This window comes from Arthrobacter sp. 10L430, from assembly GCF_056395245.1.
This window is the reverse complement of sequence record NZ_JBFTJD010000030.1, coordinates 1-46708: the sequence shown is the minus strand read 5'-3', so window position 1 is coordinate 46708 and position 46708 is coordinate 1. Positions and strand designations below refer to the sequence as shown.

Below are 46708 nucleotides of genomic sequence, written 5' to 3'. Positions count from 1 at the left end.
GGCGTGCCGCTGATCCCGGTCTACGTGTTCTACTCCATGTTCGGCTTCCAGCGCACCGGCGACGCCTTCTGGGCCGCCGCGGACCAGATGACCCGCGGCTTCATCATCGGCGCCACCGCAGGACGGACCACCCTCACCGGCGAAGGCCTCCAGCACGCCGACGGCCACTCCCCGCTGCTCGCCTCCACCAACCCCGCCGTGGTCACCTACGACCCCGCCTACGGCTACGAAATGGGCCACATCGTCCGCGACGGCATCGAACGCATGTACGGTCCGCATCCCGACGACGGTCCGGCCGGTTCGGCCGCCGACCGCAACCTGATGTACTACATCACCGTCTACAACGAGCCCATCACCCAGCCAGGCGAACCCGAGAACCTCGACGTCAACGGTGTGCTGAAAGGCATCTACCGGGTGTCGGCGTCGGGTACTGAAGGTCCCAAGAGCCAGATCCTGGCTTCCGGCGTTTCCGTTCCGTGGGCGCTGGAAGCCCAGCGGATCCTGGCCGAGGACTGGGGCGTCTCCGCGGACGTCTGGTCGGTCACGTCCTGGAACGAACTGCGCCGCGACGGCATCGCCGCCGAGGAGGAAGCGTTCCTGAATCCGGGCGAACCGGCCCGGATCCCGTTTGTGGCCCAGCAGCTGGCCGATGCGCAGGGGCCGGTGGTGGCGGTGTCGGACTACATGAAGGCCGTTCCGGACCAGATCCGCCAGTTCCTGCCCCACCAGTTCGCTTCGCTCGGCGCCGACGGCTTCGGCTTCTCCGACACCCGCGCCGCAGCACGCCGCTTCTTCAAGAACGACACCCACTCCATCGTGGTGAAGACGCTGCAGCTGCTCGCTTCCCGGGGCGAGGTGGACGGCGGGGTTCCGGCCTACGCGATGGATCGCTACAAGCTGCTCGACGTCAACGCCGGCACCACGGGAGGAGCCGGCGGGGACGCCTGACCGTTGCTGGTCAGACCGACGGCGGCCCCACCTTCTGGTGGGACCGCCGTCGGTCGTTTCTCGAAAGCATGCTCCGAACTATGTTGAGGTCAGGGACGGGCGCCGGTCCACGATGAACCCGGTTGCGGCGTTCTCCCGCACTGCAGTGATGCCTGCGACCACTGCCTTGATGTTCGGAAAACTGGGTGAGACCGCAACTACGGTGCCATCCTCCGCCGTCAGCCGGAACCGGAATAACCCCTGGTCCGCGGTCACTATTTCGAATGTGCCTGCCATCTACGCTCCTTCTGGGCTGCGCCGTTGCAGCCGTCTGTGACCCCCAATTGCCAACACGACACCTACGAGGTTAGCGGCCATTCACTGGGTTAACTACCCCTACTAATCGGTAGTTTTCTCCTGGTAACGGGATGCCGTCCAGCAATTCAGTGTCCTAAGGTGAAGCACATGGCAGACTTCCCGCGCACGGCCACCACCGCGGTCCTCCTTGCCGCGGGTGCCGGCACCCGCTTGGGCCTCGGCCCTAAGGCGCTTCTGCCGTTCCGGGGCCGCACCCTCGTTGAGGTGCTGGCCGACGTCCTGCTCGACGGCGGCTGCCGCGAGGTGGTGGTTGTGCTCGGCGCCGGGGCCGAGTCGGTGCGCGAGAACACGGACCTCTCGCGGCACGCCGTGGTGGAGAACGCTGACTGGTCGACCGGCATGGGCAGTTCGTTCAGGCTGGGTCTCTCCTGCGCCCGCGATGAGGACCATGTGCTGGTAGCCCTCGTTGACCAGCCCGGGCTGACCCCGGAAACCGTGGCACGCCTGCTGTCGTCCCACCGGCCGGGGCACGTGACGGCCGCCGCCTACCCCGATGCTGCGGGCGAACTCCGGCGCGGTCACCCGTTGCTGCTCGACGCCTCGCTGCGCGCCGCGGCAGCGGAGTCGGCCACCGGCGACGCCGGCGCGCGGCATTTCCTCCAGGCCCGCCCCGATGTCATTGACCTGGTGGACTGCACCACCGGGACGGGAGGCAAGCGATCCGCAGGCGAAGACATCGACTCTCCGGACCAGCTGCATCTTCTCGACTGAGCTAGTGAATAACGCCGTGCGCCAGAAGCTCTTGCAGGCCCAGCTTGAAACCGGCCCGCCCTCCGTGCGCGGGATGCCTGATTTTCGGCACCCGCAGGCCGCTTCGTTGAAGGCTGCGGTGAGCCACGTTGCCCACCGCCACCACCGACTGGATGGGAAACAGCTCGGTCAACGCTTGCCAAAACGGAGTCCCGATGGCAGTTTCAGTGAGCGTGGGCGTGCGGTTGGACAACGGCCGTCCCGGCGCATGCGGATGAAAGGGGTAGGCGCTCCACAGCAGCGGCAGGAAATCCAGCTCGGCCAACACCGCCCACAGCACGGTGGCCGTTGGTTCGGCTGCTACGCCTGCGGAATCCCCGGGCAACGCGTATCCTTTCCCCGGCCCGAACAGCCCGAAAGCGTTCGCCGGACCCTCGAGGATAGTGCGGTTGGTAAAGGGAATCCCGGTGACCTTCATGCCCCTGAAACCAGGGGCTTCTCCCACCAGCAGAACCTGCGGGCTGCGATCCCGCATCTCCTCCAAGAAGATCTCCAGGTTTTGCCGGCGCCGGGAGTTTTCGGGGATCGCATGATCGAAAAAGTTATGGCTCCCCGGACCGGTTTCCACGGCAGCCAGACTGTCAATGAAGGCGCGGATGGATGTGGTCATTCAGCACTTTGCTTCCCGACGGCGGCCACATGTTCGGTTGCTGCCGGTCCGGCGCGAACTACCAGCGCGGGTGGATCGACTCGCGGAAGTAGTGGTCGTAGATCCAGCGGACGCCCTCGTTGAATTCGTCGTTCACCGAAATCCCGGCCGCTCCGGCATTGGAGCGGGCCTGCTCCACATTTCGCGCCCCCGGAATAACCGACGTGACGCCGTCCTGTGCCGCGATCCACGCGATGGCCGCCTGCGCGGTGCTTGCACCCTCCGGCACCAGGTTCTCGAACTCGGCCACGGCCTTGAGCCCCAGCTCGAAATCGACGCCCGAGAAAGTCTCGCCGACGTCGAACGCGTCGCCGCCGCGGTTGTAGTTTCGGTGGTCATTCTCGGCGAAGGAAGTGTCCTTGGTGTACTTTCCGGACAGCAACCCGGAAGCCAGCGGCACACGCGCGATGATCCCGACACCGGCCTTCTTTGCTGCGGGGAGCACCTCGTCCAGGGGCTTAAGCCGGAAGGCGTTGAGGATGATCTGGACGGACGCGGTGCCGTCGTGGCGCAGCGCTTCGAGGGCTTCGTCCGTGCGCTCCACGCTGACGCCGTAGTTCCGGATGGCGCCCTCTGAGACGAGGGTATCCAGGGCGTCGTAGACCTCGGCGTTGCTGTAGACAGCGGTGGGCGGGCAGTGCAGCTGGACGAGGTCAAGGGAGTCGGTCCGCAGGTTGCGGCGTGAGCGGTCCACCCACTCGCGGAAGTTGGCGAGATTGTAGTTCTCCGGACGCTGCTCCACCCGGCGGCCCATCTTCGTGGCCACGGTAATGTCCAGCCCCTGGTTGTCCGCCAGGAAAGCGCCGATGGCCTGCTCGCTGCGGCCGTCACCGTAGACGTCCGCCGTGTCGAAGAACGTCACGCCCGCCTCCGCCGAGGCGGCCAGCACTGCCTGTGCCTGGGCCGGATCCACGTTGCCCCAGTCCGCGCCGAGCTGCCACGTGCCGAGTCCGACGACGGAGACGTTCCGTCCGGTTTTGCCTAAAGTGCGCTGTTCCATCCCCCGACTATATGACGGGAACCCAACGCGGGTCATTTAGCGCCCCTTCGGCGGGGCTCATTGGGCGCTAAGTGACCCCGCGTTGCTTTTGGGGGACGGGACGAGGCCGGCTTCCTTCAGGCCCAGGTAGATCTTGTCCCGGGCAATCGGGAGTTCGGCAAACCGGAGGCCTGTGGCGTGGCGGATGGCATTGGCCAGGGCCGGCGCCACCGGATTGAACGGGCTTTCACTCATCGACTTCGCCCCGAGCGGGCCCAGTTTGTCGTTGGTCTCGGCGAAGTACACCTCGCTGCGCGGCACGTCCGCGAAGGACGGGATGTGGTACTGCCGGAGGATGTCCGTGGTGACCCGGCCGCCGTCGTCCACCCTGACCTCCTCATACAGCGCGGCGCCCAGCGCCTGCGCGATCCCGCCCTCGATCTGGCCGCGGCACTGCCGGGGGTTTACCACCACGCCGGCGTCCGCCGCCTGGACGCTCTGCAGGATCCGCAGCTCCCCCGTCCCCTTATTTACTGCCACACGGAATCCGTGGACGTTGAACGCGACCGACCGGGGAGTGCCGCCCCAGCGCCCCTCCGCGGCAATTTCGACGCCGGCCTCCGCGGCTTCGCGCGCGAGTTCCGTCAGCGACACCCTGGTTCCCTCGCAGACCACGGCATCGCCGTCGAGTACACAGCCCGATGACTGGATCTGGTGCATGCCGGCGGCGAAGGCCCGGATCCGAACGGCCAGCTCCTCGGCCGCGGCCAGCGTCGCCTTGCCTGCCACCACGGTGCCGGCCGAGCCGAAGGCGCCGGTATCGTGCTCGATCAGGTCTGTGTCCGACTGCCGGACGGCGACGCGTGCCGCGGTGGTGGACAGGGCGGTGGCCGCGAGCTGGGCGTGGACGGTCGTGGTGCCATTGCCGAATTCGGCGGTCCCGACGTCGGCCGCGTACGTTCCATCGGGAAGGAGCCGGAGCTTCGCATGGGCGAAGTGTCCGCGCGGCGGAACGGTGTCGATCATGGACAGCGCCGTTCCTTCGCCGGTGGCCCAGTCCGGGCCCAGGTCATCGAGCCCTGCGGCCCGGTACCGTTCGCGGCCCCGGTCCAGGGCGTCCCGGACCAGCCGCGTGCACTGGTCCAGCCCGTAGCTGCCGTAGTGGACGTCCTCCTCCGGTTCGGCGTGGGTGGAAAGCATGTCGTCGCCCTCCCGGACCATGTTGCGGCGGCGGAACTCCAGGGGGTCCATGCCGATTCCGGTGGCCAGCTCGTCAATCCCGGACTCGATCGCAAAGATCATCTGGCTCAGCCCGTACCCCCGGAAGGCGCCGGAGGGAACGGTGTTGGTGTACGCCGCCTGCGCATCCACCTTCTTGTTGGCGCACTTGTAGACGCCCAAGGACTCGCCGCACCCGTGGAACATGACGCCCGGCGCGTGGTTTCCGTAGGCGCCGGTGTTCGTGAGGACCTCAAGCTGCAACGCCGTGAGCCTGCCGTCGCTGCTGGCACCGGCTTTGAGTTTGATGGTGAACGGGTGCCTCGTGGTGCTGGCTGTGAACTGCTCGGTCCGGGTGAACTCCAGCTGCACCGGCCGCTTCAGTTTCAGGGCCGCGAGCGCCACGATATCCTCGGTGAGGACTTCCTGCTTGCCGCCGAAGCCGCCGCCCACCCTGCCGGATACCACGTGGATGCGTTCCTCCGGCAGCCCGAACAGGCGGCAAAGCGTGCGCCTGACCAGGAACGGGACCTGGCTGGACGTGCGGATGTGCAGCCGACCGGCATCGTCAACCGAGGCGATGGAGGAGTGTGTTTCAAGGGCCACGTGCTGAACCCGCTGGGTCCGGTACGTCTGCTCGTGGATGAAGTCGGACGCCGCGAAACCGTCCTCCACGCTGCCGAGTTCGGAGTGCAGTTCGGCCACGATGTTCTGCTCCGGCCGCGCAATCCGTGCCGTGCCGCCGTCCTTGTCGCCGTGGATGGCCGGCGCCCCGGGCAGAATGGCTTCCTGGGGCGTGAACACGGCAGGCAGGGGCTGGTACTTCACGTCCAGCGCGCGCACCCCCGCTTCCGCTGCCCCCACCGATTCGGCCACGACGGCGGCAACCCGCTGGCCGCGGAACCTCACCACGTCGTCCAGCAGCCGGGTGTCATCGGGGTCGTCGGTGTAGAGCTCGTGCTGGGCCGTGGAGAACAGCTGGGCCGGCGCGTCCGCCGACGTGAAGACGGCCACCACTCCGGGAATTTCCAGTGCGGCGCTTTTGTCGATCGAGAGCACCCGGGCATGCGCGTGCGGCGAGCGCAGCAGCTTCAGGTGCAGGAGTCCGGGCAGTTCCCCGGCCGGGACGTCCAGTGTGTAGCGGGCCTGCCCTGTGACTACCGCGCGGCTGGCGGGGGCCGGTACGTCATCGCCCAACTGCCCGGGCCGGGGCTGCGGCTGGCCTTCACCGGCGATGCCCGAGCCCGGACCCTCCGGATCCGGATGCCCCTCGTGGCCGCAGACGGCGTCGCCGATGGCCCGGTAACCGGTACAGCGGCACAGGTTCCCTTTGAGGTTCCGCGGCAGGTTGCCCCGCTGCGCGTCATCGAAGGTTGCAGCCGTCATAATCATGCCGGCAGTGCAAAATCCGCACTGGAAACCCTGCCGGTCCAGGAACTGCTGCTGCACCGGGTGAAGGGTGCGGGCTGCGGCTCCACCGGCAGACGTTCCACCGGGCCCTGTTCCACCGGCAGACGTTCCACCGGCAGTCATTCCGCCGGCAGTCGCGAGCCCCTCGATGGTGGTGACCGCATGGCCTTCGGCGCGCACGGCCGGGTAGATGCAGCTGTGCACGGGTGTGCCGTCCACATGGACTGTGCACGCTCCGCAGTCGCCGCCGTCGCAGCCCTTCTTGACGCCCAGGTTTCCCTGTTCTCGCAGGAAGGTGCGAAGGCACTGGCCCGGGCGGGGCTGGGATTCCGCGGCCACTCCGTTAATTTCGATCGTCATGTTCAGGCCCCTTTCTGCCCGTTGGACATCCACGCATTGCCGGCAGAAATCGGCCGCGGCGGCCAGAAATCGCCGGATACCGCCCGGGGCAGTGTGCCTTCCGGAGCGGCAAGCTCGTCGCGGATTTCTTCGGCCAGCCGGTACGTCATGTCGCGCCGCCAGGCGGGCAAGCCATGGATATCGTCGTGGTAAAGGTCCTCCGGAATGGCTTCGTCCAGCGCTTCCCTGAGTTCGGAAGCGTCCGGCGCCGGGAGGAACCGCAGCTGCACCGGGCGCTTGGTCGCTGCGGTGACGGTCAGCGTCAGCTGCCCACCGCCGTCGAGCGTCCCGATCAGCAGGACCCCGGACCTCCCCAGGTTGCTCAGGGACAGGCGGCGGAACGCCGCCCGTGAGGACAGGGCCGACGCCGGGAGGCGGATGCTGCGGAGAAGCTCGCCGGGTGCCAGGGCGTTCTGCCCGTCGCCGGTGACGAAGTGGGCCACCGGCAGCTCCCGGCTGGAGCCGCCTGGGCCGAGGATGGTGGCCGTGCCGTCGAGCCCGGCGCACAGCGAGATCATGGGGCCGGCGGGCAGCGACGTGCACAGGTTGCCGCCCACGGTGGACATGTTCCACACCTTGAAGGACGCCACGAAGGAGTCGCAGCAGGGGCGGACGAGGTCCAGGGCGGGCCAGTCCGTTGCCGGGCCGTGGTTCGCCAGTACCGGCGACTCCGGCAGCGCATAGAGCTCGGCCACGGTGCATGTTGCGGCCAGCTCGATCCCGTCCCCGGTCACGGTGACGGCGGGCCAGCCGGCCGAACCGAGGTCCAGCAGCCTCCGGAGCGGTTCGGGGCCGAAGGCGTAGCTGCCGTAGGAGAACAGGACCGTGCCGCCGGCGAGCCAGGCGTCGCCGTCGCGCCATTCGGCCGGGTCCGTCGTGCGGAGGACGGCCTCTATGGTGTTCATGTCCACGGGGTCTCCTGACTTTCTTCGTTGGCGTGGTGGATGGGGCCGCTTCCGTCCCTGAGCGGAGCGCAGGCTGCGGCTGCGTTCCGCGCGGCGATCAGCTCGGCCGTGATGGACACGGCCACCTCGGCCGGCGTGACGGCTCCGAGGTCCAGGCCGATCGGGGAATGCAGCCGGGCCAGGCCTTCCGGTGGAACGCCGGCGGCCAGCAGGGCGTCGATGCGCTGGCGGTGGCTGCGGCGCGAGCCCATGGCCCCGACGAAGGCCACGTCCAGGCCGAGGGCAGCTTCCAGCAGCGGGATGTCGAACTTGGGATCGTGGGTGAGGACGCAGATGGCGGTGCGGGCGTCGATCCGGGTTGCGGCGGCCTCTGCCGCCAGGTACCGGTGGGGCCAGTCCGTGACCACCTCATCAGCGGTCTCGAAACGCGCCTGGCCTGCGAACGCCGGCCGCGCATCAATGAGCGTCACGCTATAACCGAGGAGCTTCGCCGCCGGTACCAGGGCCGCACCGAAATCGTTGGCGCCGAACACCAGCATGCGCGGAGGCGGCGTACGGCTTTCGACCAGCAGGGTCACGGGCTCGGGCTGGATCCCGCCGGATTCCTCCACCAGGTCGGCGCGCCCGACGCAACCGTCGGCCGGGGCGAGCCTGACCAAGCCGGTACGTCCGCCGCGCAGCAGGGGTTCCAGCTGTACTGCAGCAGCCGCCATGGCCTCGCCGGCCGGGCCGCCGAGTCCGAGGAGGGCGGCCAGCTCGGCTGACTGCGCCGCCTTGAATGCCCCAGGGTCCGGGATGACGACGGCGCCGCTCCCGTTCAGGTCAACCCTGCGGATGAGTGCCACCGGGGTTTCCGGCAGCCGCCGCAGCAGCTGGCCGATGGAGGGTCCGGCAAACGCCTCGAACGGCTCGATGTGGACCTGAAGCTCACCGCCGCAGGTGAGTCCGACGGCGAACGCGTCCTCGGCGCTGTAGCCGAAAAGCTCCAGCCGGGTGCCGCCGTCGCGCACTGCCTCCAGAGCCGCCTCGACGACGGCCCCCTCGACGCAGCCGCCCGAAAGGCTGCCAAGGACGTCACCTGCTGCGGACACCATCATGGATGTGCCCATGGGCCGCGGCACCGAGCCGCTCGTGCCCACCACGGTGGCAACGGCACACCGCTGTCCGGAGGCCACGGGGTGCCAGCCGGCGAGGGAAGACATCAGATCCAGCATGGCTGCACTCCCTTTTCATGTGCGGCGATAGTGTCCATATTCTCGTTCCTATCATTGGCCGGGGGAAGCGCGGCTGCGGCGCCGGCGACGATTTGATTGCAGTTTGGTGGACCGGGACAGGCCCCATCTGCCTGTCCCGGTCCGGTCTGGGAGGCCGCGGGCTACGCCCCGAGCAGTGCGCTGACAGGTCCGCGGGCGAAGTAGACCAGGAAGCCGGCGGTCACCACCCACATGAGCGGGTGGATCTTCTTCGCCTTGCCGGATGCCGCTCCGATCACGGCCCAGGACACGAAGCCCACGCCGATCCCGTTGGCAATCGAGTAGGTCAGCGGCATGGTGACGATGGTCAGGAAGGCCGGGAGTGCCACCGCGAACCTGGTGAACTTGATTTCGCGGATCTGGGCCATCATCATGGCGCCGACCACCACGAGTGCGGCGGCGGCGACTTCCAGCGGCACCACGCTGGTTAGTGGCGTGAGGAACATGGAGCCCAGGAACAGCGCGCCCGTGACCACCGAGGCCAGTCCGGTGCGGGCACCTTCCCCGATGCCCGCCGCGGAGTCGATGTACACCGTGTTGGAGGACCCCGAGGTGGCGCCTCCCGCCACTGCCCCGAAGCCTTCCACGATGAAGGCCGACTTCAGTCGCGGGAACGTGCCGTCCTTGTGCGCCACTCCGGCGCTCTTGGCGAGCCCGGTCATGGTGCCCATGGCGTCGAAGAAGTTGGTGAAGACCAGGGTGAACACGAGCATGGTGGCGGCGAGCCCGCCGATCCGGCCGAAGGCTCCGAACAGGTCGAAATGTCCCACCAGGCCCAGGTCCGGCGCGGAGACCAGCTGCCCCGAGAGCACCGGGGTGTTCAGGTGCCAGCCACCGGGGTTCTCCGGTGTGCCCGGGCCGATGTGGAAGACGGCTTCGACGACGGCGGCCAGCACGGTGGTGGCCACGATCCCGATCAGCAGCCCACCCTGGACCTTCCGCGCCACGAGGATGCCCATGGCCAGCAGGCCCACGATGAACACGAGGGTGGGGACGGACGTGATGGAGCCGTTCTCACCGAGCTGGACTGGCGGCCCGCCGGCGGTGGCGCGGACGAAGCCCGAGTCCACGAACCCGATGAACGCGATGAAGAGTCCGATCCCCACGGTGATCGCGGCCTTGAGTTCCTTGGGGACGGCCCGGAAGATGGCCGTCCGTGCCCCGGTGACGCCGAACAGGACGATCAGGATGCCGTTGATGACCACCAGGCCCATGGCCTCGGGCCAGGTGACTTCGTGGATGACGGCAACGGCGAGGAAGGAGTTGATGCCCAGCCCGGCCGCCAGTCCGAAAGGCAGGTTGGCGATGAGGCCGAACAGGATGGTCATCACGCCGGCGGTGAGGCCCGTGACCGCACCAACCTGGGCTGCGGACAGCCAGCCGCCGGCAACGTCGGTGGGGGCATTGTCCGCGCTGAATCCGCCGAGGATCAGCGGGTTCAGGATCACGATGTACGCCATGGTGAAGAACGTGACCAGGCCGCCGCGGAGTTCACGCGCGAGGGTTGAGCCGCGCTTGGTGATGTGGAAGAAGCGGTCAAGGAAAGCGTTCGACGCCGGGGGCCGGGCTTGTGTGTCCGGGCGGGTCTGCTTGGGCTGCTTGGCCTTCTTGACTGCCGGGGCGGCCATCTCGGGTCCGTCGGGGGTCTGCTCCAGGAGTGTCATGGGAACCACAGGCCCTAGTAGTCGATCCTGGAATCGAGCGTGTTCCAGGTGGTGAACGGCTCGAGGATCGCGGGCGCCTGCGGGTCTGCGAACCCCAGCTTGGACACCGGCATGAGATCATCCCGGTCGGCGTTGTCGAAGTACTCGTAGAAGACGGCGTCGTCGAATCCCACGGACGCGGCGTCGTGCCGGTCTGCGGCAAACACCACCCGGTCAATGCGCGCCCAGAGGGCCGAAGCCAGGCACATGGGGCAGGGCTCGCAGCTGCTGTAGAGGGTGGCTCCGCGGAGGTCGAACGTGCCCAGCTCGCTGCAGGCCCGGCGGATTGCCGTGACCTCTGCGTGGGCGGTGGGATCGTTGGCGGCAGTAACGCGGTTGACGCCGTCGAAGGCCTGGCCGTCCGCGGTGACGATGACCGCGCCGAACGGCCCTCCGCTGTTCAGGACGTTTGACGTTGCAAGTTGGACGGACCTGGCCAGAAATTGTTCGGCCGTGACGGTGGTACTCATGATGCGCTCCCTTTGGGTGGAAGCCGGTACCCCGTGACGGGATTGAACACCAGTTGCGACGGATACCAGGCTTCAGCATGTGCTTTGAAGGTTTAGTTGCGCCTGGTAGATAGCTTCCCGGTCTCCGGGTGCCCGCCTTTGGCAAGATCGAGATTAGCACCGGAGTGTGGCGTGCGCCATAGTTTCTGGAAAGTTAATTTCGTGATGTGAAATTCAGGTTTCCGCACTGTCACAATCCGCGGCCGTTGACGGCGGCCGGGGCCGCCCTTACGCTGGTGCCGACCCGGCTCCGCAGGCGCCGGCCCCTGGATCAGCAGACAGGACCCACTGAGCTGGAACGTATCGGCACGCTCAGACTAGGAACCCGCACATGACCCAGGCACCTTCCGCACCCCGCGCTTCTGCACCCACGGATTCCCGGCTGTGGATCCGGAATCCGCTCGCAGCATTCACCGCCAACAGCTATGACGCCTCGGGCGGCGTTGTGGTCTCCGGGGGCAGGATCGTGGAGGTGCTTGCCGCCGGGCAACAACCTTCCGCGCCCTGCACGGAGACCTTCGACGCCGGCAGCCACGTGCTGCTGCCGGGCCTGATCAACACCCACCACCACTTCTATCAAACGCTCACCCGCGCCTGGGGTCCCGTGGCCAATGCCCCGCTCTTCCCGTGGCTGCAGAATCTCTACCCGGTGTGGGCCCGCCTCACGCCGCGGGACCTCGAGCTGGCCGCCACGGTAGCCCTCGCGGAACTCCTGCTGTCGGGCTGCACCACCGCGGCGGACCACCACTACCTGTTTCCGGCAGGCATGGAAGATGCCATCGATATCGAAGTCCAGGCGGTCCGACGGCTGGGAATGCGCGCCACCCTGACCCGCGGCTCCATGACTTTGGGGGAGAACGACGGCGGGCTGCCGCCGCAGTCGACGGTGCAGGCACCGGAGGTGATCCTCGCTGACAGCGAACGGCTGATCGGGCAGTACCACCAGCGCGGCGACGGCGCCGTGATCCAGATTGCGCTGGCCCCGTGTTCGCCGTTTTCCGTGACCAAGGAGATCATGGCCGAGAGCGCACTGCTGGCCCAGCGGCTGGACGTCCGGCTGCACACACACCTCGCCGAGACCCTGGACGAGGAGGACTTCTGCCGGGAGATGTTCGGTCTCCGCACCGTGGACTACCTCGACAGCGTGGGGTGGCTGACGGACCGGACATGGCTGGGACACGGAATCCATTTCAGTGATGCCGAGATCGCCCGGCTGGGCGCCGCGGGCACCGCCGTCGCGCATTGCCCCACGTCCAACATGAGGCTGGCCTCGGGCACCGCGCGCGTCCTGGAACTCGAGGAGGCGGGCGTTCCCGTGGGGCTGGGAGTGGACGGATCGGCGTCGAACGATGCGTCCAACATGATCCTCGAGGCGAGGCAGGCACTGTACCTGCAGCGGCTCCGCTACGGGGCGCAGGTCCCCGTTGAGCGGGCACTGGGCTGGGCAACCCGCGGCTCTGCAGCTGTACTGGGTCGGCCCGATCTCGGCCAGCTGGCTCCGGGGATGCAGGCGGACCTGGCCCTCTTCAAGCTCGATGACCTGCGGTTCTCCGGCAGCCACGACCCCATTGCGGCCCTGCTGCTGTGCGCTGCGGACCGCGCGGACCGCGTGATGGTGGCCGGGCAGTGGCGCGTGGTGGACGGACAGATTCCCGGACTGGACATCGCCGGGCTCATCGCGGCGCACTCGGCCGCGGCCCGGAGGCTAGTCGCGGGCTAGGAGCTTACGCCGTTTCGGTTGCTGCTTTCACTTGCCGTGCAGCTGGTCTGGCTGCGACATCCGATCGTTGCTAGCGTGGCGGAATGAGCCCGTCGAAGACCCCGGCCGAAATCCTCACCATTGACGGCACCGAGGTTCGCATCTCGAGTCCGGACAAGGTGGTGTTCCCTGAGCCCGGGCTGACGAAGCTCGACCTGGTGCGCTACTACCTCGCCGTCGCGGACGGTGCGCTGCGCGGCGCCGGGGGCCGGCCAATGGTGCTCAAGCGCTTCCCGAAGGGCATCGACGCTGAGCCGTTCTTTCAGAAGCGCGTGCCCGAAAACCACCCCGACTTCATCGACACGACCACGCTGCACTACGCGTCGGGGACATCGGCTGAGGAGGCCGTCATCCGGGATGCTGCGGGTTTGGCGTGGGTCGTGAATCTTGGATGCCTCGACCTCAACCCGCATCCCGTGCGCGCCGAGGACCTCGAACACCCCGACGAGCTCCGGGTGGACCTCGATCCGATGCCGGGAGTCGATTGGTCCCAGATCGTCGACGTCGCCTATGTCGCGCGGGAGGTGCTCGACGACGTTGGGCTCGTGGGGTGGCCAAAGACGAGCGGGTCGCGCGGACTCCACATCCTGGCTCGCATCGCGCCGCAGTGGTCCTACCGCGACGTGCGGCTCGCCGCCGAAACCCTCGCCCGCGAGGTCGAAAACCGCGCTCCCGGCCTCGCCACCGCGCGGTGGTGGAAGGAGGAGCGCGGCGAGAGCGTGTTCGTCGACTTCAACCAGAACGCAAAGGACCGCACGGTGGCATCCGCGTACTCCATCCGGGCCCTACCGGATGCCCGGGTCTCGACGCCGCTCACATGGGATGAAGTCCGCTCCACCCGGCCGGAACAGTTCACGGTGCGCACGGTGCCCGGGCGGTTCGCAGAAATGGGCGACCCTCACGCCGGCATCGACGACGCGGTCGGCACACTCGACGGGCTCCTCGCCTTGGCTACCGAGCTCGGCCCCGCCGAGAAGGCGCCGCGCGGCGGCGACGGCTCCGGGCGCCGGCAGTCGGTGATGCCGCTCATCGAGGTGGCCCGCACCAGGACCAAGCCCGAGGCGCTCGTGGCGCTGGACGAGTGGAGGACCCGGCATGCGGACCTCGTCCCGGCACTGCACCCCGCCGATGTGCTCGTCGACGGAATGCGCGGATCGAGCTCGCTCTGGTACAGGGTGCGGGTGAACCTGCAGCACGTCCCCGAAGCGGAGCGTCCGCCGCAGGAGGAGCTCATCGCCGACTACGACCCCTGGGCCGGCAAGGAGTGGCCGGGGCGCCCGGGGTCCTGACACCGGCGCTGCGCACCCGGCTGAGATCGCCTTCGCGGTGCAAGCGCGCAGAGTCCGGCGCCGGTTGGGGCAGTAGCTTTACGGACGTTACCGGCCGAAAACCGGGAGCGCGCGCAGCCAGCGGGAGAATCCGCGGCCGGTTCGGTCGCAGTCGGCCGGGATATAGAAGTCAGGATCTGTGGCGCCGAACGGCAGGTACAGCTCCTGGCCGGGTGCCGGAAAGTCAGCGACGTTGTTCTTATCCTGAGGGTCCATCTGTTCCTCCTCGTTCCTTCGTCCTATTTTCCGCTATTCGGAAAATGTTTATTGATATGTGGAAATTATAGTGGTGAGCTTGTCGGCGGTCAAGACCCTTGGCCAGCGCCACGCGGGACTAGGGGCATGCGGGACTAGGGGCATGCGGTCACAATCGGATTTTTCAATTAGTGATGTACACCACCGGGAAGCTCGGCTACGCTTTAAGTCAACTCGTGGCGTAGGTCACGTAACCTGGGAGCAGCAGGCAGGGTCGTAATGAGCTGGCGTCATTGGATGCCGGCTCTTTTTTGTTGGGTCGGCTCCATCAGAAACGCGTGTGTAACACGCGCTTAATTTCAATGATGGAACCTAGGTTCCACATCACGGAAGTTGGGAACAGACCATGAGCAGCAAAATCATCCTCGGCCAGAACCAGTACGGCAAGGCCGAAGTCCGGGTCGTCAAGATCACCCGGGACACCGACCGCCACGAGATCGAAGACCTGAACGTCACCTCGCAGCTCCGTGGGGACTTCTCCGCGGCCCACCTCGAAGGCGACAACAGCCACGTCGTGGCCACGGACACGCAGAAGAACACCATCTACGCGTTTGCCCGCGAAGGCGTCGGCTCACCGGAGGCGTTCCTGCTGCGGCTGGGCGAGCACTTCACCTCCAGCTTCGACTGGGTCACCGGCGGACGCTGGGAAGCCGAGTCCTACAGCTGGAACCGGATCCAGGCCCACGGTGCGGAGCACGACCACTCGTTCGTGCGCAACGGCCAGGAAGTCCGCACCGCCGTCCTGGTGAAGGACGGCGCGGCAACGCACCTCATCTCGGGCCTCAAGGACCTCACGGTCTTGAAGTCCACCCAGTCCGGATTCGTGGGCTACCCGAAGGACAAATACACCACCCTTCCGGAGACTACCGACCGCATCCTCGCCACGGACGTCTCCGCCCGCTGGCGGTTCAAGCCAGGCACTGACTTCAGCACCCTGGACTTCAACAAGAGCTACGAAGACGTCAAGAGCCTCCTGCTTGAGGGCTTCACGGAAAAGTACTCGCACGCCCTGCAGCAGACCCTGTTCGACATGGGCGCCAAGGTCCTGGAGGCGCACGGCGAGATCGAAGAAATCAAGTTCTCGATGCCCAACAAGCACCACTTCCTCGTGGACCTTTCGCCGTTCGGCCTCGACAACCCCAACGAGGTCTTCTTCGCCGCGGACCGGCCCTACGGCCTGATCGAGGCCACCGTCCAGCGCGACGACGCAGCATCCGCCGAGATCGCCTGGTCCGGCATCGCCGGATTCTGCTAAACCTCCCCGTTTCAGGGGTGCCGCGCCCGGAGTCTCTGTTCCCACACGGACCAGCGCTCCGGGCTCGGACACCCCGCCGGCCCGAAACACCACCGGGCCGAAACACCGCCGGCCCGATCACGGGCCGGCCAGATCACGGGCCCGCCCACCCTAGTCCCACACTGTTAGCCAGACACCGTTAGCCAGACAAAGACGTCTGCCATGAACCAAGAAAGTCTGCCATGAACACCAAGAAGAATTCCGCCGCTGCAGTTACCGGCAACGGCCGCAAGCGGTCGGACCGCCCCGAAGACCAGCGCATGCCCATTGCAAGCACCTTCGCCTACGGGTTCCAGCACGTCCTCACCATGTACGGCGGCATCATCGCGCCTCCGCTGATCATCGGCGCAGCCGCCGGCATGTCCTCGCAGGACATCGGGCTGCTCATTGCCGCCTGCCTCTTCGTCGGCGGCCTCGCCACGATTCTCCAGACTGTCGGCATCCGTTTCTTTGGATCCCAGCTCCCGCTGGTTCAGGGTGTCTCCTTTGCAGGCGTCTCCACCATGGTGGCCATCGTCCACGGCGGCGGGGGCATCCAGGCAGTCTTTGGCTCGGTCATCGCCGCCTCGCTGATCGGCCTGCTGATCACGCCGCTGTTTTCAAAGATCATCCGCTTCTTCCCGCCTGTGGTGACGGGGACGGTCATCACCACCATCGGCCTGACCCTGATGCCGGTGGCGGCCAACTGGGCCATGGGCGGCAACAGCAAGGCGCCGAACTACGGCAGCATGGCCAACATCGGACTGGCTGCAGCCACCATGGCGATCGTCCTGCTTCTGAGCAAGGTGGGCAACGCTGCGATCTCGCGGCTGTCCATCCTTCTGGCGATGGTCCTCGGCACGGTCATCGCCTTTGTCTTTGGCATGGCTGATTTCTCCAAGGTGGGCCAGGGCGAGATCGTCGCCTTCCCCACCCCGTTTGCCTTCGGTCCGCCCACGTTTGAGATCGCCGCAATCATCTCCATGCTGATCGTCATCCTGGTGACACTGACAGAAACCTCCGCCGATATCATCGCCGTTGGCGAGATCGTGGGCACCAAGGTTGATTCCAAGCGGATCGGCGACGGCCTGCGGGCGGACATGCTCTCCAGCGCCATCTCCCCGCTCTTCAATTCCTTCACCCAGAGCGCCTTTGCCCAAAACGTGGGACTCGTTGCCATCACGGGCGTCAAGAGCCGCTTCGTGGTCAGCGCCGGCGGCCTGATCCTCGTGATCCTCGGCCTGCTGCCGGTGCTTGGCCGGGTGGTCGCGGCGGTGCCGACCCCCGTCCTGGGCGGTGCCGGCGTCGTACTCTTTGGAACCGTTGCCGCAAGCGGCATCCGCACGCTTTCCAAGGTGGAATACCGGAACAACATGAACCTGATCATCGTGGCGGCATCCATCGGCTTCGGCATGATCCCGATTGCCGCCCCGGCGTTCTACGACAAGTTCCCGTCCTGGTTCGGCACCATTTTCCACTCGGGCATCAGCTCAGCCGCGGTCATGGCGATCCTGCTCAACCTGCTGTTCAACCACCTCAAGGCGGGCAACTCGGAGAACCAGTCGGTGTTTGTGGCCGGCACCGGGCGCGTGGTCCGGGAGGAAGACCTGGAATGTCTGGCTGACGGCGACCGCTTCGAGGGCGGGAAGCTGATCGACAGCGACGGAAAGGAAGTCACGGTCCAGTCGTCGAAATTCGACCACTGACCTGCTAAGCGCTAACGAACACTTGGGGACCCTACCCTCCGTGGAAAACTGGGCCCCAAGTGTTCGTTCGCGCTCGGGTCAGTTTTGGTTGAGTTCGTCCGAGATCGCCTGGGCCGCTTCGCGCAACAGCGGCACGGCGCGGTCGGCGAAGGACTGGTCCACGCGGGACACCGGGCCCGAGACGGAGATGGCCGTCGGCGTGGGCGCGTTGGGCACGGCCATCGCGAAGCAACGGACGCCGAGCTCCTGCTCCTCCTCGTCGATGGAGTACCCGCGCTCACGGATCCGATCCAGGTCGGCCAGGAGCGAATCGATGTCGCCGATGCTCTTGGCCGTGGGTGTCGGCATGCCGGTCCGGCTCACGATCCCGCGGACCACTTCGTCGTCCAGCTGCGCGAGGATGGCCTTGCCCACGCCGGTGTCGTGGGTGTGCGCGCGCCGGCCCACCTCGGTGAACATGCGCATGGAGTGCAGGGACGGAACCTGGGCCACGTAAATAACCATGTCCGAGTCCAGCACCGCCATGTTTGACGTCTCGCCGAGCCGGTCCACGAGCGACTTGAGCTGCGGACGGGCCAGGGCGCCAAGCTGCTTGTTGGCTCCTTCGCCGAGCCGGATCAGCCGCGGACCGAGGGCGTAGCGGCGGTTCGGCAGCTGGCGGATGTAGCCCAGCGTGACCAGCGTCCGGAGAAGCCGGTGGATCGTCGGCAGGGGCAGGTCGGTGGAGGAAGAGAGCTCACTGAGCGTCACATCCCCCCCGGCGTCGGTGATCAATTCCAATAGTTCGAAGACGCGCTCAACAGACTGCACGCCTCCTGCGGCCTTTTCAGCCATTCCGTCGTCTCCTGCTGGGCTCGATTCCGACAACTCTTATCCGCATTGTGAAAAGAACTGCTTAGAAATCCCAAGATACAGCACGGCCGAGTACGCGTCGATGTCCCCGCAGGGCTTGTGTTTCCATAACGTAGATAATAATATCCATAATACGAAAACATTAGCGGCGTAAGCCAGCCCAGTGCATGGGCGTAACCAGGAGGACATTCAATGGCGAACCCCAGCCCCGGGAACTCGATCACCCTGCGCGTGGAAGCACCGTCCAGCTTCACGGCAACCAGCGAACTCGCAGCCGCCGTGGGCGCGGCCGGCGCGGCCATCACCGCCCTCGACGTCACCGAATCCCACCACGAGACCCTGGTTGTTGACGTCACCTGCAACACCACCGACGACGACCACGCCAACCGCGTCAAGGACGCCCTCAACGCGCTCGACGGCGTCACGGTCCGGAACGTCTCGGACCGCACCTTCCTCATGCACCTCGGCGGCAAGCTTGAGGTCGTCCCCAAAGTAGCCCTGCGCAACCGCGACGATCTCTCCCGCGCCTACACCCCCGGCGTCGCCCGCGTCTGCCTTGCCATTGCGGAGGACCCGTCAGCGGCCCGCAACCTCACGGTCAAGCGGAACACCATCGCCGTGGTCACCGACGGTTCGGCGGTGCTGGGCCTCGGCAACATCGGCCCGGCCGCCGCGCTTCCAGTGATGGAAGGCAAGGCCGCCCTGTTCAAGCAGTTCGCCAACGTGGACGCGTGGCCGGTCTGCCTGGACACCCAGGACACCGAGGAGATCATCAAGATCGTCAAGGCGATCGCGCCCGTCTACGGCGGAGTGAACCTCGAAGACATCGCGGCCCCGCGCTGCTTCGAGATCGAGAACCGCCTGCGTGAAGAACTGGACATCCCGGTCTTCCATGACGACCAGCACGGCACGGCGATCGTCACGCTCGCCGCCCTCGTCAATGCCCTGCGCGTTGTGGGCAAGAAGCTCTCCGAGGTCCGGATCGTCGTCTCGGGCGTGGGCGCCGCCGGCTCCGCCATCATCCAGTTGCTCAAGGCCCAGGGCGCCCGCCACATCGTGGCTGCCGGCCGCTCCGGCGCCATCCACTCCGGCGAGCGGTACAACGACGAGCACCGCAGCTGGATTGCCGCCAACACCAACGAAGAGGGATTCTCCGGAACCCTGCACGAGGCCCTCAAAGATGCAGATGTTTTCATCGGCGTCAGCGCCCCGCACGTGATCGGCGAGGAGCAGGTCGCTTCGATGGCCAAGGACGCGATCGTATTCGCCATGGCCAACCCCACACCGGAAATCGATCCTGCCATCGCGTCCAAGCATGCGGCAGTCGTGGCCACGGGACGCAGCGATTTCCCGAACCAGATCAACAACGTCCTGGCATTCCCGGGCTTCTTCCGCGGCCTGCTGGACGCGGGGGCATCGGACATCACCCCGGAGATGCTGGTGGCCGCCGCCGAGGCGATCGCCAACCGTGTTGCTGACGACGAGCTCAACGCCAGCTACATTATCCCCAGCGTCTTCGACCCCCACGTGGCCGCCGACGTCGCCGCGGCCGTGGCAAACGCGGCCCGCGCCGCAGCGGGTACTGGCATCGCAGCGGCAACAGCGGAAGACTCAACAGAAGCAGCAGCACCTGCTGCAGCAAACGCAGCAGCCTTCGCCAACGCCTGATTCGCAGCCCTGGAAAGGACCAACAATGGCTATCACAGTCACAGACCCCCGGCCGATCGAGCGCGCGGAGGAGATTCTCACCCCCAAGGCCCTGGCTTTCGTGGAGGAACTGCACAAGCGGTTCGCCGGTACCCGCTCTGAGCTCCTCAAGGCCCGGACCGCAAAGCGCGAGCATGTGGCCAGGACCGGCAGCCTTGACTTCCTGCCGGACACCCAGGACGTGCGCGACGGCGACTGGAAGGTTGCGCCGGCACCGGCGGCTTTGCAGGACCGCCGGGTTGAAATGACGGGGCCCGCCTCTCCTGCCAAGATGGCCATCAACGCGCTGAACTCCGGCGCCAAGGTGTGGCTCGCGGACCTCGAGGACGCCAGCACGCCCACCTGGGCCAACGTCATCGATGCCATCCTCAACCTGCGGGACGCCGCCACGGGGTCCCTGAGCTACACCTCCCCTGAGGGCAAGGAATACAGGCTGCGCACGGACGCCCCGCTCGCCGTCGTGGTGGCACGCCCCCGCGGCTGGCACATGGAGGAACGGCACCTCCTGCTCGACGGCGAACCCGCCGTGGGTGCCCTCGTGGACTTCGGCCTGCACTTCTTCCACGTCGCCAAGCAGCTGGTCCTCAACGGCCAGGGCCCCTATTACTACCTGCCGAAGATGGAGAGCCACCTCGAGGCGCGCCTGTGGAACGAGGTCTTTGTCTTCGCGCAGGACTACCTTGGCCTCAACCAGGGCACCATCCGCGCAACCGTGCTCATCGAAACCATCCCGGCTGCCTTTGAGATGGACGAGATCCTCTACGAACTCCGCGACCACGCCTCCGGCCTGAACGCGGGCCGCTGGGACTACCTCTTCAGCATCATCAAGTACTTCCGCGACGCCGGGGCCAGCTTCGTGCTGCCGGACCGCGCTACCGTGGCCATGACCGCGCCCTTCATGCGCGCCTACACGGAACTGCTGGTCAAGACCTGCCACCACCGCGGCGCCTTCGCCATGGGCGGGATGGCCGCGGTCATCCCCAACCGGCGCGAACCTGAAGTCACCGCCCAGGCCTTCGAGAAGGTCCGCGCGGACAAGACCCGCGAGGCGAACGACGGCTTCGACGGCTCCTGGGTGGCCCACCCAGATCTGGTCCCGGTCTGCCAGGAAGTGTTCGATTCGGTCCTCGGCGAGCGCCCCAACCAGCTGGACAAGCAGCGCCCGGAAGTCTCCGTGACCGCGGGCCAGCTGCTCGACATCGCTTCCGCGGACGGCCAGGTCACCGAGGCGGGCCTGCGCCTGAACCTCTACGTGGCCGTGGCCTACACCGCCGTGTGGATCTCGGGCAACGGAGCGGTGGCCATCCACAACCTCATGGAAGATGCCGCCACGGCGGAGATCTCCCGCTCGCAGGTGTGGCAGCAGATCCGCAACGAGGTGGTGCTCGCAGACACCGGCAACACCGTGACGCGCGAGCTTGTGACAAAGATCCTTGCTGAGGAGACAGAGAAGCTGCGCGGCGAGGTGGGCGAGGAGGCGTTCCAGCGCTACTACCAGCCCGCCAGCAGCCTGATCGCGGACATCTGCCTCTCCGAGGACTATACGGACTTCCTGACCACCCCGGCCTACGAACTGGTGGGCTGAGGCATGGCGGTACCCGAACCATCACTCAGCGCTGCGGATCTTGCCGCGATCGATTCGCAGCTGGCGGCCACTGACCGGCTGCTGGAGCAGAACTACCCTGGCGACGACGGCTCGCGCCAGCCTGTCCACACCGTCTATGTCCCGGCGGACCGGTTCACGCCGTCGCTCGCCGCCGACTGGGGCGCCCAGGCGCTGTCGACGGCGGCCGCCCATGGCGGACTCGCCCGGCTCGGAGCGCTGCTGGGCCAAGACAGCGAACTGGCTGACGCTGTTGCGTCCCGGGTGGAGGCAAAACTCGGCAGCGAACCGATCGAGGACCTCCGGCTCGACTTCGAGGACGGCTTCGGGGACCGGGGCGACGACGCCGAGGACGCCGCCGCTGTTGCCGCGGCTTCCGCCGTGGCCGCCGCTGTTGCGGCCGGCTCCGCGCCGCCGTTCATCGGAATCCGCTTCAAATGCTTCGAGGCGCCCACGCGTGCCCGCGGCCTGCGGACCCTCGACCTGTTCGTGTCCGGCCTGGCCTCCGCCGGCGAGCTTCCGGAGGGCCTGGTCCTCACCCTGCCCAAGGTCACCACGGTGGCCCAGGTGCAGGCCATGGACTTCGCTGTCTCCCGGCTTGAGGAAGTCCATTCGCTGCCGGCAGGCCGGCTGCGTTTTGAGGTGCAGGTGGAAACACCGCAGCTGATCCTCGGCCCCGAGGGCAACTCCCCGGTGGCGCAGCTCCCCCATGCTGTTCCCGGCCGTATCAGCGGGCTGCACTACGGGACGTACGACTACTCGGCGTCGCTGCAGATCTCGGCCGAATACCAGTCCATGGAGCATCCCGTGGCGGACTTCGCCAAGGAAGTCATGCAGCTGGCCGTTGCAGGCACCGGCATCCGGCTCTCGGACGGCTCCACCAACATTATCCCCGTGGGCGACAACGTGGAAAACGCCTGGCAGCTCCACGGCCGGCTGGTCCGGCGTTCCCTTGAGCGCGGCTTCTACCAGGGCTGGGACCTGCACCCGGCGCAGCTGCCCAGCCGGTTCGCTGCCACGTACGCGTTCTACCGCCAGGGGCTGCCCGCCGCGGCGGCCCGGCTGCGCAATTACGTTGAACGCACCGAGGGCGGGGTGATGGACGAGCCTGCCACGGCCCGTGCACTCGCCGCTTTCGTGCTGCGCGGCGTCCAGTGCGGAGCGGTGGGCGCCGACGAGGTGCTGACGCTTGCCGGCGTCGGAATCCCCCACCTGACCGGCCTTGCGCACCCGCGGCTGGCCCACACCACTTCGAAGTAAGGATCCAATGATGGGCAAGTACTACTACCCCCAGGGCGGCCTGCCGCCGCAGACCCACCTCACCACGGAACGGGCCATCGTCACGGAGGCCTATACGGTCATCCCCAAAGGCGTCATGACCGACATCGTGACCAGCAACCTGCCTGGTTTCTCCAACACACGGTCCTGGATCATTGCCCGCCCGATCTCCGGCTTTGCCACCACATTTTCGCAGCTGATCGTCGAGATCGGCCCGGGCGGCAGTGCTCCCAAGGCCGAGTTCGAGGCAGGCGTTGAAGGCGTTGTCTTCGTCACCAAGGGCAAGGTCAACCTGACCCTCGACGGTGAACTGCACCAGCTTGAGGAGGGCGGCTACGCCTACCTGGCTGCCGGTTCCACCTGGGGACTGGAAAACGTCTCGGACGACATCGTTTCCTTCCACTGGATCCGCAAGGCCTACGAGAGGCTCGAGGGTTACGAGGCCAAGTCCTTCGTTACCAGTGACGCGGAAGTCGAAGCCGGCGCGATGCCCGATACCGACGGCGTCTGGAAGACCACGCGCTTCGCGGACCCCAACGACCTGGCGCATGACATGCACGTGAACATCGTGACGTTCCAGCCGGGCGGTGTGATCCCGTTCCCGGAAACCCACGTCATGGAACACGGCCTGTACGTCCTGGAGGGCAAGGCCATGTACCTGCTCAACAACGACTGGGTGGAAGTGGAGGCAGGCGACTTCATGTGGCTGCGCGCCTTCTGCCCGCAGGCCTGCTACGCAGGCGGCCCAGGCCAGTTCCGCTACCTGCTGTACAAGGACGTCAACCGCCAGATCCGCCTGACGTAAGTTGTTCGGTCCTTAACGCCGACGCCGGGATCGCCGGAAGCCTGCCAATTCGCCGCAGGCTCCCGGCGATCTCGCGCGTTTCCGGCGAATTAGGTGCGGCGCTTGCGGGGGCTTGGCGCGTATCCTGATGGCATGGCAGGGCCTTGGCTTCGCGCCCGGTTGCGGCGGTTCGCCGCGCCGGCAGCCGCAGCCTTGCTGGTCGCCACAGTCGGCGGTTGCACTCCGGCACCCAAGCCGCCCGACCAGCAGACACCGCCAAGCTGGGTATTCGCTGACCTGCTCGATTTCAGCCAGACCATGCGGGAAGAGGGGGCTCCGGCCGTTCTTGTCCAGGCCAGGAACAACGGCGCGGAGTGGACTCACGCGGAGGGAGTCCGGACCCTCGGCGGCAGGCAGCCTGTGCAACTCAACGATCCGATCCACATGGGCGGGCTCACGACGTCCATGATCGCTGTCTCCGTGCTGAAGCTCGCGGAGGAAGGCCGGATCGCCCTCGACGGCCAGGTGGACGACTATTTCCCCGGGTTCAGCCGCATTCTGAAGCCGCCGGAGCCCATTACCGTGCGCAGACTTCTCAACCAGGAATCGGGCATTCCGGACTACGGGGACGTCCTGTGGACGTCCGGCCCGCTCCGGCAGGTATTCAACTCACCTTTGACCCTGCGAGAGCGTTTGGCCCTCGCCGCCCGCCTTCCGTGGAAGTACAAACTCGCCCAGCCCTTCGAGCCTTCCGGCTCGAACTTGGTCGCACTCGCTTTGATCATTGAACGGCTCCGGGGTCGTCCCTTCGCCGAGGTCCTGCGGTCAGACATCATCGAACCGCTCGGGCTCACGGAGACCTTCATGACCGCCGAAGGGCGTCCGAAAGACGAACTGCTGCACGGCTACATCACTGTTGAGGACAAACAGTTCGACGTCGCCTATCCCAGGGTGTATATCGATGCTCCTGGCGGCATGGTTTCCACCGTCCGGGACGCCAATACCTATTACTCGGCGCTGCTTCAGGGGAAGCTGCTGAAGCAGTCCACCCTTTCGCAGATGAAGGAAGCGGTTTACTCCAACTTCAAACTCGGCCTGGCACGCTGGAACGACACCTGCACCAACGACTTCTACTACGGCAACATCGGTGACGTGCAGGGCTACGGGATGGTCTCGATGACCAGCGCCGACGGAAAGCGGCAGGTCACCATGGCGATGACCTATCCGCCGTCGCCGTTCGTGGCCTTCCTCCACCCGCTGGTGCCCGAGATGGTTGATCTGGCTGAGCAACTGCTGAACCAATGGTGTTGACCCCGCCAAGCCAAGAGCACCCCTTGCGTCGCGAACAGCCGCGCGGAAGCATGAAGGCATGCTGACGATCGGTACGACTGTCCTCGGGGTCAATGACGTCGCCCGCGCCACAGCCTTCTGGTGTGATGCTCTGGGCTATGTGCCGCGGGACGACGGCGACGAAACCTGGGTGGTGCTGGTCCCGCGGACAGGTGAGGGAGCCCGCCTTGCCCTCATGATCAGCGAGACGCCCGTGCAACCGCACCCGCGTATGCACCTGGATCTCTACGCCGACGACCAGGCGGGGGAGGTGGAGCGGCTCGTGGAACTCGGCGCCTCGCAGGTGGACTGGGACCTGTACCCGGAGGACCCCGACTTCATCGTCCTGGAAGACCCGGACGGAAACCGCTTCTGCGTCGTGGACGCCGGAGCCTGAGGCCCGATAGCTTCGCACGTCAAGCAACGGCTGGCGGGAGAAGCTGTCTCCCGCCAGCCGCTTTCCGGCCCTCGCTGCTGAAGGCCGGGTAACCGTTGCCCTCTAGGGCTGGAGGACCACCTTGATGCAGCCGTCCTCTTTCTTCTGGAACTTTTCATAAAGCGCCGGCGCCTCGGCCAGCCCCGCGCGGTGGGTGACCAGATCCGTGACACCCAGCGGATCGGCGTCGTCCTCCACCAGCGGAAGCAGCTCATCCGTCCAGCGGCGGACGTTGCACTGGCCCATCCGGAGCTGGATCTGCTTGTCGAACATGGTCAGCAGCGGCATGGGGCTGGCAGTTCCGCCGTAGACGCCGCTCAGGGAGAGCGTCCCGCCCCGGCGGACCGAATCAATGGCCGTGTGCAGGACCGCGAGGCGGTCCACGCCGGCGGTTTCCATGGCCTTTTGTGCCACTTTGTCCGGCAGGAGCGCGAGCGCGTGGTGGGCGAACGCGGCGACTGGCGAGCCGTGGGCTTCCATGCCGACCGCGTCCACAATCCCATCGGGTCCGCGGCCGCCGGTCATTTCCCGCAGTTCATCAGCCACGCCCTTGGAATAGTCCAGGACCTCGACGCCGTGCCGCGCCGCCATCTCGCGCCGCTCCGGGACGGGGTCCACTCCGACCACCCTCAGTCCCAGGTGCGTGCCGATCCGCGAGGCGAACTGCCCCACGGGTCCGAGCCCGAACACCGCGAGGGTGCCGCCGTCCTGGACGTCCGCATACTTCACACCCTGCCAGGCCGTGGGAAGGATGTCAGAAAGGAACAGGTAGCGGTCATCCGGGAGTTCCTGGCCCACCTTAACCGGGCCATAGTCGGCGTACGGTACGCGCAGGAACTCGGCCTGGCCGCCCGGGACCGACCCATAGAGTTCGGAAAAGCCAAACAGTGCGGCCCCGGAACGCTTCTCCCTGACTTGGGTGGTCTCACACTGCGACTGGAGCCCCTGGCTGCACATGTAGCAGTGCCCGCAGGAGATGTTGAACGGAATCACCACCCGGTCGCCCTTGGCGAGGTTAGTGACGGCGCTCCCCACCTCCTCCACGATTCCCATGGGCTCGTGGCCCAGCACGTCCCCCTTGTGCATATAGGGTCCCAGTACCTCATAGAGGTGGAGGTCCGAGCCGCAGATCGCGGTGGAAGTGATCCTGATGATGGCGTCCGTAGGCTCCTGGATCACGGGGTCCGGAACTTCTTCCACACTCACTGAGCGCTTGCCTTGCCAGGTCAGTGCCTTCATGGCGTTCCTTCCTTAAGCTGAAGATGGGCTTTTTCGACCGTATCGCCGATCCGTCGCGATGGGAAGATCAGTATGCTTATCAACTTCCGGCCCGGCCCTGTTGTAAAAGTAAGCCAGCTTGCTTTTTCGCTTGTTTCGGCCAGCGAAGGCTCCTAGCGTAGGAACTGTCGCTGCCCCCCAAGGAAAGGCATCATCATGACGCTGTACCAGCCCGAACCCGTGGAGATTTCCACCCGGATACGTCCGGGCGAATGGACGGAGGCCAGCCTTGAGGAGCTGGTCACCACCTACCGGGCAAAGATTCTGGCCATGGGGGCGGCTGTTGCGGAGGTGGTCACCGAAGTGGTCAGGAACGACGACGGTTCAGTTGCGGTTTCGGTGGCGTGGAACAGGGGCGACTACGCTGACGAACCGGGGGCCGGCGACCCTGCGGCCACCGAGTCCACAACCGGCCCGGCCACCTTGTAGGTCCGGTAGCCCGCGCGCAGGCTGGCTCGTTAACCGGCGAGGAGCCTCCCGATCGCACTGTCACTGAGGTGGTCCAGCAGTTCCCGGGGACCCGAGTACACGTCGACGGCGCCCGCCTCTCGCAACTCGGCCTCACTGGTCCCGCCGGAGGTCAGGCCGATGGTGGGCATGCCAAGCCTGGCCGCCGCATAGACGTCCCAGACGGCGTCCCCGACGTAGACGGCGTTGTCCGCCTCCAGCCCTACGGCGCGCAGTGCGGCGATGAGGATGTCCGGCTCGGGCTTGCTCTCCTCGGCATCGTTGGCGCTCGTTGCCGCATGAATGAAGGCATCGGCGGACAGGCTGGAGCGGAGGGCCTTGAGGTCCTGATCCTTGGCCGAGGACGCCAGCGCCACAGCCAGGCCGCTCTCGCAGCACTGGGCGAGGAGTTCCCGGGCTCCATCGAAGGGGCGCAGGGACGGCCAGTAAGTGCCGAAAATCCCGGAGTGGGCCGAAAGAATTTCTTCGTCCCCGGCCTTGTCACGCCCTTCCGGCAGCAGGTGGTCCACCAGCCGGGCACCGCCCATCCCCACGCAACGGTGGATCTGCGCCATGGGCACGTCGAAGTCCGACTGGCGGAACGCCTGCCACCAGGCGAGCGTGTGTATGTAGGCAGAGTCGATCAGGGTCCCGTCAACATCAAACAGGACTGCTTTGCGGCGCGGGCCGGCGGCGCTGCCGGCCGGCGTCCCGGGACCAAATATTCCAGCCATTCCACCGCTCCTTCTCCATAATTCACCAAGTCATTAGTAAGTATACTTATTGACGTCCGGCTGGCTGAGCGAAGCGGGGAATGGACGGCACCTATGAAGCCGTTCCCGCCCTCGATGGCAGGGGCTTATCACTTCGCCGCGCCCGTTGCTGATGAAGTTCCAAGGCGCTCGTCACGAGGGCGAAGTGGCTGAATGCCTGCGGCGTGTTTCCCAGGTGCCGCGCACTCTGGACACCCCACTCCTCGCTCAGGAGACCGACGTCGTTCCGCAGCGCAAGGAGGCGCTCAAACAGTTCGGTGGCCTGCCGGCGCCTGCCGGCGCCGAGCAGCGCCTCCACCATCCAGAAGGAGCAGGCAAGAAAGACACCTTCCTCCCCCGGCAGGCCGTCGTCGCTGTCCTGGGGCCGGTACCTCAGCACAAATCCGTCCTCGGTCAGCTCCCGCTGGATGGCGTCGATGGTGCCTATGACGCGGGGATCATCCGGCGGCAGGAACCCTACGCGCGGGATGAGCAGCAGGCTGGCATCCAGTTCCGGGCGGCCGTAGGACTGGGTGAAGGTGTTCCGCTCCGGGTCGTACCCGTGGGCCATGACATCGTCGCGGATGGTCTCCCGCAGCTCCTCCCAGCGGTCGGCAGGCCCGGGGAGCCCGGAGTCCCTGACGCCCTTGACCATCCTGTCCGCCGCTACCCAGGCCATCACCTTCGAGTGCGTGAAATGGCGCTTGGGCCCTCGCATTTCCCACAGCCCGTTGTCCGGCTGGTCCCACGCGCCTTCCAGATACTCCATGAGCGCCACCTGCACGTCCCAGGCCTCGTCCGTGTGCTTGAGCAGCGAGTTCCGGGTGAGTGAGAGACAGTCCAGCACTTCGCCCCAGACGTCCAGCTGCAGCTGGCCCGCTGCACCGTTGCCCACTCTCACCGGCGACGAGTTCTCGTAGCCGGCCAGCCACGGGAGCTCCATCTCGGGCAGCCGGCGTTCCCCGTGGATCCCGTACATGATCTGCAGGTCCGCCGGATCCCCGGCCACGGCGCGCAGCAGCCAGTCCCGCCAGGCGGCGGCCTCGGCGGTGTAGCCCGCGGCCAGCAGTGCCTGCAGTGTCAGGGTGGCATCGCGGAGCCAGCAAAACCGGTAATCCCAGTTCCGCGGACCCCCCAGCTGTTCCGGCAGTGACGTGGTCACAGCAGCCACGATGCCACCGGTCGGCGCGTAGGTGAGGGCCTTGAGGGTAATCAGCGAACGCTCCACCGCATCCTTGTAGGGACCTGTCACCTTGCACTGCCCGGCCCATTCGCGCCAGAACTTTTCGGTGGATTCCAGCACTTTCTCCGCGTCCACCGATCGCGGCCTGTGGACATGGCTGGGCGCCCAGGTCAGCACGAAGGGCACCCGCTCGCCGGCTTTCACGGTGAAGTCGCTGACGGTGTGCATGTGTTCGCCCCGAAGCGGCGCGGTGGTCACCAGGTAGGCCGAATCCGGCCCGGCGATAGCATGCAGGCCGTGGCTGTCCCGCCGGACCCAGGGCATGATGTGGCCGTAGTCGAAGCGCAGGGCAAGCTCGCCCTTCATCCTGACATGGCCGTGGAGCCCCACCACGATCCTGACGATGTCCGCCACCTCGTCGCGCGGAGGCATGAAGTCGATGACCCGGACGGCGCCATCCTCTGTTTCCCATTCGGTTTCCAGGATCAGTGTGTGGCGGCGGTAACGTCGCCGGGTGCATTCCCCTGCGCCTGCCGGAGCGATCCGCCAGCGTCCGGACTCGGGGGTATCCAGCAGCGCATTGAAGCACGCCGGCGAATCGAAGCGCGGCAGGCAAAGCCAGTCGATGGAACCTTCAGTGCTGACCAACGCCGCGGTGTGCAGATCGCCCACAACCGCATAATCCTCGATGCGTACCATGCCCTTACAGTGCCACAGCTGACACGTCCGCACGAGGGCACGCCGGGTGTAGCCTGAGGTTAGCTGAAGCAGCACCCCCGGAACCTGACCTTCGAACCTTTCGTGACGGCCCCGCCGAACGACAGAGCAGAACTGGAGCCTTCTTTGGACAGTCGCCTGAACGAGACCGATGTGGTGGGCTACGTCCAGGATCTCCTGCTGGACACCCAGGACGTCGGAAATTTCCTGAACGAGCTGGCCCGTTACTCCTCCGAGCAACTGTCAGGACCGCGCGGCCATGTGCACTGCGGAATTACGCTTCTGCGGAACCGCACAGCGGGCACTGTGGCCAGCAGCAGTGAGCGGGCCCAGGCGGTCGACGAGATCCAGTACCAGTTCGGCGACGGACCCTGCCTTCGCTCGTGCCGGGAAGGCGTCCTGGTCCATGTTCCGGATTTCAAGCTGGATACGGAATTCCCTGAATACAACGAGACCATCCTCCGGAACGGCATGCGCTCCGTTCTGGCGGTGCCGTTTGACCTGCCCGGAGATAATGCCCGCGCCGGCCTCAACCTCTACTCCGATAAGCCGAACGCTTTCGATGCCGCCGCGATCGAGCACGCAGTCACCTACGTCCGCCAGGCATCGAAGGGACTCCAGCTCTCCATCCTGCTGGCAAAGCACAGCGACACCGCCTCGAACCTGAAGGCGGCGATGGAGTCGCGGACCATCATCGACACCGCGGTGGGCATCATCATCGCGCAGAACCGCTGCAGCCAGGAGGAGGCCATCAAGCTGATTAAGTCGGCCTCCAGCAACCGCAACTTGAAACTCCGCGATGTGGCCGCCGCGATCGTGGAGTCCGCCGGCGGCGGAAGCCTGACCACGCACTTCGATTGATTACCTCCGACCAGCCTCAGCGGATAGTCTCCTGACATGCTGAAACTGTCATTTAACTCTACCCTGCCCCCTGTTTCCTGCGTGGCTTCGGTGCCGGCCACATCGGCTACGGCGTCGACGGAATAGACGAATGACAGTGCACATCGGCACCTCGGGCTGGAGCTATGACCACTGGGAAAACGTGCTTTACCCGCCGGGACTTCCCGCCCGTGACAGGCTGCAGCACTACGTGGCGTGCTTCGGCACCGTGGAACTGAACGCCAGCTTCTACCGCTGGCCGAGGGACACGTCCTTCGCCAGCTGGCGGCGGCGGCTGCCCGACGGGTTCGCGTTGTCCGTCAAGGCCCCGCGCGGCCTGACCCACGGCAAGAAGCTCTACAGCCCGGAGGTCTGGATCGAGCGGATTGCCCGATCCTGGCACGAGCTCGGTGAGAAGCGCGCCGTGCTGCTGGTCCAGCTGCCGCCCGGCCTGGCGCGTGACGACGCCCGGTTGGACTACTTTCTGGGCGCCCTGCCGGACTGGATCCGGGTGTCCGTGGAGTTCCGGCATCCGAGCTGGGACCACCCGGATGTCTACGCCCTGCTGGAGCGGCACAACGCGGCCTACTGCGTCATGAGCGGAGCCAATCTGCCATGCATCTTGAGGGCCACCGCACCCTTCGTCTATGTCAGGCTGCACGGGCCGGACCACCAGCACCTGTACGGCGGCTCGTACTCGGAGGAGGAGTTGCGCTGGTGGGCGGAGAGGATCCGGGAGTGGCGCGGCGCGGGCAAGGACGTTTACGCCTATTTCAACAACGACGGCGGCGGCAACGCGGTGCGGAACGCTGACACTCTGCGGTGGCTGCTGAGGGACGGTTAACGGCGTTAGGGCGGCGCGCGCCGTGCCGGCGGCAGGTAACAGAGCCCGGTAACCGGCCCGGCGGCCCCGGCCTGTGGCAGAGTGAAGGAATGGACACGGCGTCACAGGAAAGTTCTTTGTCAGGCACACACGTCTTCCGCCTGGCCCACCGGCTCTCGGCCGCAATCAACACCGCGCGGCTAAAACTCGCCCGCCGGTGGAAGTTCGAACCCAAAACCATCGCCTATCAGGGATACGGTTCCACGGACTGGGTGCGGGTGCTCGGCCGGGTGGTGCTGGCCAGCAAGCCCGTGCCCGGAAGCCGGGCCGAGCACGCCGCCAGGAACGGAACGCAGAACGTCCGGGGCTGGCGCGCCTTCACCAGCGTTCCCATTCCGGGCTCGGAGGTGGAAATTGAAGTGGGCGGCACTGTCACGAAGGTCAGAGCCGACAGGGGCGGACTCATCGACATTGATGTCAAGGTTTCCCTCTCCCCCGGCTGGCACACGGCCGTGTTGCGGTCCGAGGGCACTGAGCCCGCCGACGCCAGTATTTTCGTCATTGGTCCGGAGACGAAGTTCGGCATCGTCTCCGACATCGATGACACCGTCATGGTCACGGCGCTGCCCAGGCCGTTCCTTGCCCTGTGGAACACGTTCGTTCTAAGCGAGCGGGCCCGGATGGCAACGCCGGGAATGGCTGTGTTGCTGGACCGGCTGACGGTAGAGCATCCTGACGCCCCCGTCATCTACCTGTCCACGGGCCCCTGGAACGCGGCACCCACCCTTGCCCGGTTCCTCACGCGCAACATGTACCCCTCCGGCGCGCTGGTACTCACGGACTGGGGACTCACCCAGGACCGCTGGTTCCGCAGCGGACAGGACCATAAGCGCCAAAACCTGGAGCGCCTGGCGGCCGAATTCCCGCACATGCGGTGGCTGCTCATCGGCGACAACGGCCAGCACGATGAGCAGATCTATTCAGCGTTCACCCACGACCATGCCGACAAAGTGGCCGCGATCGCCATCCGGCAGCTGTCTGTCAGCGAATCAGTCTTCGCGGGCGGTCATTCGGAAGACGGAGACCACAGCGCCTCCTCGGTGACGTGGATCTACTCGCCCGACGGCGCGGGCATTGCCCGCCAGCTCAGGGACCTTGAACTGATCTGAGCTGAGTTGATCCGGACCGCCCCTGTACCTGGCGGTCACAGCCCCAGCGGCTGCGCACCGCCGTCGGACCTTCCGGGCTCCGCACCCGCCGCCAGCTCCGGCTCCGAGGAGGCGGCGGCGGCGACGGCGGCCCCCGCCGACGCTACGAGGTTCCGCTCTTCGAGGAGCTCCTGGAGCCAGAAGTAGGATGCCTTGGGCGTCCGCTCCATCGTCTCGAAGTCCACGTGCACCAGCCCGAATGGCTGGTTGTAGCCGCCCGACCACTCGAAATTGTCCATCAGGGACCACACGTAGTAGCCGCGAAGATCGACGGACTCGGCCTCGCCGCCGGGCGCCGTAGCGCGGAGCGCGGTGCCAATGTGGTCCGACAGGTACCGAAGACGGCGCTCGTCCGGGATGAAGCTGCGGTTGGCGGCTTTGTCCGTGACGATGATGTCCTCGAAGCTCGCTCCGCCTTCGGTGATGATGACTGGCGGGAGGTTCGGGTACCGCTCGGCCATTTCCTTGAGTGCCACGGTCAAGTACTCCGGTTTGACCGGCCATCCGTAGGCGGTGGTCTCGGTGTCCGGCCAGGGCTCAATGTGCAGCGGTCCGCCTGGGGTGGCGGCGCTGAGATCGTCCCCCATGGCCTCGGCCATGGCCGCGGGCACCGGGCTGTCGCCCGCTCCTGCCGCCACCCGCGTGGGCATGTAGTAGTTGAGCCCGTAGAAATCCATCGGCTGCGAAATGATGTCCATGTCCTCGTCCGGATGCTCGAACGACGAGAAGAACTTCCCGATGCGGACGAGGTCGGGGTATTTTCCGGTGAGGACCGGGTCCGCGTACAGGCGGTTCTGGGCCACATCCATGGCCCCTGCGCTCAGCCAGTCCAGCGGGTTGCCGGAATTCGGCACCATCGGCGAGTACACGTTGGTCATGCCGATTTCCCCGGCCACGTTGGCGGCCCGCAACGCCTGGAGCGCGAGCCCATGCCCCAACAGCTGGTGATGGACGCTGGGCAGCCCGTTCGCAAAATCCGCCAGGCCCGGCGAGTGCAGACCCAGAGCATAGCCGTTAGTGGTCACCGTGGCGGGCTCATTGATTGTCACCCAACGGGCTACGCGGTCCCCGTAGGCTGCCCCCGCGATGGCCGCGAACTCGCCCAGCCGGTAGGCGGTATCCCTGTTGAGCCATCCGCCGGCCTCGTCCAGCGGCAGCGGCGTGTCCCAGTGATAGAGCGTCATCATCGGGGAGATCCCGTTGGCCAGGAGCTCGTCCAGCAGGCGGTCGTAGAAATCCAGGCCGGCACGGTTCACCGGCCCGCTGCCGCCGGGCTGGATCCGGGGCCATGAGATCGAGAACCGGTACGAATCGATGCCCAGTTCCCTCATCAGCGCCACATCCTGCGGCATGCGGTGGTAATGGTCGCAGGCCAATGCGGGGTGGTGGCCGTCCACTATGTTGCCTGCCTTTGCCGCGAAGACGTCCCAGCCCGCCGGTCCGCGGCCATCCTCATCAAGGGCGCCCTCGATCTGGAACGCGGCTGTGGCTACCCCCAGGGTGAAACCCGGCGGGATCATGGCGGCCAACTCTTTGGCGGAAGTGTGCATGGCAGGGGACCTTTATGTTGTTGTCTCGAAGGGGCAGAAGGACAGTTTGCCTCAAACTACGCCGTCACAATAGCAGCCCGCCTGCCTTGATCACCGAAATCACGTTCCCTGCCGGGTCCTTGAACCAAGCAATCTCCGGACCCTCGCCTCGGGCGATGCCCTTTTCGTCGGTGGGCAGATCGGGGTCGTCGTAGATCTTGGTCCGGACACCGGCGGCGTTGAGCTCGTCTACCGCTGCATCGACGTCGTCCACCACCAGGTTCAGCACCGTGAAGGTGGCGGCCTCGTGGTTGTCCTTGGGATAGACAAAGACCTTGTGCCCCTCGGGCATCGTGAGCTCCAGGGTGCCCATTCCGCCGTCGGCAACGGTCAGGCCGAGTTTCGCTCCGTAGAACTCCTTGGCCTGCGCCACGTCATTGACGCTGAAGCTGGAAAACGAACCCTTTGGCGTAAACATGGTCTTCTCCTTTGACGGCACCGGGACTTGCGGTACCTCCCAGAATGGCACACGCCGCAGTGCCTGACGAGAACCACCAGGCCGTGCTGGAAGGCCGGCAGAAGGTCACTCCCCGACTTCCGGAGCGGCACTGATAGGGTCTGCCCATGGATGAAAAACTGGGGAAGTTCATCGATGATTTTGCACAGCTGGTGCAGCTTGCGCAGTCCGGCCAGCACCGGGTGCGGGCCGGGACACAACTGCTGACCACACTCACGGAACATTTGGCGGTTCCCGCGGAAACGCTGTCTGTGGTGGTGGAGGAGATCCCCCCGCACCGGTTCGTAGATGCTGACATCCTGATGGCAGAACTTGCCGCCGAGGACGGGGACTTCCGGCTGGTGGGCATCGGCGGCGGGGACCAGCGGCACCACCAGTCCTTGAGCGACATGCTGCAACAGTCCCAGTTCTTCCCGCAGTTCCCGCTCTCGCAGCCGGATTACGCGAACCTCGCGGTTGGACCCGACGAGCAGCGGCAGGCCGTTGCCCTTGGCCTGTGGCTGTTCAGCTATGCGGGCAGTCCGGTGGCCGTCCTGCAGCGGGACGCCAACCCGCGGTACGGGCGGCAGATGGCCTCCCTCGAAGTCGTGGCAGGTGACACCGGGAGCGCCGCCGCGTTCCTGGCCGAGTTCCGCCGCCGGATGCAGTTCCGCAGCGTGCTGAAGGGCCAGATCATTTCACTGATCATGGGCGAGTACGGTCCGAGCGCCGCGGGCGTCACCTTCCACGCCAGACCTGCCCTGGCAGCCTCCGAGGTCATATTGCCTGAGGGATTGTTGCAGAAGGTGTCCGACCACGCACTTGGCATCGCCGAACACCGGGCGTCACTCAGCGAATACGGGCAGCACCTGAAGCGGGGCATCCTCCTGTACGGCAAGCCAGGAACGGGCAAGACCCATACTGTGCGGTATCTGCTGAGCCAGAGTGAGGGGTCCACGGCCATCCTGCTGTCCGGCGGATCGCTGGCCAGAATCTCCGAAGCCGCAGCCATGGCCCGGGCGCTGCAGCCTTCCATCGTAGTTCTTGAAGACTGCGACCTGATCGCCGAAGACCGAAGCTTCGGCCACGGACCGCAGCCGCTGCTGTTCGAGGTGTTGGATGCCATGGACGGACTGGACAACGATGCCGACGTGGCGTTTGTCCTCACCACCAACCGCGTGGACATGCTGGAACGTGCCTTGGCTCAGCGTCCCGGCCGGGTGGATCTGGCCGTTGAAATTCCGCTCCCGGCCCTGGAAGAGCGCGTCGACCTCGTGAACCTGTACGCCCGGGGGATTCCGTTCAGTCCCGGCGCCATCCAGGATGCGGCGGCCAGCACCGAAGGGACCACCGCCTCCTTTGCCCGGGAGCTGGTCCGCCGGGCTGTGGTGGCGGCCGCAATCGAGGGGGTTCCTGTAGCTGACGGTCACCTCGGGACGGCGGTGGACGGGCTGATGGCCGACGGCCAGGCCCTCACCCGGAGCCTCCTGGGCAGCGGCCCGGTCGACGCCGACGGCTTCGGCGCGCCCGGCTTCGGCGGACCTGGCTCCCCCGGACCCGGCTTCGGCGGATTCAGCAGCGGGCCGGGGCCCACCTAATGCATCACCGAGGGCGGGCCGAAGAGAAAATCCTTGGCATGGGCCACGGCTTTCTTGAAGGCGTCATTCCTCAAGGCCACGAGGTGTTCGGAGCCGTCCAGCCCGGGCTCCAGGTAGCCTGTGAAACCGGGACGAAGCACCCAGATATCCCCCGCCGGAGGCAGGTAGAAGACTCCGAACGAGCGGTGCTGGCGGTCATCGTCCGTCCAGATGGGCACTACGGCCACGGCAGCACCGGTGGCGGGATGGATCCACTGCGCGCGTGGAAGAGGCTCCTCATGGGCCTCCGGGTCCAGGAAGGGTGCAGTTCCTTTTCCCCAGCGCTCCTCAAACCGCTCATAAAAGGCAGGAATCAGGTGGGAGTCGTATCGGCGCCAGTCGCTCATCGTCTTCGTTCTCCTCGGGGGTCGATGCGGATAGGGGCCCAGGGTCCGCTTTCCCATCGGACAGGCGTTGCCCGCAGCGGCGGGTCCTCGTGGCGAATCAGGCGGACGGGAATGTCCTGTGGCCGGTCCGGTGTCTTGTCCCGTGCCGGCCGGCCGCCATGGGCCGCTGCAGCCGTGTTTGCTTCGCAAATAGCTTCGCGGTCATAGGCCTGGCGGCGCTTTGGATCTCGCAAGACCTCGAAGGCCTGCATAATCAGTTGCAGTTCAGCGGGCGCGCCAGCGGGGTTGTCCAAATCCGGGTGGTGCGTTCGCATGAGTGACCTGAAGGCGCGCAAGATATCGCGCTGGGTCGCTGTGCGGGGCACGTGCAAGACGGCGTAGTGATCGGCGAAGTTGCTGGCCATTGTCTGTCCTGCTCAGGGTCGGTTCGCGAGACATCCTTCGGCGGCCGCTGCTGCAAGTGGCTCGGGGGCGGTCTCGGGCCTCAACCCGGAGGACCGCCCCGTCAGCAGCAACACCATCGGGACCGGACAGCCGGTCCCGCCTGGGGACTAGGTTTCGATCTGGTGCAGCTCACCCTTGCTTTCAATTTCAATCCTGCGGGGCTTTGCCTGCTCCGCAACCGGAATTCGGAGCGTCAGCACACCGGCGTCGTAATGGGCCTTGATGTTTTCCGTGTCCAGGGTGTCTCCGAGGATCAACTGGCGGCTGAAAACTCCGCGAGGCCGCTCGGCAACCACCAGCTCCACGTTGGGCTGGGTGGGGTCCAGGCGTTCCGCCCTGACAGTAAGTACATTCCGCTCCACATTCAGGTCGACCTTGTCCGGCAAGACGCCGGGAAGATCAAAGGCGACAACAAACTCTCCATCTTCCTGCCACGCGTCCATAGGCATGGCCGCGGGGCGTGCAGCCGTTCCGAAGACCTGCTGGGTAAGCCGGTCCAGCTCACGGAACGGGTCGGTACGGATGAGCATCATTTCCCACTCCTTCAGCATCTGGATGATTCATGTCGACCCGCCACTATCTATGGTGGTGGATACAGATTTTTTATAGCACCGGTGGCAAACTGGTGCAAGAGGCAAACCGAAGAAACGTCAACCAAGGGATAGCACCATGACAGGTCAGGCCGGCGACCGAAGGCTCTACGCCATTTCAGTCGTGGCGGGCCTGCTCGGCACCGGCCAACAAAACATCCGGCTGTACGAGCGCCGCGGATTACTGACGCCCGAGCGAACTTCCGGCGGGACCCGACAGTACAGCGAATCGGACCTGGCGGTCCTGCGCCGCATCGGGGAGCTTCTGGATGAAGGTCTCAACCTGGCAGGTGTGGCAAGAGTGCTGGAACTCGAGGTCGATAACGCCAGGCTCCGCCGGGAGTTGCAACGCGCACGCTCCCGCAACACGCGTCAACCTGAGGGCGCCTGAGCATACCTTCGGCACCCAGCCTGCGGCGGCGGAGGGCCTCTCGCTCAGATCTGTCCGCCGGCAAGCAGGAAGGACTCTTCCAGCAACTCGGCGAGTTCGCCGCCGTCGAGCTTTGCCAGCCGCACGAGGACCAACTGTGGCGACCGCTCGTGGTGCGGCGTCCAGAAATAAGTTTCGGGTTGTGTTCCGACGAGCGCCTCGCGCTCTGAAGTCTTGACCGTCAGCACGCCCTCGTCCCAGATCCGGGCCATGAGGGTTTTGGCGAACCATGCAGGCCGGTTCCAGCTGGAGCGTTCAGTGACTCCCGGGAGCGAGAGGCAGGTCCGGCGGACGTCAGCTTCAGTTGCCATGGCCCCGGGCTATTCCGAGGGGGAATCGGCTTTGGACAGCTCCCCAGTGACGGATTCCCCCGGTATCCGGGCGGTCCGCCACGTGTCCACCGCGATCACGGCCCCCATCACCACGAGTGACAGGGATATGGAGGCGACGGCGTCACTCACCCAGTGGTAGCCCAGGTACAGCCTGCTGACCGATGCCAGAATCACGCCAATAATGGCCACGACGAACCCCACAACGGCGGTCTTGGGATTCTTGCGCCGGGAGAAGACCAGGAACGTGCCGACCAGGAGGAAATCCGAGGCACCCAGCACATGGCCGGACGGAAAGGAGAAGGTGTGGTCTGCACCAAAAAGCATGAGATCCACCGGGGGCCGGTCACGCCCCACGGCATGGCCGATGAGCTGTGCGAGCCCGACTCCGGTGAGCATGGCGGCCGCCAGAAGGATGGGCCGCCAGGCATGCTTGGCCAGGATCCCCCACGCGACGGTGACCACCAGGACAATGATCGGCAGCCCCACGGGCCCAAAGATGACCGCCAGAATGATCATGACAACAGTCAGTACATCCGAGCGGGTGGTCAGCAGCCATCTCCGGGCAGCTTCATCCGAACTCGCCATGCCGTTGTGCTGGAGAACCCCGGCGAGCGTCACGAAGAAAATCGCTGCGCCCACCACAGCGAGGACAACCGCAACGACATAGAGCCCTTTCCGTGCACCGGCGTCCATGTAGCGTTCTTCGACCACGAATTTGTCGTGGAACACCCGCCACCATCCCGCCTTGCCCGCCGATTCTTCTGCCACGTGGAAGCCTGCCTGTGCGTCGATCGATTGAAATGGTTTCTGTGATGAAGATTATCCCGTTTCCCGCTCCCGGGGTGCGGGCGCCAGGGGTGGGCTGCCCCTTACCAGGCAAAGCGGCCCCTGTTACCGTGAATTACCCAGCCCCCACGAGGTTCCAGGAGACGACATGAGCACTGAAGAAACCGGCACCGGCCAGGCCGATCAGACCACCGGGTCGCAGAATCAATCCTGGGGCGAGGCTCCCGGCTCCGGGAACGGCGCCGGCCTCGGAACAGGCGAAGCCAACACCTTCGAGCCGGAAGAAGGAACCGATGCCCGGGACGGTTCGGCCGCCGGAGAGCCCACCGTGGCCACGGCCGAGGACACTCCGGACGTGGACGACACCCCGGTGGACACGACCGAGCCAAGTTGACCGCAACTTCGTGTCATCCCATCGAGGGGTGAGATCTCGGCGCCCAGGTTCGCCCAAAACGCCGAGATCCCACCCCTCGTTTGCTTCCGGCTGCTGTCCGGGAGCTCTGTCGCGGAAGACACGCCCGGTGGATAATGGACACACACTGGAGTGGCGACGCAGCTACGGAGGATGCCATGAAGATCATCGGAACGCTAGTGATCCTCTGGCTCATCATCGGAGCCTTCGCCGCATTCCAACGCGGCTATTTCAGCGGTTCCCCGGACTCATGTGCTGAGGCGGGCACTGTGGCCGTGACCATCGCGGCCGGGCCGCTGAATTACATGGGCGCCAACCCCAAGATCGCCTGCGAGGTCCCGCAGCCTTCGAAGTAGCCCGCCGGCCCGTCAGCGTTCACGGGGGATTCACGCGCGCGTCCGCACGTGTCAAAACAGGGTGGCTACGTTCGGTCCATGGACATTTCGCGCAGAACGCTCATCACCACCGGCCTGGGTGCCGGCCTCGTCATCGCGCTCCCCGGCACCGCCGTCGCGGACCAGCGGAATTCCGAAGCAGGCCTCCGCGCCGACCCCTTCACCTTGGGCGTGGCCTCCGGCGACCCGTGGCCTGACGGTTTCGTTATCTGGACGCGCCTCGCCCTCAGCCCACTGGCCGAGGACGGGATGGGCGGCATGCCGTCGCACAATGTCGCTGTGGCCTGGGAAGTGGCCGAGGACCCTGCCATGCGGAAAGTCATCCGACGCGGTGTGGAGAGCGCTGCGCCGGCGAGTGCCCACTCCGTGCACGCCGAGCTGCGCGGCCTGAAGCCGGGCCGTGAATACTTCTACCGGTTCCGGACCGGACGCCATGTCAGCCCTGTCGGCCGGACCCTGACGAGTCCTGCGTGGAACGAGACTCCGGCAGCCCTGGCCATGTCCTTTGCCAGCTGCGCCCAGTACGAGCACGGCTTTTTCACCGCCTACCGGCGACTTGCCGACGATCAGCCGGACCTGGTCCTTCACCTCGGTGACTACCAGTACGAATACAAGAAAGGCTCCTATGTGGTGGGCGGCGGCAACGTCCGCGACCACGAGGGCCCCGAGACGGTGACGCTGGAGAACTACCGCCAGCGCCACGCGCAGTACAAGGCCGACGCCGACCTCCAGGCGGCGCACGCGGCCGCCCCTTGGCTGGTGGTGTGGGATGACCACGAGGTGGACAACAACTGGGCCGACGAGGTCCCGGAGAACACCGATCCAGCCCAGCTCAACGACACTGCGGCCAACTTCCGCAAACGACGGGCAGCGGCCTTTCAGGCGTACTACGAAAACATGCCCATGCGTGCGCCGGCCGTCCCCGCAGGCGCTGACATGAAGATCTACCGAACGGTGCAGTGGGGACAGCTGGCCAACTTCCACATGATGGATACGCGCCAATACCGGGATGACCAGCTGGCGGGTGACGGCTGGCGAGCGAATGTCCAGGAGCGCCTCGACGAGGACCGCAGCATCACCGGCCAGGATCAGGAGCAGTGGCTGCTGGACGGCTTCCGGAAGTCCCGGGCGCGCTGGGATGTCCTGGGCCAGCAGGTGTTCTTCGCAGAGCGCGACCGCAACAAAGCGCCGGAAATCGACGACGTGTCCATGGACGGGTGGGACGGTTATGCTGCCTCCCGCCGCCGCATCACACAGGGCTGGGTGGACGCGAAGGTGCGCAACGCCGTCGTGCTTACCGGTGACGTCCACCGCCACTGGGCCAACGACGTCAAGGTGAACTACCAGGACCCGGACGCGCCCGTGGTGGGGTCGGAGCTGGTGTGCACGTCGATCACGTCCACCGGCAACGGAACAGGCTCTGTCTCGGATCCGACCATGGCCTGGAACCAGCATCTGAAGTTTTACAACGACCAGCGCGGTTACGTCCGGACCACCATCACGAAGGACTCCATGAAGGCCGATTTCCGTGTGCTCGATTACGTGAGCGTGCCCGGCTCCCCGGTCAGAACCAGGGCGTCCTTCCGGATCGACGACGGCGTGCCGGGACTGCAGCCCCGCGGCTAGACCAAACGGGTGCAGGGCGGAACGCACCCTGCACCCGTGCAACCTTGCCGGCCCCGGCTCCTCGGGCGGCGGGGGAGCCCGCGCCCACGCGATTATATGTGATTTGACCCACACGAATGAGTGAGATATTCTCAACATTGTTAGCGCTCACAAGAGCGCGGCGACAGCTTCATAAAATTGCTAGGTTCGCAGCACCTGACCGAACTTACAACAAAAAGCCTTCTGGTGCGTGGCCGCAGGACCGCGCACCAGCTGACCGGACCCAACTGCCGGTCCCGTCGGAGGGCGCAGATGCCTTCCGACTCAGCACTAATTCGCGGCACGAGTCAGCCGCGGAAGGAGAACAACGTGCGTATCAAGAAACTCCTGGGCGCCTTCGCCGTCGTCCTGGCCGTCACGGTCGGTGCGACGGGCTGCGGCAGCCGGCCCGGAACCGCCGCTCCCGCCGCCAGCACTGATGCGGCGGGGTCCCTGGTGGGCATTTCGATGCCGACCCAGACCTCGGAGCGGTGGATCAATGACGGCAAGAATGTCAGCGATTCGCTGGCCAAGCTCGGTTACAAGACTGACCTTCAGTACGCAAACGACGACATCCCGACGCAGGTTTCGCAGATTGAGAACATGCTGACCAAGGGTGCTAAGTCGCTGATCATCGCTGCCATTGACGGCACCACGCTGACCGATGTCCTGGCCAAGGCCAAGGAACAGAACGTCAAGGTCATCGCCTATGACCGGCTGATCAACGGCTCGCCGAACGTGGACTACTACACCACCTTCGACAACTACGAGGTCGGTGTCCAGCAGGCCACGTCGCTGCTCACGGGCCTGGGCCTGGTGGATGCTTCCGGCAAGAAGGTGGCCGGCAAGGGTCCGTTCAACGTGGAGCTGTTCGCCGGCAGCCCGGATGACAACAACGCCAACTTCTTCTGGACCGGCGCGATGGACACCCTGAAGCCGTTCCTGGATGCCGGCACCCTTAAGGTGCCCAGCGGCCAGACCAAGTTCGAGCAGGCCGCGATCCTGCGCTGGCAGGCTGCAACGGCCCAGAAGCGCATGGAGGACATCCTCACGGCCGCGTATGGTTCGGGCAAGAAGCTCGACGGCGTGCTGTCGCCCTATGACGGCCTGTCGATCGGCATCATCTCGGCACTGACCAGCACCGGCGGCTACTCCAAGGGCGCCCTGCCGGTCGTGACCGGCCAGGACGCGGAGAAGGGCTCGGTCAAGTCCATCGTCGCCGGGGAGCAGTACTCGACGATCTTCAAGGACACCCGCAAGCTCGGTGAACAGGCCGTGAAGATGGTCGACGCCGTCCTCAAGGGCCAGGAAGCCGAAACCAACGACACCAAGACCTACAACAACAAGGTCAAGGTGGTCCCGGCCTACCTGCTCAAGTCCGTGATCGTCACCAAGGACAACTACAAGCAGGAACTTATCGACTCCGGTTACTACACGGACGCTGACATCAAGTAGCCACCGTGCCGGGTGCGGCCTGACTTCGGCCAGGCCGCATCCGAACGGGGCCCCGCATCCGCAGGAGTCCGGCTCTCGAACAGTCAGCAGGAATTGACCATGAACGTACCCATTCTTCAAATGCGGGGAATCACCAAGACCTTCCCCGGCGTAAAAGCCCTCCAGGACGTCACTCTGAACGTGAACCGCGGCGAGGTCCACGCGATCTGCGGTGAAAACGGGGCCGGAAAATCAACCCTCATGAAGGTGCTCTCCGGCGTCTATCCGCACAACACCTTCGACGGCGACATCCTCTTCGAAAACGAGCCGTGCGACTTTTCCACCATCAGCGACAGCGAAAAGCGCGGGATCGTCATCATCCACCAGGAACTGGCCCTCAGCCCGTACCTGTCCATTGCCGAGAACATCTTCCTCGGAAACGAAATCGCCTCCCGGGGGTGGGTGGACTGGCGCCAGACCAACCTGGAAGCGGCCAAGCTCCTGGCCCGCGTCGGGCTCAGCGAAAACCCCGTAACCCCGATCCAGCACATCAGCGTCGGAAAGCAGCAGCTCGTGGAGATCGCCAAGGCGCTGTCCAAAGAAGTGAAGCTGCTGATCCTGGACGAGCCCACGGCGGCGCTGAACGACGAGGACTCGGGGCACCTGCTGGACCTCATCCTGCACCTGAAGGGCCAGGGCGTCACCAGCATCATCATCAGCCACAAGCTCAACGAGATCCGCAAGGTCGCCGACGCCGTCACCATCATCCGCGACGGCAAGACGATCGAGACCCTGCGCCTGGACCAGGGACAGATCACTCAAGAACGGATCATCCGAGGCATGGTGGGCCGCGACCTGGAAAGCCTCTACCCGGAGCGCACGCCGACGATCGGCGAGGAAGTCCTCCGGATCGAGGACTGGACGGTCCAGCACCCGCAGGACCACAGCCGCACCGTGGTCCACAACGCCAGCCTGAACGTCCGCAAGGGTGAAGTCGTCGGCCTGGCCGGGCTCATGGGCGCCGGACGGACTGAACTGGCCATGAGCGTTTTCGGGCGTACCTATGGCCGGGCCACCTCCGGCCGGGTATTCAAGTATGGCGAGGAGATCAACACCTCCACCGTGTCTGACGCCATCCGGCACGGCATCGCCTATGCCACGGAGGACCGCAAGCACTACGGGCTGAACCTCATCGAGGACATCAAGCGCAACATCTCGATGGCGGCGCTGGGCAAGCTCGCCAAGAAGGGCTGGGTGGACAGGAACGAAGAGACCGTCGTAGCCAACCGGTACCGGAAGAGCATGAACATCAAGGCGCCCTCGGTGGCTGCCATCACCGGAAAACTCTCCGGCGGCAACCAGCAGAAAGTCGTGCTGAGCAAATGGATGTTCTCCGACCCCGATGTGCTGATCCTCGATGAGCCGACACGGGGCATCGATGTGGGCGCCAAGTTCGAGATCTATTCGATCATCGCCGGACTCGCCGCCGAAGGGAAAGCCGTCATCGTGATCTCCTCCGAGCTCCCCGAACTCCTGGGCATCTGCGACAGGATCTACACCCTGTCCGCCGGGCACATCACGGGCGAAGTCCCGATTGCCGAAGCATCCCAGGAAACACTCATGCACTACATGACCCAAGAGAAGGAATAACGACCATGTCCGCCCTCCGAGAATCCATGGGCTTCCTGGCAAGCCGCCTCCGCCAGGTCGGCATCTTCGTCGCCCTGATCCTGATCGTCCTGCTGTTCCAGGTCCTGACCAACGGCATCCTGCTCGAGCCGCAAAACGTCACCAACCTCGTGGTCCAGAACAGCTACATCCTGATCCTTGCCATCGGCATGGTGATGGTCATCATCGCGGGCCACATCGACCTCTCCGTCGGATCCATCGCGGGTTTCATCGGCGCCGTCGCCGGCGTGATGATCGTCCACTGGGGCTGGGCCTGGTGGGCCGCGATCCCGGCCTGCCTGCTCGTCGGCGCCCTCGTGGGAGCCTGGCAGGGATACTGGATCGCCTACGTGGGCATACCGGCCTTCATCGTCACCCTGGCCGGCATGCTCATCTTCCGCGGCCTGACCCTGATCACGCTCAAGAACCAGCAGATCACCCCGTTCCCGGCCGAGCTCCGCGCCCTGGGCGGAGGCTTCCTCCCGGACATCTCAGGCGGCACCTCAGTACTGGAGTGGCTGACAGTCATCCTCGGTGTCGGAGCCACGGCCGCTCTGCTGATTCAGTCCATCAAGGAGCGCCGCGTCCGCCGGAAGTTCAACCTCGAAAACGAACCCATGGCCTGGTTCGCCATCAAGACAGTCTTCATCGCGCTGCTGATGCTCACCATCACGTTCCTGCTCGCGAGCTACCGCGGCACCCCGATCGTGCTGATCGTCCTGGCCGTCCTCGTCATCGTCTATTCCGCGCTCATGAGCAACAGCATCTTCGGCCGGCACACCTACGCCATCGGCGGCAACCTCCACGCCGCCGAGCTCTCGGGCATCAAGACCAAGGCCGTCACCTTCCGGCTCTTCGTGAACATGGGCGTGCTGGCCGCCCTGGCCGGCCTCGTATTCACGGCCCGGCTGAACTCCGCCCAGCCGGCCGGCGGTACCGGCTTCGAACTGGACTCCATCGCCGCGGCCTTCATCGGCGGCGCCGCCGTCCAGGGCGGAATCGGCACCGTGGCCGGAGCAATGGTCGGCGGCCTCATCATGGGCGTGCTTAACAACGGCATGTCCATCCTGGGCCTGGGCACCGACTACCAGCAACTGATCAAGGGCCTGGTGCTGCTGCTCGCCGTCGGCTTCGACATCTTCAACAAGAACCGCAGCGCCGGCGGCGGATCCACCCTCGGCAAGCGGTTCAAATGGAAGACAACCCCGCCCGCCGGTGTCGAGGAGACCAAGCCAGCGGCCAAGACACCAGTCTCTGTGGCTGCCGTGGCTCACCCGGCAAGCGCTGCTGAGAAGCCCTGAATCCCGCGGCACCGTCGGATGGCGTGCAGCCGGGACGGACAGGAAGGAAACCATGGCCGAGGCAGACAACGACTGGACCCTGCTGGTGGGCCGCACGGTCGAACTGCGGCGCGGCGGCCAGCACGTCCGCACCGCCGAGGTGGAAGACGCCACGTGGGATTCCTCGGTCATGTGGCTGCGTTTTGACGGCAACCACGGCCGGCAGCTGATCAGCAAGGCCGATGGCTACGAGGTCCGGCCGATTGCCTGACCTCATTGCCTGACCTCGTTGCCTGACACCACTGCTTGACATCACTGCCTGAGCCGCAGGCGGCACGCCGCCTGCGGCTCAAGCAGTCACGAGTCGTGCCTCACGAGTGGTGCCTCACCAGTCATGGACGGTGCCGTCGACCAGGCGGTTGTAGGGCAGGTAGGCCTGCTGGTACGGGTAGGYSGCSGCGGCTTCCTCGTTGAATTCGACGCCGATGCCGGGCTTGTCGCCCGGGTGCAGGTACCCGTCGGTGAACGTCATGGACTGCTCGAACACCGTGTTGGTGGCGTCCGAGTGCTGCATGTACTCCTGGATGCCGTAGTTGTGGATCGCCAG

Annotated in this window: 45 protein-coding genes and 1 pseudogene; 25 read left to right on the top strand and 21 right to left on the bottom strand. The window is 65.8% G+C overall.

Annotated features, from left to right (window positions below):
- A partial coding sequence (locus tag AC1DDG_RS19425; protein WP_476877340.1) for a transketolase-like TK C-terminal-containing protein occupies positions 1 to 948 on the top strand: 948 nt, incomplete at its 5' end.
- Between the two features lie 78 nt (positions 949 to 1026).
- On the opposite strand, the gene AC1DDG_RS19420 is transcribed toward AC1DDG_RS19425, so the two are convergent.
- A complete protein-coding gene (locus AC1DDG_RS19420) occupies positions 1027 to 1224 on the bottom strand; it encodes a YegP family protein (protein ID WP_476877339.1) in 198 nt (65 codons plus the stop codon).
- A gap of 168 nt (positions 1225 to 1392) precedes the next feature.
- Between AC1DDG_RS19420 and nboR the strand changes: the two genes are divergently transcribed.
- Positions 1393 to 2016, top strand: coding sequence for a nicotine blue oxidoreductase (gene nboR / locus AC1DDG_RS19415; RefSeq protein WP_476877338.1), 624 nt, complete (start codon positions 1393 to 1395; stop codon positions 2014 to 2016).
- A 1-nt stretch (position 2017) separates the two neighbouring features.
- Here the strand turns inward: nboR and AC1DDG_RS19410 are convergent, their stop codons facing one another.
- The 7 genes from AC1DDG_RS19410 to AC1DDG_RS19380 all read right to left on the bottom strand — a co-directional run bounded on the left by AC1DDG_RS19410 (position 2018) and on the right by AC1DDG_RS19380 (position 11041).
- A complete protein-coding gene (locus tag AC1DDG_RS19410) occupies positions 2018 to 2665 on the bottom strand; it encodes a uracil-DNA glycosylase (protein ID WP_476877337.1) in 648 nt (215 codons plus the stop codon).
- A gap of 58 nt (positions 2666 to 2723) precedes the next feature.
- Positions 2724 to 3704, bottom strand: a complete 981-nt coding sequence (locus tag AC1DDG_RS19405; protein WP_476877336.1) for an aldo/keto reductase — start codon at positions 3702 to 3704, stop codon at positions 2724 to 2726.
- Positions 3705 to 3761: 57 nt separating this feature from the next.
- Positions 3762 to 6671: a molybdopterin-dependent oxidoreductase gene (locus AC1DDG_RS19400; RefSeq protein ID WP_476877335.1), complete on the bottom strand. Its 2910-nt coding sequence runs from the start codon at positions 6669 to 6671 to the stop codon at positions 3762 to 3764.
- Between the two features lie 2 nt (positions 6672 to 6673).
- Complete coding sequence (locus AC1DDG_RS19395; protein ID WP_476877334.1) at positions 6674 to 7621, bottom strand: FAD binding domain-containing protein; 948 nt, start codon at positions 7619 to 7621, stop codon at positions 6674 to 6676.
- Positions 7612 to 8829, bottom strand: a complete 1218-nt coding sequence (locus tag AC1DDG_RS19390; protein ID WP_476877333.1) for an XdhC family protein — start codon at positions 8827 to 8829, stop codon at positions 7612 to 7614. Before AC1DDG_RS19390 ends, AC1DDG_RS19395 begins: the two co-directional genes overlap by 10 nt.
- 161 nt (positions 8830 to 8990) lie before the next feature.
- Positions 8991 to 10532: an NCS2 family permease gene (locus AC1DDG_RS19385; protein WP_476877332.1), complete on the bottom strand. Its 1542-nt coding sequence runs from the start codon at positions 10530 to 10532 to the stop codon at positions 8991 to 8993.
- Between the two features lie 14 nt (positions 10533 to 10546).
- A complete protein-coding gene (locus AC1DDG_RS19380) occupies positions 10547 to 11041 on the bottom strand; it encodes a nucleoside deaminase (protein ID WP_476877331.1) in 495 nt (164 codons plus the stop codon).
- 370 nt (positions 11042 to 11411) lie between these two features.
- Here AC1DDG_RS19380 and AC1DDG_RS19375 point away from each other — a divergent pair, with 370 nt between their 5' ends.
- On the top strand, positions 11412 to 12800 hold the full coding sequence (locus AC1DDG_RS19375) for an 8-oxoguanine deaminase (RefSeq protein WP_476877330.1): 1389 nt from the start codon (positions 11412 to 11414) through the stop codon (positions 12798 to 12800).
- 83 nt (positions 12801 to 12883) lie between these two features.
- The gene (ligD, locus tag AC1DDG_RS19370) at positions 12884 to 14128 is read left to right on the top strand and encodes a non-homologous end-joining DNA ligase (RefSeq protein WP_476877329.1); all 1245 of its coding nucleotides are present in this window, start codon (positions 12884 to 12886) and stop codon (positions 14126 to 14128) included.
- An 87-nt stretch (positions 14129 to 14215) separates the two neighbouring features.
- On the opposite strand, the gene AC1DDG_RS19365 is transcribed toward ligD, so the two are convergent.
- Positions 14216 to 14383 carry a hypothetical protein gene (locus AC1DDG_RS19365; protein WP_230121255.1) on the bottom strand — a complete coding sequence of 56 codons (168 nt, stop codon included), beginning with the start codon at positions 14381 to 14383 and terminating at the stop codon, positions 14216 to 14218.
- 385 nt (positions 14384 to 14768) lie between these two features.
- On the opposite strand from AC1DDG_RS19365, the gene pucL reads away from it, so the two are divergent.
- Both pucL and AC1DDG_RS19355 read left to right on the top strand, forming a co-directional pair.
- Complete coding sequence (gene pucL / locus AC1DDG_RS19360) at positions 14769 to 15677, top strand: factor-independent urate hydroxylase (RefSeq protein ID WP_476877328.1); 909 nt, start codon at positions 14769 to 14771, stop codon at positions 15675 to 15677.
- A 221-nt stretch (positions 15678 to 15898) separates the two neighbouring features.
- Positions 15899 to 17401, top strand: a complete 1503-nt coding sequence (locus AC1DDG_RS19355; protein WP_476877327.1) for a nucleobase:cation symporter-2 family protein — start codon at positions 15899 to 15901, stop codon at positions 17399 to 17401.
- 78 nt (positions 17402 to 17479) lie between these two features.
- Here AC1DDG_RS19355 and AC1DDG_RS19350 read toward each other — a convergent pair whose 3' ends face one another.
- Positions 17480 to 18235, bottom strand: coding sequence for an IclR family transcriptional regulator (locus AC1DDG_RS19350; RefSeq protein ID WP_230121477.1), 756 nt, complete (start codon positions 18233 to 18235; stop codon positions 17480 to 17482).
- A gap of 210 nt (positions 18236 to 18445) precedes the next feature.
- Here AC1DDG_RS19350 and AC1DDG_RS19345 point away from each other — a divergent pair, with 210 nt between their 5' ends.
- The 6 genes from AC1DDG_RS19345 to AC1DDG_RS19320 all read left to right on the top strand — a co-directional run bounded on the left by AC1DDG_RS19345 (position 18446) and on the right by AC1DDG_RS19320 (position 25351).
- Positions 18446 to 19921 carry an NAD-dependent malic enzyme gene (locus AC1DDG_RS19345; protein WP_476877326.1) on the top strand — a complete coding sequence of 492 codons (1476 nt, stop codon included), beginning with the start codon at positions 18446 to 18448 and terminating at the stop codon, positions 19919 to 19921.
- Positions 19922 to 19946: 25 nt separating this feature from the next.
- The gene (aceB, locus tag AC1DDG_RS19340; protein ID WP_476877325.1) at positions 19947 to 21545 is read left to right on the top strand and encodes a malate synthase A; all 1599 of its coding nucleotides are present in this window, start codon (positions 19947 to 19949) and stop codon (positions 21543 to 21545) included.
- Positions 21546 to 21548: 3 nt separating this feature from the next.
- Positions 21549 to 22823 (top strand): DUF6986 family protein, encoded by a 1275-nt coding sequence (locus AC1DDG_RS19335; RefSeq protein ID WP_476877324.1) that lies wholly within the window; start codon positions 21549 to 21551, stop codon positions 22821 to 22823.
- A 10-nt stretch (positions 22824 to 22833) separates the two neighbouring features.
- A complete protein-coding gene (locus AC1DDG_RS19330) occupies positions 22834 to 23646 on the top strand; it encodes a bifunctional allantoicase/(S)-ureidoglycine aminohydrolase (protein ID WP_476877323.1) in 813 nt (270 codons plus the stop codon).
- Between the two features lie 132 nt (positions 23647 to 23778).
- Entirely contained in the window at positions 23779 to 24936 is a 1158-nt protein-coding gene (locus AC1DDG_RS19325; protein WP_476877322.1) for a serine hydrolase domain-containing protein, read from the top strand.
- A gap of 58 nt (positions 24937 to 24994) precedes the next feature.
- Positions 24995 to 25351 carry a VOC family protein gene (locus AC1DDG_RS19320; protein WP_230120903.1) on the top strand — a complete coding sequence of 119 codons (357 nt, stop codon included), beginning with the start codon at positions 24995 to 24997 and terminating at the stop codon, positions 25349 to 25351.
- A gap of 102 nt (positions 25352 to 25453) precedes the next feature.
- Here the strand turns inward: AC1DDG_RS19320 and AC1DDG_RS19315 are convergent, their stop codons facing one another.
- The gene (locus AC1DDG_RS19315; protein ID WP_230120905.1) at positions 25454 to 26629 is read right to left on the bottom strand and encodes a zinc-dependent alcohol dehydrogenase; all 1176 of its coding nucleotides are present in this window, start codon (positions 26627 to 26629) and stop codon (positions 25454 to 25456) included.
- A gap of 195 nt (positions 26630 to 26824) precedes the next feature.
- Between AC1DDG_RS19315 and AC1DDG_RS19310 the strand changes: the two genes are divergently transcribed.
- Positions 26825 to 27097, top strand: a complete 273-nt coding sequence (locus AC1DDG_RS19310) for a hypothetical protein (protein WP_230120907.1) — start codon at positions 26825 to 26827, stop codon at positions 27095 to 27097.
- A gap of 29 nt (positions 27098 to 27126) precedes the next feature.
- Here AC1DDG_RS19310 and AC1DDG_RS19305 read toward each other — a convergent pair whose 3' ends face one another.
- The gene (locus AC1DDG_RS19305; RefSeq protein ID WP_476877321.1) at positions 27127 to 27849 is read right to left on the bottom strand and encodes an HAD family hydrolase; all 723 of its coding nucleotides are present in this window, start codon (positions 27847 to 27849) and stop codon (positions 27127 to 27129) included.
- A gap of 91 nt (positions 27850 to 27940) precedes the next feature.
- Positions 27941 to 29749 carry a glycoside hydrolase family 15 protein gene (locus AC1DDG_RS19300; RefSeq protein WP_230120910.1) on the bottom strand — a complete coding sequence of 603 codons (1809 nt, stop codon included), beginning with the start codon at positions 29747 to 29749 and terminating at the stop codon, positions 27941 to 27943.
- 144 nt (positions 29750 to 29893) lie between these two features.
- Between AC1DDG_RS19300 and AC1DDG_RS19295 the strand changes: the two genes are divergently transcribed.
- The 3 genes from AC1DDG_RS19295 to AC1DDG_RS19285 all read left to right on the top strand — a co-directional run bounded on the left by AC1DDG_RS19295 (position 29894) and on the right by AC1DDG_RS19285 (position 32638).
- On the top strand, positions 29894 to 30628 hold the full coding sequence (locus AC1DDG_RS19295) for a GAF and ANTAR domain-containing protein (RefSeq protein WP_230120912.1): 735 nt from the start codon (positions 29894 to 29896) through the stop codon (positions 30626 to 30628).
- A 130-nt stretch (positions 30629 to 30758) separates the two neighbouring features.
- The gene (locus AC1DDG_RS19290) at positions 30759 to 31490 is read left to right on the top strand and encodes a DUF72 domain-containing protein (protein ID WP_230120914.1); all 732 of its coding nucleotides are present in this window, start codon (positions 30759 to 30761) and stop codon (positions 31488 to 31490) included.
- 89 nt (positions 31491 to 31579) lie between these two features.
- Positions 31580 to 32638 (top strand): App1 family protein, encoded by a 1059-nt coding sequence (locus AC1DDG_RS19285; RefSeq protein ID WP_476877320.1) that lies wholly within the window; start codon positions 31580 to 31582, stop codon positions 32636 to 32638.
- A gap of 35 nt (positions 32639 to 32673) precedes the next feature.
- Here AC1DDG_RS19285 and AC1DDG_RS19280 read toward each other — a convergent pair whose 3' ends face one another.
- Complete coding sequence (locus tag AC1DDG_RS19280; RefSeq protein WP_230120917.1) at positions 32674 to 34227, bottom strand: glycoside hydrolase family 1 protein; 1554 nt, start codon at positions 34225 to 34227, stop codon at positions 32674 to 32676.
- A 64-nt stretch (positions 34228 to 34291) separates the two neighbouring features.
- The gene (locus tag AC1DDG_RS19275) at positions 34292 to 34684 is read right to left on the bottom strand and encodes a VOC family protein (protein WP_230120919.1); all 393 of its coding nucleotides are present in this window, start codon (positions 34682 to 34684) and stop codon (positions 34292 to 34294) included.
- A gap of 146 nt (positions 34685 to 34830) precedes the next feature.
- Between AC1DDG_RS19275 and AC1DDG_RS19270 the strand changes: the two genes are divergently transcribed.
- Complete coding sequence (locus AC1DDG_RS19270; RefSeq protein ID WP_476877319.1) at positions 34831 to 36300, top strand: AAA family ATPase; 1470 nt, start codon at positions 34831 to 34833, stop codon at positions 36298 to 36300.
- On the opposite strand, the gene AC1DDG_RS19265 is transcribed toward AC1DDG_RS19270, so the two are convergent.
- The 3 genes from AC1DDG_RS19265 to AC1DDG_RS19255 form a co-directional block, all read right to left on the bottom strand.
- Positions 36297 to 36686 (bottom strand): hypothetical protein, encoded by a 390-nt coding sequence (locus tag AC1DDG_RS19265; RefSeq protein ID WP_476877318.1) that lies wholly within the window; start codon positions 36684 to 36686, stop codon positions 36297 to 36299. The two genes, AC1DDG_RS19270 and AC1DDG_RS19265, sit on opposite strands and share 4 nt — an antisense overlap.
- Entirely contained in the window at positions 36683 to 37090 is a 408-nt protein-coding gene (locus AC1DDG_RS19260; RefSeq protein WP_230120929.1) for a DnaJ domain-containing protein, read from the bottom strand. The genes AC1DDG_RS19265 and AC1DDG_RS19260 overlap by 4 nt, the downstream gene beginning before the upstream one ends.
- 147 nt (positions 37091 to 37237) lie before the next feature.
- Positions 37238 to 37660, bottom strand: a complete 423-nt coding sequence (locus tag AC1DDG_RS19255; RefSeq protein ID WP_476877341.1) for an Hsp20/alpha crystallin family protein — start codon at positions 37658 to 37660, stop codon at positions 37238 to 37240.
- A 139-nt stretch (positions 37661 to 37799) separates the two neighbouring features.
- Between AC1DDG_RS19255 and AC1DDG_RS19250 the strand changes: the two genes are divergently transcribed.
- Positions 37800 to 38111: a MerR family transcriptional regulator gene (locus tag AC1DDG_RS19250; protein WP_230120931.1), complete on the top strand. Its 312-nt coding sequence runs from the start codon at positions 37800 to 37802 to the stop codon at positions 38109 to 38111.
- Positions 38112 to 38155: 44 nt separating this feature from the next.
- Here AC1DDG_RS19250 and AC1DDG_RS19245 read toward each other — a convergent pair whose 3' ends face one another.
- A complete protein-coding gene (locus AC1DDG_RS19245; protein WP_230120933.1) occupies positions 38156 to 38461 on the bottom strand; it encodes an MmcQ/YjbR family DNA-binding protein in 306 nt (101 codons plus the stop codon).
- Between the two features lie 9 nt (positions 38462 to 38470).
- Positions 38471 to 39250 (bottom strand): phosphatase PAP2 family protein, encoded by a 780-nt coding sequence (locus AC1DDG_RS19240; protein ID WP_230120935.1) that lies wholly within the window; start codon positions 39248 to 39250, stop codon positions 38471 to 38473.
- Between the two features lie 166 nt (positions 39251 to 39416).
- Between AC1DDG_RS19240 and AC1DDG_RS19235 the strand changes: the two genes are divergently transcribed.
- The 7 genes from AC1DDG_RS19235 (at position 39417) to AC1DDG_RS19205 (ending at position 46372) form a co-directional block, all read left to right on the top strand.
- Complete coding sequence (locus tag AC1DDG_RS19235) at positions 39417 to 39662, top strand: hypothetical protein (protein WP_230120937.1); 246 nt, start codon at positions 39417 to 39419, stop codon at positions 39660 to 39662.
- 176 nt (positions 39663 to 39838) lie between these two features.
- On the top strand, positions 39839 to 40036 hold the full coding sequence (locus AC1DDG_RS19230; protein WP_476877317.1) for a hypothetical protein: 198 nt from the start codon (positions 39839 to 39841) through the stop codon (positions 40034 to 40036).
- 78 nt (positions 40037 to 40114) lie between these two features.
- The gene (locus AC1DDG_RS19225) at positions 40115 to 41701 is read left to right on the top strand and encodes an alkaline phosphatase D family protein (protein WP_230120940.1); all 1587 of its coding nucleotides are present in this window, start codon (positions 40115 to 40117) and stop codon (positions 41699 to 41701) included.
- 348 nt (positions 41702 to 42049) lie between these two features.
- A complete protein-coding gene (gene chvE, locus AC1DDG_RS19220) occupies positions 42050 to 43174 on the top strand; it encodes a multiple monosaccharide ABC transporter substrate-binding protein (RefSeq protein ID WP_354962224.1) in 1125 nt (374 codons plus the stop codon).
- Between the two features lie 99 nt (positions 43175 to 43273).
- Positions 43274 to 44803 (top strand): multiple monosaccharide ABC transporter ATP-binding protein, encoded by a 1530-nt coding sequence (gene mmsA, locus AC1DDG_RS19215; protein ID WP_476877316.1) that lies wholly within the window; start codon positions 43274 to 43276, stop codon positions 44801 to 44803.
- Positions 44804 to 44808: 5 nt separating this feature from the next.
- Positions 44809 to 46122 carry a multiple monosaccharide ABC transporter permease gene (mmsB, locus tag AC1DDG_RS19210; protein WP_476877315.1) on the top strand — a complete coding sequence of 438 codons (1314 nt, stop codon included), beginning with the start codon at positions 44809 to 44811 and terminating at the stop codon, positions 46120 to 46122.
- 52 nt (positions 46123 to 46174) lie between these two features.
- Entirely contained in the window at positions 46175 to 46372 is a 198-nt protein-coding gene (locus AC1DDG_RS19205; protein WP_476877314.1) for a hypothetical protein, read from the top strand.
- 114 nt (positions 46373 to 46486) lie between these two features.
- On the opposite strand, the pseudogene AC1DDG_RS19200 reads toward AC1DDG_RS19205, so the two are convergent.
- Positions 46487 to 46708: pseudogene (locus AC1DDG_RS19200) on the bottom strand (bifunctional D-altronate/D-mannonate dehydratase); the annotation flags it as partial.

Excerpts from the sequence above, each read along its gene's own strand:
- AC1DDG_RS19420 (WP_476877339.1), bottom strand. The coding sequence starts at position 1,224 with ATGGCAGGCACATTCGAAATAGTGACCGCGGACCAGGGGTTATTCCGG.
- nboR (WP_476877338.1), top strand. The coding sequence starts at position 1,393 with ATGGCAGACTTCCCGCGCACGGCCACCACCGCGGTCCTCCTTGCCGCG.
- AC1DDG_RS19410 (WP_476877337.1), bottom strand. The coding sequence starts at position 2,665 with ATGACCACATCCATCCGCGCCTTCATTGACAGTCTGGCTGCCGTGGAA.
- AC1DDG_RS19405 (WP_476877336.1), bottom strand. The coding sequence starts at position 3,704 with ATGGAACAGCGCACTTTAGGCAAAACCGGACGGAACGTCTCCGTCGTC.
- AC1DDG_RS19400 (WP_476877335.1), bottom strand. The coding sequence starts at position 6,671 with ATGACGATCGAAATTAACGGAGTGGCCGCGGAATCCCAGCCCCGCCCG.
- AC1DDG_RS19390 (WP_476877333.1), bottom strand. The coding sequence starts at position 8,829 with ATGCTGGATCTGATGTCTTCCCTCGCCGGCTGGCACCCCGTGGCCTCC.
- AC1DDG_RS19385 (WP_476877332.1), bottom strand. The coding sequence starts at position 10,532 with ATGACACTCCTGGAGCAGACCCCCGACGGACCCGAGATGGCCGCCCCG.
- AC1DDG_RS19380 (WP_476877331.1), bottom strand. The coding sequence starts at position 11,041 with ATGAGTACCACCGTCACGGCCGAACAATTTCTGGCCAGGTCCGTCCAA.
- AC1DDG_RS19375 (WP_476877330.1), top strand. The coding sequence starts at position 11,412 with ATGACCCAGGCACCTTCCGCACCCCGCGCTTCTGCACCCACGGATTCC.
- ligD (WP_476877329.1), top strand. The coding sequence starts at position 12,884 with ATGAGCCCGTCGAAGACCCCGGCCGAAATCCTCACCATTGACGGCACC.
- AC1DDG_RS19365 (WP_230121255.1), bottom strand. The coding sequence starts at position 14,383 with ATGGACCCTCAGGATAAGAACAACGTCGCTGACTTTCCGGCACCCGGC.
- pucL (WP_476877328.1), top strand. The coding sequence starts at position 14,769 with ATGAGCAGCAAAATCATCCTCGGCCAGAACCAGTACGGCAAGGCCGAA.
- AC1DDG_RS19355 (WP_476877327.1), top strand. The coding sequence starts at position 15,899 with ATGAACACCAAGAAGAATTCCGCCGCTGCAGTTACCGGCAACGGCCGC.
- AC1DDG_RS19350 (WP_230121477.1), bottom strand. The coding sequence starts at position 18,235 with ATGGCTGAAAAGGCCGCAGGAGGCGTGCAGTCTGTTGAGCGCGTCTTC.
- AC1DDG_RS19345 (WP_476877326.1), top strand. The coding sequence starts at position 18,446 with ATGGCGAACCCCAGCCCCGGGAACTCGATCACCCTGCGCGTGGAAGCA.
- aceB (WP_476877325.1), top strand. The coding sequence starts at position 19,947 with ATGGCTATCACAGTCACAGACCCCCGGCCGATCGAGCGCGCGGAGGAG.
- AC1DDG_RS19335 (WP_476877324.1), top strand. The coding sequence starts at position 21,549 with ATGGCGGTACCCGAACCATCACTCAGCGCTGCGGATCTTGCCGCGATC.
- AC1DDG_RS19330 (WP_476877323.1), top strand. The coding sequence starts at position 22,834 with ATGGGCAAGTACTACTACCCCCAGGGCGGCCTGCCGCCGCAGACCCAC.
- AC1DDG_RS19325 (WP_476877322.1), top strand. The coding sequence starts at position 23,779 with ATGGCAGGGCCTTGGCTTCGCGCCCGGTTGCGGCGGTTCGCCGCGCCG.
- AC1DDG_RS19320 (WP_230120903.1), top strand. The coding sequence starts at position 24,995 with ATGCTGACGATCGGTACGACTGTCCTCGGGGTCAATGACGTCGCCCGC.
- AC1DDG_RS19315 (WP_230120905.1), bottom strand. The coding sequence starts at position 26,629 with ATGAAGGCACTGACCTGGCAAGGCAAGCGCTCAGTGAGTGTGGAAGAA.
- AC1DDG_RS19310 (WP_230120907.1), top strand. The coding sequence starts at position 26,825 with ATGACGCTGTACCAGCCCGAACCCGTGGAGATTTCCACCCGGATACGT.
- AC1DDG_RS19305 (WP_476877321.1), bottom strand. The coding sequence starts at position 27,849 with ATGGCTGGAATATTTGGTCCCGGGACGCCGGCCGGCAGCGCCGCCGGC.
- AC1DDG_RS19300 (WP_230120910.1), bottom strand. The coding sequence starts at position 29,749 with ATGGTACGCATCGAGGATTATGCGGTTGTGGGCGATCTGCACACCGCG.
- AC1DDG_RS19290 (WP_230120914.1), top strand. The coding sequence starts at position 30,759 with ATGACAGTGCACATCGGCACCTCGGGCTGGAGCTATGACCACTGGGAA.
- AC1DDG_RS19285 (WP_476877320.1), top strand. The coding sequence starts at position 31,580 with ATGGACACGGCGTCACAGGAAAGTTCTTTGTCAGGCACACACGTCTTC.
- AC1DDG_RS19280 (WP_230120917.1), bottom strand. The coding sequence starts at position 34,227 with ATGCACACTTCCGCCAAAGAGTTGGCCGCCATGATCCCGCCGGGTTTC.
- AC1DDG_RS19275 (WP_230120919.1), bottom strand. The coding sequence starts at position 34,684 with ATGTTTACGCCAAAGGGTTCGTTTTCCAGCTTCAGCGTCAATGACGTG.
- AC1DDG_RS19270 (WP_476877319.1), top strand. The coding sequence starts at position 34,831 with ATGGATGAAAAACTGGGGAAGTTCATCGATGATTTTGCACAGCTGGTG.
- AC1DDG_RS19265 (WP_476877318.1), bottom strand. The coding sequence starts at position 36,686 with ATGAGCGACTGGCGCCGATACGACTCCCACCTGATTCCTGCCTTTTAT.
- AC1DDG_RS19260 (WP_230120929.1), bottom strand. The coding sequence starts at position 37,090 with ATGGCCAGCAACTTCGCCGATCACTACGCCGTCTTGCACGTGCCCCGC.
- AC1DDG_RS19255 (WP_476877341.1), bottom strand. The coding sequence starts at position 37,660 with ATGCTCATCCGTACCGACCCGTTCCGTGAGCTGGACCGGCTTACCCAG.
- AC1DDG_RS19250 (WP_230120931.1), top strand. The coding sequence starts at position 37,800 with ATGACAGGTCAGGCCGGCGACCGAAGGCTCTACGCCATTTCAGTCGTG.
- AC1DDG_RS19245 (WP_230120933.1), bottom strand. The coding sequence starts at position 38,461 with ATGGCAACTGAAGCTGACGTCCGCCGGACCTGCCTCTCGCTCCCGGGA.
- AC1DDG_RS19235 (WP_230120937.1), top strand. The coding sequence starts at position 39,417 with ATGAGCACTGAAGAAACCGGCACCGGCCAGGCCGATCAGACCACCGGG.
- AC1DDG_RS19230 (WP_476877317.1), top strand. The coding sequence starts at position 39,839 with ATGAAGATCATCGGAACGCTAGTGATCCTCTGGCTCATCATCGGAGCC.
- AC1DDG_RS19225 (WP_230120940.1), top strand. The coding sequence starts at position 40,115 with ATGGACATTTCGCGCAGAACGCTCATCACCACCGGCCTGGGTGCCGGC.
- mmsA (WP_476877316.1), top strand. The coding sequence starts at position 43,274 with ATGAACGTACCCATTCTTCAAATGCGGGGAATCACCAAGACCTTCCCC.
- mmsB (WP_476877315.1), top strand. The coding sequence starts at position 44,809 with ATGTCCGCCCTCCGAGAATCCATGGGCTTCCTGGCAAGCCGCCTCCGC.
- AC1DDG_RS19205 (WP_476877314.1), top strand. The coding sequence starts at position 46,175 with ATGGCCGAGGCAGACAACGACTGGACCCTGCTGGTGGGCCGCACGGTC.